The sequence below is a fragment of the Sulfitobacter sp. SK011 genome (assembly GCF_003352065.1).
Classification (GTDB): Bacteria; Pseudomonadota; Alphaproteobacteria; order Rhodobacterales; family Rhodobacteraceae; genus Sulfitobacter.
Genome location: NZ_CP025803.1, coordinates 1 through 57,671, shown reverse-complemented (window position 1 = coordinate 57,671; position 57,671 = coordinate 1). Strand labels below are relative to the sequence as shown.

The following is a 57,671-nucleotide window of genomic DNA, read 5'->3' as shown; positions in this document are numbered from 1 at the left end:
GGTTGCTGGGTATAGCTGATGTATGTGATCCACACACCAACCGCCGCCACAGCGCCAGAGGCCAGTATATGTTGAAGGCGGGGCATAGAAAGATCGCTCATGCCATGATCTCCTCTTTTGAGGTGTAGCGGCGATTGCGCAGTTCCATATAGGCCGAATACAGGATTGATGCGATCACCACTGCAATCAGGAAAATGTTCAATGGACCACCAAGGAAATAGGGCGTCATGCCATCTGTTGCATTGGCGATCATTGAGCCTTGGATAAAGTTCGCCTCTGCAATTGGACCGAGGATCAGACCCAGCACCAGAGGGGCAGCGGAGAACCCGAAGCGTTCAAGAAAATACATCATCACACCAAGCGACGCCATGACATAGACATCCCCCATCGAGCTTTGAACAGAATAGCTGCCAAAGACCGCAAGACCCATCACCACAGCCGCCATGATAGATTGCGGGACCCGCGCCACCTTGGCCGCAAATCCAGCGACATAGAGGCCAAAGATGCACATCAGTATTTGACCGATCAGCATCGAGTTGATGAATGTCCACGCCACATCGGGGTGGTTGTCAAACAGGTCCGTTCCCGGAAAAATCCCATGGATCAGCAGCCCACCCAACAACACAGCCGCCGTCGGTGAACCGGGGATAGAGAGCGTCAGAAGCGGCACCAGTGATGGCCCCACCATTGCGTTGTTGGCGGATTCAGCGGCGATAACCCCTTCTGGATGGCCTGTGCCGAACTTGTCCCGGTGGGGGCTGAATTTCTTGGACTGGTCATAGGCGACCAATCCGGCGATCTGCCCGCCCACACCGGGGATCAGACCGATGATCGACCCGGTGATCGTGCCGATGCTCATGGCCCGCTTGTTGCGCATGATCTCTTTCATCGCATCAACAACGGAATGTTTTTCGACGCTGATCACCTCGGCACCAGATGCAATGCGGCCCTTGGCGAACATCGTGATCACTTGCGGAATTGCAAACAAACCAATCAGGGCCGCAATAATATTGATGCCACCGCCCAATGCCGGATGAAAGATGAACCGTTGGGCACCCATGATGTCGTCAAATCCAATGGTCGCCAGCCACAGGCCTATGCAGCCAGACAGCAACCCCTTGACCACTGATTTGCTGTCAAGCGACCCGATGACCGTGACCCCAAGAATGGCAAGCCAGAACAAATGCGAGGGGCCAAAGGCCAGCGCCCATTTTGCCAGAACCGGTGTCAGAAAGATCAGCAGCAGCACGCCAAAAACACCCCCGACCGCAGACGCAAGGAACGACAGTTGCAAGGCCTTAGCGCCCTCGCCGTTCCGCGCCATGGTGTGCCCATCAAGTGTGGTGGCGATGTTGGCGGGCGCGCCCGGTATCTTGAGCAGGATGGCCGATACCGCACCGCCCGCGACAGTTGATGTATAGGCCGCGCCCAACAAGATCAGCCCCTGCGCGGCCTCAAGTTGAAAGGTGAAGGGGATCAACAGCGCGACCGCCATTGTGGGTGACAACCCGGGTGTCGCACCAAGGATCAGCCCGCCGATCGTACCAATCAACAACAGACCGAAATTGATCGGCGTGAACACATCACCAAAGTAAAAGATAAATTCCATCAAGTCCCCACGAACAGCGCAAAGCCGCGTTGACAATTAAGGGTAGGCAATGAAAATAGTTTTGCAAATGTTTTCATTCGTAAGCATATTTTGGGGTTCAAGTGGTTGATAAAATTACAAAGAAAGCGGATATCGTGGCAGTTGCCAAAGCTGCAAGAGTGTCGATTTCGACAGTATCGCGAAGCTATAACCACCCCGAACAGGTCAAACCGGCGACCCGCAAAAAGATTGACGCGGCAGTGCGGCGGCTGGGGTATATCCGCAATCGGGCTGCTCAGACCATGCATGGTATTCGGTCCGGCACCATTGGATTGATCGTTCCAACCATCGATCACGCGATCTTTGCCGAGGTGATACAAGCGTTCTCTGACGCGGTTGATGCCGAGGGGTTCACAATTCTGATTGCGTCTCACGGCTACGATCTTGAGCGTGAGTACGCGGTTATGCGCAAATTTCTCGAACACCGTGTGGATGGTGTCGCGCTGATTGGGCAGGAACATTCAGAAGAAACCTATCAACTGCTCGACAGTCAGGCGATCCCCGCGATGACAATCTGGAACTTTGCCGAAACATCGCGGATATCCTGTGTAGGTGCCGATAATTTTGCGGCGGGCCAGACGGCGGCAGAACATCTGATCGGTCTTGGCCACCGTAAGATTGGTCTTATCTTTCCACCGACCGGGGGCAATGACCGCGCATCAGACCGCCAAAGCGGCGCATTTGCCGCCTTGATGCAGGCAAAAATCAAGACGCCAGAACATTGGTGGATCGAAGCACCCTATAGCATCTCAGATGCGAAGAAGGCAGCACTTGAGCTTTTGCAAAGCGGCCCGGTGCCAACGGCGCTTTTGTGTGGCAATGATGTTCTGGCGCAGGGGGCAATTTATGCGGCATTCCGTTTTGGTCTGCGGATCCCCGAGGATATTTCAATAATCGGGATCGGCGACTTTAAGGGTTCAAAGGAAATGGAGCCAAACCTGACAACTGTGCGATTGCCTGCGCGTCGCATCGGTCTGCTTGCGGGTCAGCGGCTTGCCAGATCCATTGTTCATTCCGAACTGGACGTATTCCGCATCCGCTGTGATATCGAACTGATCGCGCGCGGTACCTGCGGTCGAGTTTGACGCAATGCTGAATGGCCCTTGACCTTCCAGTCACTGGAACACCTATGTAGGGTAGGAACACGCATAGGATTTCCGAAAAATGCACTCCGACACCACATTCATATTGCCCATTAAAAACATGTCCTGCGCAAGCTGCGTCGGCAGGGTTAATCGCGCGCTGGAAGGCGTGAAGGGAATATCAGCGTTTTCTGTGAACCTCGCGACTGAAACAGCGCAGGTTGAAGTGGATGATCCAGAAACATCAAAAGAGATCATCTCGACGCTGGACAAAGCCGGCTATCCCGTGGCGTCCGAAAATGTCCGATTTCAGATCACTGGCATGTCTTGCGCATCCTGCGTCGGTCGGCTTGAAAAGGCACTCCTTGCGGCCCCGGGTGTCACGCAGGCCCATGTAAATCTGGCTAACGAAAGTGCGTCGGTTGACTATGTTCCTGGCCTCACAGATCCAGAGCAGCTTGCACAAGTTGCGGCGGCGGCCGGGTATCCAGCGACTGTGCCGTCCGAACAGGCACCCACAGACCGATCGGCCGTCAAAGCCGAAGAAGCAGCACAGCAAAAACGCGGAATGATCGTGTCAGCGGTTCTTGCGGTGCCCGTTTTCATCCTTGAGATGGGCGCGCATTTGGTGCCAGCCTGGCATCACCTTATTGCCCAGACGATTGGCATGGGGACCAGTTGGTCCATTCAGTTTGTATTGACCACAATCATCCTCATTTGGCCGGGTCGCGGGTTTTTTGTGAATGGGTTCAGGGCATTGATCCGCAGGGCTCCGGACATGAACAGCCTCGTCGCGCTGGGCGCAGGGGCTGCCTGGTTGTTTTCGACGGTCACGCTGTTTTTCCCGGATGTGCTGCCACTGGCCGCGCGCGCAGTCTATTTTGAAGCGGCGGCGGTCATTGTCACGCTGATCCTGCTGGGTCGCTGGCTTGAGGCGCGGGCCAAGGGCCAGACGGGCGCTGCAATCCAAAAGCTGATCGGCCTTCAGCCCCGGACCGCACGTGTGAAAGTTGGTGACGATTGGGCCGATCGCCCCATTTCCGAATTGCGCGTCGGCGATGTGTTTCTGGTTCGCCCCGGAGAGCGGCTTCCGATTGATGCAACGGTGGTGTCTGGTGGCAGTGATGTTGATGAAAGCATGATCACAGGCGAACCGATGCCAGTCACCAAAACAACTGGCGATCTGGTGACGGGTGGCACGGTCAATGGGCTGGGCAGTTTGACCTGTAAGGTGATGCGCATTGGCGATGACACCACCCTGTCCCAAATCATTCGGATGGTTCAGCAGGCCCAAGGCACCCGCTTGCCGGTGCAAGGGTTGGTCGACCAAATCACCATGTGGTTTGTTCCTGCCGTTCTGATTTTGGCCGCCGTGACAATAGTGATCTGGTTGATCTTTGGTCCTGATCCAACCGTGACATATGCGCTTGTCGCGGGGGTTTCTGTGTTGATCATCGCGTGTCCCTGCGCAATGGGGCTGGCTACGCCGACCTCCATCATGGTGGGAACAGGGCGCGCCGCTGAACTTGGGGTGCTGTTCCGGCAGGGGGACGCATTGCAGTCGCTTAGCGCAGTTGATGTCGTCGCGTTTGACAAGACTGGGACACTGACGGTCGGTCGGCCCACTTTGACGGATTTGATAGTGGCCGAGGGGCAGAACCCACAAGATGTTCTTGCCCTTGTTTCGGCTGTTGAAACCTTGTCAGAACATCCCATTGCACAGGCGATTGTGGCGGCAGCCAAAGCGCAAAACCTGACGATCCCTGATGCGGAAAGCTTTCAGGCGATCACCGGGCAGGGCGCGAAAGCAACCGTCAGCGGAAGAAGTATCATCGTGGGCAACGCACGCCTCATGGCGGCGAGCGGCGTTGATGTGTCTGAGGTTGAGGCGGACGCAACTGCATTGGCAAAAAAAGGGCAGACAACTGTATTTGCCGCGATAGACGGCCAGATCGCCGCTCTTGTCGCGGTCTCGGATCCCATAAAACCGGACAGCGCCGCAGCAATCAAAGGACTTAAGGCCCAAGGTCTGCAAGTGGCGATGATCACCGGCGACGGCGAAAATACGGCCCAATCAGTGGCCCGCGAGCTGGGTATTGATCATGTTGTCGCGAACGTCCTGCCAGATGGAAAAATGGCGGCACTGGACCACCTGCGCAGCGCGGGTCAAAAGATCGCATTTGTCGGGGATGGGATCAATGATGCACCGGCACTCGCCCATGCGGATATTGGCATTGCCATCGGAACCGGCACAGATGTTGCGATCGAAACGGCGGACGTTGTTTTGATGTCAGGAAACCTGTCAGGCGTTGGCACCGCGATCACCGTCTCTCACAGCGTGCTGCGCAATATTCGGCAAAACCTGTTCTGGGCATTTGGGTATAATATTGCGCTTATCCCGGTCGCTGCAGGTGTGCTTTATCCAATGTTCGGTATTCTGCTGTCACCGGTCTTGGCCGCTGGGGCCATGGCATGTTCATCCGTTTTTGTTCTAACCAACGCGCTGAGGTTGCGCAGTATTGAGGGTTCAAAATGAATATCTCTGAGGTAAGCAAGGCGACCGGACTGCCCGCCAAGACCATTCGGTATTACGAAGACATCGACCTGATCCGTCCGATGCGGCAAGCCAATGGATATCGCGCGTTTCGCGAGACGGATCTTCACAAACTAGCCTTTGTTGCACGGGCAAGGTCTTTGGGCTTTCCAGTGGAAAGCTGTCGCAGTTTGCTGGCGCTTTACGATGATGAAACGCGTGCAAGTGCTGACGTCAAACAGATCGCGAAATCCCATTTGACAGAGATCGACCAAAAGCTGGCCGAACTCACAGCGATGCGCGATACCTTGCGTGTTTTGGTCAAGGCCTGCGCAGGCGATGATCGGCCGGATTGCCCGATCCTGCGCGATCTGGCCGCGCCCCGTTAAAGCGTCGCAAGCACCTTGATCGCCTCGGGCAGGGGATAGTGATGGTTGCCCACGAACAATCCATTGTCATCGATGTAATCCGCATTGCTCAGCGTGTCGTGTATTTCAAAATCGAAATAGTCCATCACTTCATTCTTGGCAAAATTCCCGGCGACAATCGGGCGGCATTCAAACCCTGCCGCCGATAGATCACGCACCATCTGGGCGCGTTCGCCCATATGCGTATCGCGCAGGACCAGCGAAAATCCAAACCAGCTTGAATTGCCAATCTCACGTTGGATCATGAAACGAGGATGATCCGACACCGCCCCCTGAAGCAGCGCCCCGTTGGCGCGCCGCCCCGCAATCAGGCCTGGCAGTTTTTTGATTTGCTCACGGCCCAGCGCCCCGGACATCTCCAGCGGGCGCAGGTTGTAGCCCGGCAGGACAAACCGAAAGCTTTCCTTGAACGGATCATCGCTTTTTTCGCCTGTCACATGATTGAATTTCGGCAAATTACGGGTCCACCCGTGGGCGCGCAGGGACAACATGATATGGTAAAGTTCTTCATCATCCGTGACGACCATACCTCCTTCCATGGTGGAAATATGGTGTGAAAAGAACGATGAAAATGTCCCCATAACGCCAAAGGTACCTGCCTGTTTGCCCTCAAACGTGGCCCCCATGGATTCGCAGTTGTCCTCGATCATCACGATGTTGCGGCCATCGGTCAGGCGTTTGAGTGCTGCGAAATCATTGGGATTGCCTAACAGGTTCACCACCATCAACGCGCGCGTGTCATCCGTGATCGCAGCCTCAAGTGCGGCCAGATCATAGTTCAGTGTTTCCCGGTCGATATCCACAAACTTCAACCGCAATCCATATTGGCAAAGCGGGTAATAGGTGGTCGACCAGCTGACTGCGGGCACGATGACTTCATCGCCGCGTTCAAGTTTTAGGTCTGTGTTCTTGGTGAAAAACAACGCCGCCGTCATGAGCAGGTTGGCGGATGATCCGGAATTCACCATCACAGCATACTTGCTGCCAAAAAGCGCTGCGAATTCTTCCTCATAGGCGCGTACCTCTGGCCCCATTGAGAACATGTCAGAGGCGATGACCCGGTCAAGTGCTGCGAATTCCGCCTCGTCCCAGGATGAAGTGGCCAAAGGGTACTTGAACGTCATTTTGCGTGATACTCCAGATAATGGCGATAGGTTTGTGAGATGCCATCGCGCAGTGTTGTCGGTGCGCTCCAACCCCAATCGCTTTGGCGTGCTGTTGAGCAGAGTTTTTGTTTCATGCCGACCGGGCGGGACAGATCATGGGTAAATGCCCCTTGCCAGCCGATTACATCCGCAACAGTCGCATAATAGTCATTGATCGAATGGTCATGGCCCAGCCCAATGTTCATGGCACCGGGCAAGCCGCCGGGATTTTCAACTGCTTTCCAGACGGCGTCAGCCAGATCGCCCGCATACATAAATTCACGCCGCGCCGTGCCATCACCCCAGATTTCAACCGTCGCATCGCCGGTCAGTTTGGCCTGATGGACCTTATGGATGATCGCGGGCAAAAGATGCGAGTTCTTCGGGTCAAATTTGTCATACGGACCATAAAGGTTGCAGGGGATCAAAGTCTTGTACTGCGCCGCCGCATCTTCGTGCCGGATATAATCACAAAGCCGCATTGCCATGATCTTGGCCAATGCATATCCCTCATTGGTCGGCTCCAGCGGCCCGGTCAGGATCATTTCCTCACTTAGCGGATTTTCGGCCTGGGCAGGGTACATACAGGTGGAGGCGAGGTTGATCAGGGCCCCAACACCCGCTTGTCGCGCGCCCATTATCACATTGCGGCCCATCGCCACGTTTTCCTCAAGAAACGCTACTGGATGGGCCATGTTCGCCTGAATGCCGCCTACACGCCCTGCCGCATGGATCACCAGATCAGGTTTATGAGCGTTTATAAAAGCCGCTACAGCGTTTGCATAGCTCAGGTCCAATTCCGCACTGCGGGGCGCAAGGATATCCCAGGCAGCAGCGCATGCGTGATCCTGAATATTGCGGCCCACCATGCCGCCGCCGCCGGTCAGCAGCATTTTGCCTTTGCTGCCCATTCGGTTAGTCCTCTTTCGACATCAGGCCGTCAAAGCCATGTTCTTTGAGAATACGCTCACGCTTGGCGGCTTTGAGGTCGTTTACAACCATTTCGGCACACATCTCCTGAACGCTTATTTGTGGCTCCCAGCCCAAGATGCGTTTGGCCTTTGATGGATCACCCAGCAGGGTTTCCACCTCTGCCGGGCGGAAATAGCGGGGGTCGATTTTCAGGATTACGTCGCCTTTTGAAAGGGCAGGGGCATTGTCACCGGTGATTGTATCCACAATCGCCACCTCATTCACGCCATCGCCTTCAAAGCGCAGGGTCATGCCCAGTTCGGCCGCCGACCATTCGATGAACTGACGCACTGAATATTGCTTGCCGGTTGCGATGACAAAATCGTCTGGTTCGTCTTCCTGCAGCATCATCCATTGCATGCGCACGTAATCTTTGGCGTGGCCCCAATCGCGCAATGCGTCGATGTTGCCCATGTAAAGGCACGTCTCTAATCCCTGTGCGATATTCGACAGGCCACGGGTGATCTTGCGGGTCACGAATGTCTCGCCGCGGCGCGGGCTTTCGTGGTTGAATAGAATACCGTTGCAGGCAAACATGCCATAGGCTTCGCGGTAATTCACCGTCATCCAGAACGCATACATCTTGGCCACTGCATAGGGGCTTCGCGGGTGAAATGGCGTGGTCTCGGTCTGGGGTGTTTCCTGCACAAGTCCATAAAGTTCGGATGTGGACGCCTGATAGAACCGGGTATTTTCCAATTTCAGAAAACGGATTGCCTCAAGCAAACGCAGTGTCCCGATGGCATCAACATCTGCGGTGTATTCGGGGGCCTCAAAGCTGACGGCAACATGGCTTTGCGCACCCAGATTATAGACTTCGTCGGGCTGAACTTCGGATAGAATCCGCGTAAGGTTAGATGTATCGGTCAGATCACCGTAGTGCAGTTTGAAGTTGGCATTGGTTGTGTGCGGATCCTGAAAGATGTGATCAACCCGCTGCGTATTGAACAGCGATGCCCGACGCTTGATTCCATGCACTTCATAGCCCTTTTCCAGCAGCAGTTCTGCCAGATAGGACCCATCCTGACCCGTAATCCCGGTGATAAGTGCTTTTTTCATGGGTTTCGATCCTACAATAACGCGCCGTCGCCGCGGAAAGGTGTCGCGGTGCTTTGCGCCTTTCTATGCTATCCCGTAGGGGAGGCCAACAACTGTTCCAGCACGCGGCAGACTGGCCCCGGCTTTGGTATCGCGGTAACATTTCTTCAACGCGGTACTGGAAGTAAGGAACACAAGATGTACATATTCAATGCCCCAAACCAAGCCAGCCATGCGGTGCAAAGCACGCAAACCGGCTCCATCTCCAACCCGACACTTACCGAATATTTGCCTGACGATTTCGAAATTCTCAAGGCAATCGGCCCACGCGCATGAACGATCTCGCTTTGCATAACTACTTTCGGTCATCGACTTCGGTGCGGGTCCGCGCGGCGCTGAACCTCAAGGGGCTTGGCTATGACTATGTCCCGCTGTCCCTGCTCAAAGGCGAACAGGCGAGTGCCGACCATCTGGCGCTGAACCCTTCTGGTCTGGTGCCAACGTTGGTGACGCCACAGGGGCCATTGCCGCAATCTCTGGCGATCCTGGAATGGCTGGATGAAGTTCACCCGGAACCACCCCTTTTGCCGACTGATGCATGGGGACGTGCGCGTGTGCGCAGCCTGGCACATATTGTGGCGCTTGATATTCATCCGGTGAACAACCTGCGCATCCTCAAGCATCTTGAGACCGAATTTGGTGTGGATGCGGCGGGCAAGGCCGCATGGTTTCGCCGATGGGCACAGGCAGGTATGGACGCGCTGGAAATCCGGTTGGCGTCAGAACCTGAGACAGGGGAATTTTGCCATGGCGATGTCGTTGGGCTGGCTGATTTGTGCCTCTATGCGCAAGTCCTTAACAACGCGCGGTTTGAGGTGGATATGTCGCCTTATCCGACCATCAGGCGCATTCACGCCAACAGCATGGCCATTCCCGCACTTTCCGCAGCAGCGCCCGCCAATCAGCCAGACTCAGTATAAGCGTTTTAGCTGTTCAAACTGCGCCAACTCGGCAGCAGATCATTGGGTGCAGGTGTTGCAGCATATACGGCCCTTGCAATTGCACGCGCCAGACAGAGCGATGCGGCGTGACCGATCAGGCTGACATCAGCTTGCGGTTTGCCGCCTGTGGCGAGGGCAAAAACAAGATCACCGTCAAATGGTGTGTGTGCGGGGACGGTGGCCCGCCCGATCCCGTCATGCGCGGCAACCGCGACACGGTGGCATTGGGATTTCGTCAAGGTTGCATCGGTTGCGACAATGGCGATTGTCGTATTCTCGCGCAGTGAAATCGCGGCGGCCTTGCGGCTTTCCAGGTTCAATCCCAGACCGGACGCAGGGTCCGGACCCAACCCGCCGAACTCTGACCCGATTTCAAAGGGCGCGGCATAGAAATGCCTGTCGCCGGGTGTGGTCACGGCCCCGACAGGGTTTGCTGCAACCAATGCGCCAACCATTGTCCCGTCTGGCAAGTGCAACGAGGAGGAGCCAAGCCCGCCCTTCAACATTGCACTCAGCGCACCGGTCCCTGCACCAACAGACCCAAGATCAAAATCATCTGACGCGTTGTCAAAAGCTTGACGCCCCAAGTTTCGATAGGGGTTCTCGACCCAATCCTTTGCCCCGCCGTTCAGCAGATCAAAAAGAATGGCCCCCGGTACCAGCGGGATCGTTGCATCCCCAACCTGAAATCCGCGCCCGGCTGCGCGCAACCCATCCATCACCCCCGAACAGGCATCAAGCCCAAAAGCAGATCCACCTGACAAAACCAACGCATCAACTGCAGTGACGGATTTATCGGGTGCCAGCAGATCGGTTTCGCGCGTCCCCGGTGCACCGCCCATAACGTGCACGGATGCGGTAAAGGGCACGTCCGAAGATAAAACGGTGGCACCAGACTTGAGGGTATCATCCTGCGCATTGCCAACCACCAGGCCAGCGACATCTGTGATCAGGTTTTTGGGTCCAGGTTTCATATGGCGGTGCCTGTTGATAAGGATGATCGGTATTTAGAAAAGGGTGAATTAAAGACGCGGCTTGGCTGCTGCAGTAGCAGGATCACCTGTGTTAGGGACGCCTTTGGGTTCAATCAACAGGACCTCGCATTCCTGGGCGGCACGCGGGCGATGCGTCACGCCCTTGGGCACGATGAAAACCTCGCCAGTTTTGACGACATGCGATGCCCCCTCAAGATCCATGATCATTTCACCTTTGAGCACCATGAAAAAATCATCGGTATCCTCATGCAGGTGAAATGGAAACTCACCCTGAAACTTGACCACCATAATGTCGTTCTCATTGTAATCTGCAACAACATGCGGATCCCAATGGGTGCTGATCTGCGCCAGCTTTTCGGCCAGATTTACCGCTTTCATATGCAGCGCCCTCCGTCCACTTCCATGGCCACGCCGGTGATCATGCTGGCTTCATCCGAGCAAAGGAACAGGGCGGCATTGCCCAGATCCTCGGGCTGCGAAAAACGGCCCAACGGGATGGTTGCCAGAAACTTGGCCCGCATTTCTGGTGTGTCCTCGCCCATAAAGCTCTTGAGCAGTGGCGTTTCGCCCGCAACCGGGTTCAGCGCATTCACACGCACGCCATCCGGGGCAAGTTCGACCGCCATTGTCTTGGTTGCCGTGATCATCCAACCCTTGGATGCATTGTACCAATTCAGCCGGGGCCGGGGTGAGACACCAGCCGTAGAGGCGATGTTCAAGATGGCCCCTTTGCCGCGCTCCTTCATATGGGGCACCAGTGCGCGGGCGGTCAGATAAACCGACTTCATGTTCACGTTGAACACCCGATCAAAGTCTTCTTCGCTGACCTTTTCCATCGGGGCAGGCAAATGTGTGATCCCTGCGTTGTTCACCAAAACATCAACGTGACCCCAGGCATCAATTGCGGCTCTCGCCATCGCGTTGACTGAGGCCCCGTCCCCAACATCAACCGTGCATGCGATCGCGTGATCTCCCATTTCACGGGCCATTTGCGTGGCAGCATCAGCGTTGATATCGGCGACCATCACCTTTGCACCTTCTTGCAGGAACCGCCTTACGATCCCTGCCCCAAATCCAGAGGCACCCCCGGTGACAATGGCGGTTTTTCCGGTCAATCGCATGCTATGTCCTCCGATATGAAGCGGCGCAGGTGGGCAAAGAATACCTCAGGCTGATCATACTCAAGTAAATGCCCCGCGTCAGGCAAAGTGTGATGCGTTGCGCGGGCGTTGCCAAGGCTGGTCAGCAAAACATCGCTGAAGGGCACCGGCATCATTGGGTCACGGTCGCCTGAAAGGATCAATATCGGGCAGGTCAGACGGTTCAACGCAGCACGAAAATCGAAGCGGCCCATTTCATTGTTGGGCCCGTTGAAGTGCATTGCAACAGGGTTCTTTACCGTCATCCGTTGCATCATGTCCGAGTCTGGAGGCGCGACAGAATAGTGAGGCAAGCAGTTTTCAAAGTAGGCTTGGCGGCGTTCCGGTGTTGGACCACTCCAGTAGGCGCGTGCGACCTGTCCGGCAAGGGGGCCCGCAATTCGGCCAAAAGCGGCAAAGATGGTTTCAAAATCCACATGGGCCGTGGTCGCAGCGAGGATCAATGCGCGCAGATGTCCGGGATATTTCGTGGCATATGCCTGTGCTACAAAGCCGCCAAAGGACGCGCCAAAGATGATCGGCTCTTTGATGCCCAGCGTTTGGCAAAGGGCAAATAAATCGTCAGCCCATTGGTCTAACGTCCAATGCTTTGGATCGCCGTCTTCACTGCGTCCATTGCCACGGTGATCGACATAGATAATCTGGGCCAAATCGGACAGCTGTGAAAATGCCGGTTTAAAGATGGAATGGTCAGCACCAGGCCCACCATGCAGCAAGATCATTGTGGGCTTTTCACGCATCACAGAGCCCTCGGCAACAAGTCCAGCCCCTTCTACATCAACGAACAGCCGGACGCCGTTTACCAGGATGTGCATGGACCCGTCCTCTCCACAGATGATGTCATGCCGTTTTTCGCGACAGATCTGGCAGCACCGGTGCAGCCGCGATCAGCGCCTTGGTATAGGGGTGTTGGGGGTTTTCAAAAAGGGATTGAGTTTCGCCCTGTTCCACAATCTCGCCCGCCTTCATGACCAAGACGCGGTCAGTGATTGTGCGCACCACAGACAGATCATGTGAGATGAACAGATAGGTCAGCTTGTAAGCTTCACAAAGGTCTGCCAGCAGATCGAGGATCTGGGCCCGCACGGAGACGTCCAGTGCGCTGACCGCTTCATCAAACAAGATAAGGTCCGGGCGAATGATCAGGGCGCGGGCGATCGCGATGCGTTGCCGTTGTCCGCCAGAAAATTCGTGGATGTATTTTGTGGCGTCCTTTGCGGCCAGACCAACGGCAGTCAACGCGGCGTCTATGGCTCTGACACGGTCTGCACCTTGCGGTGGCTCGCGCAATAGATGGAAGGGTTCGGTAATCAGTCGATCAACCCGGTGGCGCGGATTGAAGCTGCCGAACGGGTCTTGGAAAACAACCTGCATCTTGCGGCGCACTGCGAGGTTCGGTTTGGCACCGGTGAACACCGGCTCGCCGTCCAAAGTGATGCTGCCGGATTGGATCTGTTCCAGCCCCAGCAGGGCGCGGGTGAGCGTGGATTTCCCACAGCCTGATTCCCCTACCAGACCAAGGCGTTCCCCCCGCGCGATGGTAAACGAGACGTCGTTGACAGCCCGAAATGATCCGGGCGCGCCAAACAGCGTTGTGCGGGGCAGACGATAATCGCGTGTGACGTTTCTCACGTCGAGCAATTGGTGTGTATCGGTCACCTTGGGTAGGGTGACCATATGGCCAGAGGCGGCAAACAACATCTTGGTATAGGGGTGCTGCATGGTGCGCAAAAGCGTCTGTGTCTCGCCTTGTTCGACCACTTCACCAGCGCGCATAACCACGATGCGATCAGCCATATCCGCAACCACGGCCAGATCATGGGTGATCATCAGAAGCCCCATACCGTCCTCTTGAGCAAGCTTTTTAAGCAGGTCGAGAATCTGAGCCTGCGTGGTGACATCAAGTGCGGTTGTCGGTTCATCGGCGATCAACAGGCGCGGCCGCAAGGTGATGGCCATTGCGATGACAACCCGCTGGCGCTGCCCGCCGCTGAGCTCATGCGGGAACCGTGACAGAGGAAAACGGTCTTGCGGCAAACCAACGCGCGTCAGCGTTTCTGCCGCGCGTTGTTCTGCGTCCTGACGTGTCATTGTTCTGTCATGGATGCGGAGTGTTTCGGCCACCTGCTGTCCGATGGTCTGGACGGGATTCAATGCTGTCATCGGTTCCTGAAACACCATGCCGACATCATTACCGCGAATGGCGCACAGGGCGGGTTCATCCAGATTGGTCAGCTCCTGATCACCCAGCATGATCTGACCTGTGGTGGTGGCACCTTTGGGCAGCAGTTGCATCGTCGCAAGTGCGGTCATGGATTTGCCGGAACCGCTTTCACCGGTGATTGCAACAATTTCTCCGGCACCAACAGATATAGTGATGTCGTTCAAAATATGGATGCCATGAATAGACAGGGACATGTTGGTGATCTCAAGCAGGCTCATACCCGCGTCACCCGCAACCTGGGGTCAAGATAGTCGCGCAATCCGTCGCCCATGAGGTTCAATCCCAGAACCGTAAAGATGATTGCAAGGCCGGGGACCAGCGCCATATGCGGTGCGATGCTTACCAGTGTCTGGGCGTCGGCCAGCATGCGCCCCCAAGAAGGTGTCGGCGGTTGCGCACCAAGGCCGACATAGCTGAGGCCTGCCTCTGCCAGAATGCCGAGTGAGAATTGGATCGTCCCTTGGACAATCAACAGGTTGGTCACATTTGGCAGGATATGCTCCGCAGAAATGCGGGCTGCCGATTTGCCCGCCACACGGGCAGCAAGGATGAATTCACGTTGCCACAGTGACAGTGCCGCACCCCGCGTGATCCGCGCAAAGACGGGGATGTTGAAAATACCGATGGCGATGATCGCGTTTATCGCCCCGGCCCCAAAAACCGCAGTGATCAGGATTGCAATCACAAGGCTGGGAAAGGCAAAGACCAGGTCATTGCCACGCATGATCAGTTCATCCATCCATGTCCCTTGTCGCGCGGCGGCCCAAAGGCCCAGCGGCACACCAAGGCCCATGCCGATGCCCACCGCCACCAACGCCACGGCGATAGACGTGCGTGCGCCGACCATGATCATGCTCAGGATATCGCGACCAAAATGGTCCGTTCCAAACAGATGCGCACCACCGGGGCTTTTCAGTTTATTTGGAATATTCAGTGCGGCGTGGTCAAAAGGTGTCCAGACAAAGCTGATAAGGGCGGCCAGAACGAAAACTGCCGTAAGCAGACCGCCAATGATCAGATTGCGTTTCATGTGCGGGACCTCAGACGAGGGTCCACGGCGGCATAGGCCAGATCAACGAGGAAATTCACCATGATCACCGAAAACACCAGCAACATGACGACCGATTCCACGACGATCAGATCGCGGGCAGAAATCGCCTGAAACACTAACCGTCCCAGCCCGGGCAGGTAAAACACCTGTTCGATGATGATGGAACCGGCCAGCAGGAACGAAAACTGCAACCCGATAATGGTCAAAACAGGGATCAGTGCGTTGCGCAGCCCGTGCCGCCAAAGCGCCTGCCGGGCGCTCAGACCCTTGGCGCGGGCAGTTCGCATGAAATCTTCGCCCAATACATCCAACAATGACGACCGCATGACACGCGCAAGGATCGCCGCCTGGGGCAGCGCGAGGGCGACGGCAGGCAGTGTCAGGCCGTGCAGGCCAGCCCAGAACCCTTTGTCCCAACCGACAAAACCACCTGCCGCGAACCACCGCAGATTGATTGCAAAGATCAGGACCAGAATCATCGCAAACCAGAAATTCGGCACCGCAACGCCAAGCTGCGTGGCCCCCATGACCCCGATATCGCCCGCCTGACCCCGCCGGGACGCGGCAAAGATACCTGCGGGAAAAGCAATCAATGTGCTCAGCGCCAAAGCATAAAGCGCCAAAGGCAACGACACCCATAATCGGCCTGAAACCATGTCGATCACTGGTGTGCGATAGGTATAGGAGGTGCCAAAATCACCTGTCATCATACCGCCAACCCAGGCGATGTAGCGCTGCACCTTGGAGACATCGAGCCCCAGTTCAGTCCGCAGCGCGGCAAGCGTTTCAGGCTGGGCATTGATCCCAAGCATGAATGACGCCGGATCGCCCGGCGCGACTTCGATCACGGCAAAGATTACCAGCGATGCGACGGCAAGGCTGATCAATAATGAAAGAAGGCGTTTGAGTGCATATCTGAGCATTACTGTGACGTTAGGCGCACAGCGCAGGGGCGTCCAGACTGCGATCACTGTGGCTGGCAATTTGACCGGACCGCGTTAGGTTTGCCTCATGCAGCATCCTGCTTTCATTGGACATGAGATTTTCCGTGGCTCAAGCTATGGGCGGTGGCACCCGTTGCGGGTGCCGCGTATGTCAACGGTGATGGACCTCACCCGGGCTTTGGGGTGGCTTCCGAAAGAGCAATTTATCACCTCGCCCCGCGCCAAACCTGCGGCGCTGACAAGGTGGCATACGTCAGATTACATCGGCGCATTGCAAAGAGTTGAGGCAGCGCAGGCCGCAACCGCAGAAGATTTGACGCGCCATGATATCGGAAGCGTCACCAATCCAGTGTTCCCGGAGATTTTTCGCAGGCCCGCAACGGCGGCGGGCGGGTCAATTCTGGCGGGGGAACTGCTGCGCGACGGTGGTGTGATCTATAATCCGGCAGGCGGCACGCACCATGGTATGCCGGACCGGGCGAACGGGTTTTGCTATTTGAACGACCCGGTTCTTGCAATGCTCAGCCTGCGCAGTCACGGTGTGCGGCGCATCGCCTATGTCGATATCGACGCACACCATCCCGATGGGGTTGAGGTTGGCTTTGGCGGCGATCCCGATTGCCTGTTGATTTCCGTGCACGAAGACCGTCTGTGGCCGCGCAGTGGTGCGCTGGAAAACGATGGCGGCGGCAATGCCTTGAACTTGCCCGTGCCGCGCGGGTTCAACGACAGCGAAATGGCTTTTGTCAGAGACACATTGATCGTCCCAAAGGTGACCGCCTTTGCCCCTGAGGCCCTCGTTTTCCTGTGTGGTGCAGACGGGGTTGAAGAAGATCCGCTGTCTCACCTCTGCCTTAGCAACAATGCCCATTGGGATATCCTGCGCAGCCTCATGGGCCTCGCGCCCCGGCTTTTGGTGCTTGGCGGTGGTGGATACAACCCTTGGTCCGTCGGACGGCTATGGACCGGAGTTTGGGGCATTCTGAATGGGCAAGATATACCGGATCACCTTCCCGAAAGCGCTGAAACAGTGCTGCGAGGCTTGCGCTTTGATGGCAACCGGCGCGGCAAGAACCCGCCCGATCATTGGTTCACCACATTGCGCGATGCGCCGCGTGAGGGGGCGGTGCGGGATCAGGTTAAGGATGCCGTTTACCTGCTGACACAACGCGTTTCGTAACCGGTGTGTTAGCTACCAAACAAGGGAATGTATGAGATGCTCACCCTTGAGGCCCTTCAACGGCACCTCTACCGGATCAACGAAGTTGAAGCCATCGGCGTCGCCTACCATGACGCGCGTTGCCTCTGACACTCTGATGTTTCCCGGATCGCAGGTTGCCGCAACACGCGCAGCCTTGTTCACGACCGTACCGACAAAGTCACCTTCGTTCTGGATGACATCACCGGTATGGATTCCGATCCGGATGCGCAGTTTCGGTTCGTCCGTCTGCGCGACCATCCCCCGTTGGATCGCAATCGCGGTCCGCATCGCGGCACCCGCCGATGCGAAGGTCGACAGCGTCCCGTCCCCAAGCGATTTGACCATTGTGCCGCCTTCGGTCTGTATCTGCTGGGTGATCGAACCAATATGTTCCGTCACGATCCAGTTCCATCGGTGATCACCCGCGGCAGAGGCCAGAGCAGTACTGTCGACAATGTCTGTGAACATGACCGAGGCTATCCCGGTCTGGGTGCTTTCCACACGTTCGGCACGCGCGGCGTCCAGCAAATCCTCGAACCGTCCCAACTCGTATCCCATGGCTTCGAGGTTGGGTTTTGGGTTGGAGTTGTGGATATGCACGATCCGCCAAACACCGTCTTCCATGGTGAAGATAAAGGTATTGCGAAAGGCGACCCGCAGGTTTGCCTCGGGCGAATGTATGGTGAGCGTGGTATAGGCCCAGCCGAAATCACCTGCCTCATACCCTGTTGCCTTGATATTCTCGGGCAACAGAACGGCCTGATCATCCGAATACTTCTCAAACGTCTCGCGCAGCGTATCCCCTTTGAACAACTCGCCTTCATCCGACCCGATGTAAGTCAGTGCCTTGGAGGAGGAGAGCAGATTGGCTGCCGCGACGGAACGTCTGGCTGAATAGGCCTTGATCCACCGCGTCGCAATCGCGGCAAGTTCCGGGGAAGGGGTGAAAGGATCAGCCAAGCTTTTTTACTCCGACGGCGGCAGGGCCCCACGCGTGCAGGGCCCCTTCATTGTGCGCCGTGGCTTACTCGGCCCAGCTTACCGCTGTCAGATCAGTTGCCTGTGTCGGCGCGTTGTTCCACAACCCTTGAACGCCTGCCTTGGCCACCGACGTTGCCGCCAGTTGAAACAGATAACCATTCACGTAATCCTCGGAAATCATGCGCTGGGCGTCTGCCATCATCTGGGTCCGCATCGCATCGTCTGTGGTGCTGTTCAGCTTGGTCATCAATTCTTGGAACGCGGGATTGTCGTACTGGAAATAGTAATCCGGCTTTGCATAAATTCCGATGTCCATTGGCTCGGTATGGCTGACGATGGTCAGGCCAAAATTCTTGCCTTTAAACACAGTTTCCAGCCATTGCGCCCATTCGACATTGCGAATTTCGGCCTTGATGCCGACTGCGGCCAGTTGGGCTGCAATGATCTCACCGCCGCGCCGCGCATAAGAAGGCGGGGGCAGATCAAGCGTGGTCTCAAACCCGTCCGGAAACCCTGCCTCAGCCAGCAGCGCCTTGGCCTTTTCAGGGTCAAAACTGCTCATCCCGGTCAGATCGATATAGGCCGGGTTGTGCGGGGCAAAATGAGTTCCGATGGGGGTGCCATACCCGAACATTGCACCATCAATGATCGCCTGACGGTCAATCGCATGGGCGATGGCCTCGCGGACTTTGACATTGTCAAAAGGTGCCATCTTGTTGTTGGTGGACAGGATCGTTTCCCCTTCGGTCGATCCGATCAGCACCTGAAACCTTGGATCAGCCTCAAACTGTGGCAGGTTTTCGGGGGCTGGAAATTGTGAAAAGACATCAACGTCTTCGGCCATCATTGCAGCAAAGGCCGCTGTCGGATCAGAGATGAATTTGAACGTGGCCTTGTCGAGTTTCGCAGGTGTGCCCCAATAGTCAGGGTTCTTTGAAAGCTCAATCTTGTCACCCTGAGCCCAGCTGTCGAACTTGAACGCACCGGTACCGATTGGATTTTGCTTGATGTTCTCGATGCTTTCGGGGGCCACGATCACCGCGTCACCCCATGCGAGGTTAAACAGCATACTCCCGTTGGGCTCAGACAGCTTCACCTCAACCGTCAGCGGGTCAATCACATTAACCTCTGAAATCGCGGCATAAAGCGCCTTTTGGGCATTCGCGCTATCTTCTGCGCCAATCCGGTCAAGGCTGAATTTCACATCCTCGGCGTCCATTGTGGTGCCATCGTGAAATTTGACGCCGTCATGCAGTTTGAAGGTATAGGTCAGGCCATCTTCAGAGATTTCCCATGAAGAAGCTAACCCCGGCACAATGGACCCATCGCCCATGAACCGGGTCAGACCTTCGAACACATTAGAATAAAGAACCGAATCAATGGCACCAGCGGCGGCTGATGTCGGGTCCAGATGCGGTGGCTCCAGCTGAAGTGCGACTGTGATGTCAGTTTGCTGTGCCGTGGCGGCCCCGGCAATCAGCGCCGCAGCACTGGCACCAAGAAATAGTGAGCGTAGGTGGAACATGGGTATCTCCCTGTTGATATTTAGCAAAGAGGTTAGCCAGATTCGTGTTGGTTCACCAGTGGCAAACCTTGTTGCGCCCTTTGTGTCATCGCGATAAGGCTCCGGCCTTCTTGATAGGCAAAGGTGCGTCATGGTTGCGTTATCCACCACGTTGGGCATCGATTTTGGGACCTCAAATTCCGCGGCGGGCGTGGCGATCAACGGTATGCCGCACTTGATTGATATCGAACCTGGCGAAAAGACGCTGCCGACGGCCGTGTTCTTTGATTTTGACGCGAAACAGACAGTTTTTGGCCGTCCGGCCCAAGCCGCGTTGATTGGCGGCGATGAAGGGCGTTACATGCGGGCGCTCAAAAGCCTACTTGGTACATCGCTGATGCGTGAAAGCCGGGTTTTGTTGGGCAAGCGTATGGATTTCATTGAAATTGTTGGACGGTTTCTGGCCGAGATCAAGGCGCGTGCCGAGGCGGCAACCGGTCAGAAATTTCACCGTGCCCTGTCAGGACGGCCTGTGATGTTTCACAGTGCTGATACCGTTCGCAATGCACAGGCACTGGTCGATCTGACCGATTGCTATCATGCGGCCGGGTTTACGGATGTGCGGTTTATGCCCGAACCAGAGGCAGCAGCGCTTGCCAACCGGGCCTTTTTGAACGCGGGGGATTTGGGGCTGATTGTGGATATTGGCGGTGGCACGTCAGATTTCACATTGTTCAGACAGCAAGGCGATGCCGACATTGATATTCTGGCCAGCAATGGTTTGCGGCTGGGGGGCACAGATTTTGACCGTGAATTGAGCCTCGCGCACGTGATGCCCCATTTGGGCATGGGAAGTGACATCAAACATATGTTTGGCGGCGAGACCCATGTCGCACCGCAGTCGATGTTCGCTGATCTTGCAACATGGCAAAAGATCCCCTTTCTCTACACCCGCGAAACCTGCCGCGCTGCAGAAGACCTTGCGCGCCATGCGGTGGAACCGGGCCTGTTAGCGCGGTTGGTGACGGTTTTGGAACAAGAGCTGGGTCATGACCTGGCCTTTGCTGTTGAGGCTGCGAAAATCGCGGCGAACGATCCGAACGGGACAGCACCCCCAGAGATCAAATTGGACATGCTGGAACGTGGTCTGAACCTGCCGCTGCCTGCGGCGATGATGGCGGCGACGCTTGCGCAGATGGCGGGCAAGATTGCTGATGCTGCCATGCAGACCGTTGATCAGGCCGGATTGGCCAAAGATGATGTTTCGCGGCTGATTTTTGTGGGCGGGTCAAGTTTGATGGGGGTGGTCGATGCGGCCCTTCGGCGCGAATTTCCAAAGGCCGAAGTGCATCAAGCAGCGGCCCTGACCGGTGTGGTAGATGGCTTGGCGCTGGCCGCCGCCGCCGCGTTTGATTAGACCTTTGGCAGGAGCAGAGATTCCAGAGCGGCACCCATGACACACGCTGCATCGACCATGTCGTCGATGCCAATATATTCATCAGGCTTATGCGCAAGTTCCAATATGCCGGGACCGTATGCGATGCAGTTCTTGAGCTTGCCAATACGGTCGATGTGTTTCTGATCATAGGTTCCGGGCGAGGCGACGTATTCAGGACTTTTGCCAATCACATCCTCAATGGCTTTTGCCACGGTTTGAACCACAGGCGCATCCCGGTCTGTCATGGACGGCAAAACTGAGTTTATCTCGGTCAGCTCATAGTTGAAATCGGCGCGGGTCGCGCGCAACCCGTCCAACAACGCAGTGACCTCATCGCGCACCTGATCAAGGGGTTCTTCGACCAGAAAACGCCTATCAATCACGATGCGACACGAATCCGGGACGCAATGCGCCGGCAGGCCCGTGAAATCGCTGTCAGGTTCTTTTTGCCCACCATGGATCGAGTTGATGTTCATTGTGGACGACCGCGCGCCTTGCGGAACAACCGGCATGTCCGTGTGACGTGCGGCCATTGCCGGGAAAAGCTTGTCCTCGAATTCTGACAAGACCGCACCCATATGGCGCACTGCGCAGTCGCCCAGAAACGGCATCGAGCCATGGGCAATCTCACCCTTTGTCTCAATTTCGGCCCACCATCCACCACGGTGGCCGAGACAAATACGGTCTTTGTTCAGTGGTTCGGGGATGATCACATGCTGGACACGGGCCGGGTCAAAATACCCATGTTCAGCCAGATAAGCTACGCCGCCATATCCGCCCGATTCTTCGTCTGCTGTGCCAGAAATTTCGATCGCGCCGGCAAAGTCAGGGTACGTTTCGATAAACGCCTCTGCGGCGATGATCGACGACGCCAGGCCACCTTTCATATCACAAGTGCCCCGCCCATAAATCTTGCCGTCAGACACCTCAGCGCCAAACGGATCAAACGTCCAGCCGGCACCAACCTCAACGACATCTGTGTGGCTGTTGAAATGCACACATTCACCGCTGCGTGCGCCGGTCCGGCGCGCGATGATGTTCCAGCGCGGATATTTATCACCGTCCCCCGGCGTACCGACGGCGCGGATCAATTCGGTTTCAAAGCCATGGCCGGACAGGCGTTTGTCCAGATATTCGCAGATCTGCCGATAATTTTCACCCGGTGGGTTCAGGGTCGGGATGCGGATCAAATCCTGCGTCAGCGCGATCAGATCGTCGCGTTTGGCGGTAACAGCGTTTGAAAGGATGCTCTTCATCATCACATGGTTCAACGGTTGCGTCCGGTTGGCAAGCGGCGAGTTTGGTACAGGCGTCGCATTTCGGTATTTTTAAAAGGGTGAAGCAGAGGGCGTTTTCGTTAATCTGCAATGTCCTTCATTGCCGCCAGCAGGCTGCGCACCTCATCCAATGTATTGTAGTGGCACAGCGATACGCGCACGGCTGCGTCCAATCCCAACGGGGTTAGGATATTGCCGGAATAATGATCCGCGCGGCGAATATGGGTGCGAATGCCCACATCATTCAAATTGTCGACGATGTCGCTGGCAGGAACGTTGTCTAGTGCAAAGCACACCAGCCCTTCGCGATCCGGGTTGTCCGCGCCGCCAAGGATCGTCACACCCGGCAGGTCGGCCAAACCAGGCAGATTTCCAATCCCCCGCAACATCGCATCTGTCAGCGTTTGTTCATGATCATGGATTGCCTTGCCCGCAGCCTCAATTTTTGCGCGTGGGTCAGTCGTGTCTGACACCTTTTCGCCCAGCCATTCGAAATACCGCACCACGTCTGAGAATGTCGCATAGGACCCTGTATCGCGCGTGCCCATTTCCCAGTTTCCGATGGGGCCGTTCTTGAGCGTTTCAATCGGCAGCGCAGTAAGCCGATCAGACGCCCAGGCCACACCATATCCATGACGCGAAAAGACTTTGTAAGGCGATACCACATAGCCGTCGATGTCATAGCTTGTGATGTCGATGTGACCGTGGCTGGCGTGTTGGATGCCATCAACAAAGATGAATGCATCGGGTGAAACCGCTCTGATCGCGGCAGAAATTGCGGCAACATCGTTTGCGATACCTGTCACCGGCGATGTATGCAGAATTGTGGCCACACGGACATCTGGTGTCATCTGACTGGCATACATTTCTGCCGTCACCTGACCCGTCGCATCATTATGGGCTACGTCAATATAGGGTTTCCCGGCCATTTTCGCCCAATGAAGTGCGGCACTGCGCGATGCGGGGTGTTCAATGGACGACCCAATCACCGTCCCACCCGGCGCTGACCCCATGATCGCGGTGCGGATGAGCCTGAAGGACAGTTCAGTTCCGGATTCACCCACAAAAAACGTGCCGTCAGCTGAGTTGAAGAATAATGCCATGTCCGCCTTGGCGCGAGTGATCACATCGACCAATGCGGCTGATGCGGGATTATCGCGGCCCTGGTTGTCTGGGATGGCGGCAAAGATCGCAGATGTTTCCACCGCTGATTTTAGGGTCAGCGCCCCACCGGCATTTTCAAAAAAGATCCGCGGACCAGAAAATGGGCAGGTTTCCACATGTGCAAACCGGTTGCGGATATCACTGGTCAGCGTTGGCGAATTGGTGATCATTCTTTGTCCTTATGCTATCACGCGCATCTTTGCGGGTCTCACCGGTCCTGCAAGGTGTTTTGCGACATAGTGCTGATCTTTTTTGCTAGGCCCTCGGAGAAAATGCGCTAAGTCACCCGAAAGAATATTGAGGAAAGAAAAATGGCCCCGCTTATCCAACATCGCCCAATAAACAAATCCGTCGAAGAGGCAGCCGAGGAAAGATCGGTCAGTGAAGCCGCTGCGCTGTCGCCGAAGCTGATTTATGAGGTGATCCGCCGCGATGGCGAGGAAGAGCTGGCGCGGTCCAAAAAGTCACTGATGTGGTCAGGGATCGCGGCAGGTATGCTGATCAGCCTGTCCGTTCTGGGAGAAGCGATTTTTCGGACCCATTTACCGGATACATCCTATCGGTTCCTGATTGAGAATTTGGGATATTCGCTTGGATTTCTGGCGGTCATCATGGGCCGGATGCAGCTTTTTACCGAAAACACCATAACGACGGTTTTGCCGGTGATGAAGGCCCGCTCGTGGCGGGCATTTGGCAGTATGATGCGTCTTTGGGCGATCGTTCTTTCAGCGAATGTGATCGGTGCATTTGCCGCTGCTGCGCTGTTTGTTTTTACCCCTGCCTTGCCTTCTGACCTGATGCTCGCGATTGAAGATTTATCGCGCCATGCAACAGGGATGGGTGCAGGTGAAGGGTTCTGGCGGGCAATTCCCGCAGGTATCATCGTGGCGCTGATTGTCTGGATGCTGCCTCAGGCGGATGAAACAGCGTTTTTCCTGATCCTGACATTCACCTGGTTGATTGCTGCCGGTGATTTTACTCATATCGTAGCAGGATCGGTCGAGATGGCTGTGCTCGTGTTGCAAGGGCAGTTAAGTGCGGGTCCGGCTGTTTTTGGATTCTTCTTACCAGTGCTGGCGGGCAATATCATCGGCGGTACATTGATCTTTACCTTGGTTGCCTGGGGTCAGGTGCGCGATGATGTTGAACCCAGCTAGGCAATCAACACCGAAATTGGATAGACTGAGCAGTTGATGAAACGGACACCCCCGACAAACCCCAAGGTATATTGGTCCGCACTGAAGGCGAGCGTTAACCATATTTCAGAGAACAATATCAGCCTTGTTTCCGCAGGCGTGGCGTTCTTTGCCATGCTGTCAATCTTTCCAGCGCTCGCCGCTTTGATCGCTATCCTTGGGTTGATTTCTGATCCGGTCGTCGTCATCGCGCAGCTTGAGTCAATCCGGGGCTTTTTGCCCAATGATGTCTACCAGATCGTTAACGATCAGGTGGTGTCGCTGGTCTCTGCGCGGGCTGACGCGTTGGGGTGGGCGGGATTGCTGTCGCTGTTGGCCGCACTGTGGTCAGCGCGGGCAGGCGTGGGGGCCATGATGATCGGCTTGAACAACGTTTATAACGAGCGCAACCGAGGTGCGGCGCGGCATTATTTTCGGGCATTGTTGCTGACCATCGGGCTGGTTGCGGTTGGGATCACGGCGTTGCTTACTGTTGTTGTGGCACCGGTTGTCCTGGCTTTCATTCCGCTGGGGCCTTTCGGGAATTTCATTGCTGACCTTGTGCGGTGGTCCGTTGCCATCACCGTCTTATTGGCTGGGGTTGGTGTGCTTTATCGGTATGGCCCAAACCGCCGCCCAGCGCGGATTCAATGGCTGTCATTCGGTGCCATTCTTGCCGTCGTATCATGGGCGATTATTTCGGTGGGGTTCTCATACTACGTGGCCAATTTTGGCAACTACAATCAGGTCTATGGGTCAATCGGGGCTGTGATCGCGATGCTGATCTGGCTGTGGATAAGCAGCTTTCTCGTCCTTCTGGGCGCATCTCTGAATGCACAGATTGAACTGCGTACAAGGCCGGACAGCACCGTTGGCGACCCAAAACCGTTGGGCAAACGAGGGGCCTATGCCGCTGATAATGTTGTCAAAGACACGAATGACGCATGAGGCGGTAAGCGCATTGCGGCGTCAGAGGAATGGCCGTTGAGGTGCCTTTTTAAGCGACATGATGGCAATGTCCGCCAGAGATTTCACATCGTTGATCTGCAGCATCCGATCTGACCAAGAGGCCAGTTGCCGGTCTTTTAACTTGCCCAGCGTTTTGTTTGTGTGAACCAGGGATAAACCCAAAGCATCGGCCAAGTCTCGTTGTGTATAGGGGAGTTCCATTTGGTTATTCGTGACCATGCCCAGCGCATCACCGCGCTGAAAAATTTTGACCAGAGCCCACGCAATTGCCTGAATTGCCGTACGTTGCCCGACAGATGCAAGCGTCTCTCCCAAAAAGTGTTCTTCGATGGCAGCGAGCCAGGTAATGTCGAATGCCCTGGCCGGGTTGGATTTGAAAAATTGCCAGAACTCTGACCGATTAAAGACACAGAGCCGCATATGCGTTCGCGCCTCGACGGAATGGCCCATTTTACCAAGAATACCTGCTTGCAAACCAATGAAATCCCCGGGAAAAACAAAGTTGAGAACTTGGCGCTCGCCATTCTTCAGCATCTTGTCGCGGATGCCCATCCCGGATAGGGCGGTGAAAAGCTGCGGCGCATTTGAGCCTTCCATTAAAATGGGCGTACCGGGTTCGACGGTGAGTTCGCCGGCTTTAAACTTCTGCATGAACTCCAGATCGTCTTTTGACATACGCACAAAAAGATCTTTGCGCTGCAAGGGGCAGTATCGACACTTTGTAGCCATCGTTTTCTTTGCCTCTCGGTATGTCACAGTTTAATGCATGATCGCCTGTCGCAGAGTAATTGTCATCCTTAATAAGGAAACAAGCGCATGCGATTTCTCGTCTACGAACAAGATCCTTTGGTGCGAACCGATATCATCGAAACTTTGAAGGACGCGTTCTGCGGCGTCATTCATATGATCGAAGATCTGCGGGATTTTGCCCGTTGCATTGAGCAGCAGGTCACACCGTCTGTCGTCATTCTTTCTGTCTCTGGCCAAGATGCCTTGGATGGCAGCAGCGAGACTTTGTCGTTTGCCGAACGTGCGGGTCTGGTTATCATCTGCGATGACATTCCCGCCGAAAATGGCAACCGTCCAGCAGCACAATTTGTGCCCCGCCCGTTCAATTCCACTACGCTCGTATCGGCGGTCAGAAACGCGCTTTCTTCCCAGCAGTGAGGCCTGCCATAAACGCGGCTATGATCGATGTCAGATTGTTGGACGAAGCTGGCGCTACTGCGGCCAACGCTGCGGCGCGCTCTCGGCGTCTTACCTGACTGCGCATCGATATGACAGCCAACAATAAGAAACCCACGCCTGAATAAATGCCGCCCAAGATGAGTGCCGTGATCAAAGGCGTTGTCAGCGTGGCAAGCAATAGCCAAACAGCCGCAGTCAAAAAGCCCAACCCAATCAAAAGCAAAAAAGCCGCGGCCAGTCCCAGCACAGCAGTCTGCGCGGTTCTGGTCGCGGCCATTTGCAAGTGGTATGTCAGCATCGCCAGCATGTTATCGGCGCGCCGTGATCAAACCCACAAGAAAACCGATGCCAGCAGCGATGCCCAAGGCGGTTGCCGGTTGCGTGCGAATAAATTCCTCTGCCTGCTGCTGTGCCTCAAGCGCCTTAACACGACCGGCGGTTGTCAGATCGTCGACAGTCTCTTTCGCGGTGCGCGACGCCTCTTCTGATTTGGCTTTGCCATAGGCACCCAGCGTGTTTGTCAGGGCAGCGATGTCATTTTTCAGAACCGCGATCTGGTCTGAAAGATCGCCCACTGTCACGTCATGAGCTGACTTGGAATCTCTATTGGCGGCTTTTGTAGAAACCATTGGTAATCTCCTTCACCTTTTTCTTTCGTTACAATCAAACCCCAGTTGACGCAGAAAGTTCCCATCAAAATGGGAACCAGCCGACTTCGGTTGCTTACTTTACAAGCAAGTGGGTGCCAAAGATGCGAGGCACCCATTTTCATACTACATCGCCTATCGCCAAAAACTGCTCAGCTGTGCAGTGTTTCGGTCGAAGAAAAGAACATCGCCTGTGACACCGCAGAAACAACCTGATCAACCGAATAGGGTTTGGATATCAGGAAGGCAGGCTCAGGCTTGTCCCCTGTCAGCAAGCGTTCAGGAAAGGCGGTGATAAAGATAACGGGGCGGTTCCCCAATTCTGCCAGCAAGTCATTCACAGCGTCAATACCAGATGAATTGTCCGCCAGTTGGATATCGGCAAGGATTAGATCGGGCACATCTGATTTGCCCAACTCTACAGCCTCGTCTCGGGTGCGTGCGATGCCGGTGATGCGATGACCCATATCCGACACGATGGATTCGATATCCATCGCAATAATCGCCTCATCTTCAATGATCATCACCGAACCGGCGGTACTGTCGGCCATTTCCTGACGCGCGATTGAGACAAGCCCTTCCGCTTCGGGTTGGTCAACGCCGATAATCTCGGCGATCTCAGAAAACGAAAACCCTTCGATTGTGTACAGCAACAGCGCCTCGCGGCTATTATTGGTCAGGCTTGCCAAACGTTTTTGCGCCTTGGCCCGTGCGCCGCTTTCACCTTCTTCTACGGGTGCGCCGGCGCTGGACCAGATGCCGTAAAGAATTTTGAACAGACCTGTCTTAGTATCTAACCCATCCAAAACCGAACGATCGGCAAGGATAGCCTCAAGAGTGGCCGCTGCGAATGAGTCTCCGCTTTGCTGACTGCCTGTCATGGCCCGCGCGAACCGACGCAGAAATGGTATATTTGCACCCAACTCATCGCTAATATTGCGGGTCTCAGTTGCATCGTTCATGAAAAGCAGTCCTTTTTTTGTATTTTCGGGAACCAAACACCACAAGCCTGCGTTTAGTTCCGTTGAAAGCTGAAAAATATTCATTTGAGCTACTGAATCCAGAGGTAAGTTGTGCAATCCCGAAAGAAAGATGAGCGTGAGCGTGTGATAGATGAAAACCTCAAGCGTGTTTTCGATGAAACACTGGATGAAGGGATACCGGATCGGTTCAAGCTCCTGTTGGATCAGCTCAAACAGCAGGACGCCAAACAAGGGTCCGACAAATGAAAAATAAGGATCCGCGTGACGAACTGGTAGAGCACCTGCCGGCAATGCGCGCGTTCGCAATCAGCTTGACCCGCAACGGCGCAATTGCTGATGATATGGTTCAGGATACCTTGGTCAAGGCGTGGACCAACATCGAGAAATTTCAGGCTGGAACGAACATGCGCGCCTGGCTGTTTACGATCCTGCGCAACACCTACTATTCGTCCCGTCGCAAGGCCCGAAGAGAGGTTGCAGACGTGGATGGAGTGTTTACGGAGAGCTTGGCAGAGAAGCCGGCTCATGACGGCCACATGCAAATGACCGACTTTCGAAAAGCGCTGGCGAAATTGCAGGATGAACAACGCGAGGCACTTTTGCTTGTTGGTGCGTCGGGATTCTCCTACGAGGAAGCAGCGGAGATGTGCGGCGTGGCGGTCGGAACGATCAAGAGCCGCACCAGCCGGGCACGTGCACGATTGGCCGAACTGATGGGACATGACGAGAACGAGTCGCTGGAAATGACCGACGACGCGACGATGTCAGTTCTGTCCGCGTCAAAAGTCTCTTCTTTCTAACAATGACCTCTGGTTTTCTTTCTGGCGGCCTGATGCGCGGTTTGGCAGTACGGGTTCTGTTTTTCCTGTCGCTCGCTCTTTTGCCGATCGGATTGATTGCGATTGTGCAAACCCGCCAGATCTCAGATCAAAGCAGAGCCAGTGCAGAATTGTCATTGCTTGCGGTGACTGAGCAGGCCTCTGGTGCGGAGCGCCGGGTCCTTCAGGAAGCATTTGGGGCGGCAGAGGCATTGTCCGTCCTTGTTCGGCTAAGACGCAACAACAGCCAGGAATGCTCAGATTTCCTGAGAGAATATAAAGAGGCGTCGAAGATCTACAGCTTGGTTGGATTTATTCCGATAGATGGTCTGATGGAGTGCTCTTCGTCCGCTGAATCCCGTGACTTTTCTAAAAACAAAGGATTCCAAAGCGCGATGCGCCGGGGCGAGCGTCAAGCATCAGTGCGGGGGGTCGGTGTCGTGAGTGGGAAACACGTGATCATCGTTAATTCCCCGGTTTTTGAAGATGATGAATTGATTGGCTTTATGGCAATCTCGATCCCGTCAACGACGTTTGAAAGTGTCGATGAACCCCCCCTCGAAATCGCGCCACTGTCACTCATGACCTTCAATCAAGACGGGGAAATTCTGACCACCGAACGGTCGCCGAATGTTGCTCAGAATGAGGCGCCTGCCAACATAGAACTTTCGCTGTTTACAGAAAACAACACGCATGTTTTCCTTGCCAGCAACCAGTCGGGTCAAGAACGCGCCTATGCCATTTTGCCCATCGTTCCCGACGCCGTATATGCGCTAAGCGTTTGGCATTCAGATACACCGTTCCTGCAATCAGATATCTCGACCAGGCTCAGCGCAATGTTGCCAATTTTGATGTGGGTGGCCAGCCTGGTCGTCGCGTTTTTGGCGCTGAACCGGCTTGCGTTGACGCACATTCGGAAACTCGGGCGTCAGATGCGCCGATTTGCGATCAACCGCACCCTGCCGCGCGACACAATGAGCCCGAGTGTGCCAATTGAATTGGTAAAAATGGAAAGCGCCTTTATCGAGATGGCTGAATCGATCCTGCGCGACGAAGCGACCCTCGAAGACAGCCTGCGTGAAAAGAACATCTTGTTGAAAGAGGTGCATCACCGGGTCAAAAATAATCTGCAGCTGATTTCGTCAATTATGAACATGCAGATCAGGCAATCGGATTCGGAAGAGGCCAAAACTGTGCTTCGTCGGTTGCAAGACCGTATCCTGAGCCTCGCGACGGTTCACCAAAGCCTCTATCGGAACACGGATTTGGCCAGCGTCGATGCTGGCGTTCTTCTGCACGAAGTTGTAAACCAATTGCTGGCTGTCGGGTTTGCGCCTGGCTCAAATGTAAAGGTTTCCCAGCACTATGACCCAATTATTCTGAACGCCGATGATGCAGCACCCTTAACGTTGCTGGCCTCAGAGGCGATGACGAACGCGCTCAAATATGTGTCGCATGCGCCCAAGGACAAAGGCCAGATCACCATCAATCTGTCCTACGATGGTCCTGACCGGGCGCAGCTTTTGATTGCGAACACCACTGCAATTGGGCCGGTTGTTCCGGGCACCGGTTTGGGTTCGACCCTCATCCTCGCATTTGCGCGTCAGCTTAACGGTCAGGTCGAGGTGGACGAAACTGATGGCCAATACCAAATGACTGTGAATTTTCCCGTCCCGCCTAAGAACAAAGAAGTCTACGACTATTGAATGTGAGTTAACGCCACCTAAATCTGCGTCGATTACAATGGCTCTTGCAACACAGACGACGAGAGCAATTATTTATTTTGGAACAGAATTCTTGACCGGATCGTTAGAATGTAACGAGACGATCGAAAGGATAATGACATGACCACAGAGCTCTTTCTGGGCAGCCTGACGATCCTGACCCTCGCCGGGATCATCATTATTGCGTTGACCACGAATGATCGGGTTAGCAGGCCGAAGAATTCCAATGGGAATAGCGGTCAGGCTGACAGGCAGTCACGTTCAAATTCCGATCGGTGATCCGGCATTGCATGTGCCGTCGCCTCAGAAACTGGGCGGTGTGCATGCGCTGACTACCACGCATATTGCGTCACCCAGATTTCGAAAGCGATGAGGCAAGCGGCTGTCAAAAAGATATCCGTCGCCAGCATTCAGGACTGCCACGTTCCCATCAACTGTCACTTCGATTGACCCACGCACAACGATCCCGGCCTCTTCGCCATTATGTGACAACAACTCCGGTCCGGTATCTGCACCAGCAGGGTAGGTTTCATGCAATACCTGCAACGCATGGTGTTCTGCATTTCCCAGCTGGCGAAGTGACACTTGCCCTTCGCTGACGGGCGCGATCTCCGTAAACTCTTCAGCCTTGTAAAATACCTTTGGGGCTTGGGATTCCTCAAGTGTCGAAAAAAACTCGGCCATGCTGATCGGAATGGCATCAAGCAGGCTTTTGAGTGACGCGACCGAGGGGCTTGTCCGATTCTTCTCAATCAGAGAAATTGTGCCATTGGTCAGACCGGCCCGCGCCGCCAATTCCCGTTGGGACAGGCCGCGCTGTTTCCTGATGGTTCTGAGTTTGTGACCAATGTCCAACGGTGCAACCCCTATAGCAGCTGTAATATGTTCCTAGCGTTTGCATCGGGGTTTGTCACAGGCAAAATCCGGCCCAATGCGTCGGGCCTTCGAATGCGTTGCATTATCCCAATTGACAATTATATTAAACATCCTAAGACGATTTTTTAAACGCATGTTGGCGTTTGAAACAAAGGAATTTGATATGTCCAGCACCGCAAAGAAACCCCGCCGCAAGGCCGTCGTAAAAAAGAAGACGCAGATGGAAGCCGTAAAGAACATCGTATCTCAGGCAGTCGCTGCTGCTGATATTACCAACGCACAGATGGTTGATCGCCGTGAGGCCGCTGTGCCGCGTGGCGTTGCGTCAGCGGCACCCATCTATGCAAAGTATGCAGAAAATGCAGAGCTTTGGGATGTTGAAGGCAACCGGTACATCGACTTTGTCGGCGGAATCGGCGTTTTGAACACGGGCCACCGTCACCCCAAGGTGATCGCTGCGGCCAAGGCGCAGGAAGATCATTATACGCATACGTCATTCCAGGTTGTCCCTTACGGCCCTTACATTGAATTGGCAGAAAAGCTGAACGCACTGGCCCCTGGTGACGCGCCCAAGAAAACGCTGCTTGTCACCACAGGTGCCGAAGCGGTGGAAAACGCGGTCAAGATCGCCCGTGCCGCAACTGGTCGTCCCGGTGTGATCGCCTTTACCGGTGGCTATCATGGCCGCACATTGCTGACGCTGGGAATGACCGGCAAAGTATCGCCCTACAAAAAAGACATTGGCCCTTTCCCGTCTGATATCTACCGCGCACCTTTCCCATCCGTGCGTGATGGCATCACTGTCGAGGACGCAATCATTGGCCTCAAGAACCTGTTTCTGACCGATGCGCAGCCCGAACGTGTGGCGGCGATCATCATTGAACCGGTTCTGGGCGAAGGTGGGTATACCCCTGTGCCCTTTGAAATGATGCAACAGCTTCGCGAGATCTGTGACCAGCATGGTATCTTGTTGATCGCTGACGAAGTGCAGGCTGGTTTCGGCCGCACCGGTACCTGGTTTGCGATTGAACATTCCGGTGTTGTTCCTGACTTGATCACAGTGGCAAAATCAATGGCGGGTGGCTATCCGCTGGCGGGTGTCATTGGCCGCGCGGACATCATGGATGCGATGATCCCCGGCGGGTTGGGTGGCACATACGGGGGCAACCCTGTCGCCTGCGCCGCGGCATTGGCTGCGATCGAGGCGATCGAAGAAGAAGGCCTGCTGGCGCGGTCCACCGCGATGGGCGAAACCTTCAAAGCGCGCTTTGCCGAAATCGGTGAGCGGGCCGCACCCTTCCGTTTCTGGGATATTCGCGGATTGGGCGCGATGGTTGCCGTTGAGTTTGTGACCGACTTTGACAGCGCCAAACCCGATGCGGACTTTACCAAGCGCGTTATTGCGCATGCGCTCAAGCGTGGTCTGCTGCTGCTGAGCTGTGGCTTGCACGGCAACGCCCTGCGCGTGATGGTGCCGCTGACCGCATCAGACGCAATCGTGGAAGAAGGTCTGGCGATCTTTGAAGCCGCAGTTGTTGCAGCGATTGCTGAAGAAGCACACTAAGTTACCCAAATCGCAAAAAGGGCGCGCTGAGAAGTCAGCGCGCCCTTTTTCGTTCAAGCCTATCTGTATGGCGCTCAATCCACTGGTGCAAAGCTTTCTGCACGGGCGCGCGCCCATCGCGACTTGTTGCCACCAAAGTCGGTCGCAGCATCATCCAACAGATATCCTTCCGGCAGATAAGCGTAAACTTGATCACCCTGAACCATGCTGCTGTCGCCCTGACGCAGCATCAAATGACGAGGCTGAAAGTCACTTGGGTGCGACAGCCCCGCCGCGCCGGTCATTTCAGCCAAAGCTTCCATTGTGTTGCGATGAAAACGGGCCACGCGTTCGCTTTTGTGACCCACATCCAATGCCCGCTGACGAATTTTGTCCTGGGTTGCGACACCGACGGGGCAATGATTCGTATGACATGCCTGCGCCTGAATACAGCCGATCGAGAACATGAAGCCGCGGGCGGAGTTGCACCAATCTGCCCCCATCGCCAGCGTCCGGGCGATGTCATATGCAGAAACAACTTTCCCGGCGGCACCAATCTTGACCTGATCGCGAATGCCCGCGCCGCGCAGCGTGTTGTGGACAAAGGTCAGCCCCTCGACCATCGGCATACCGACGTGATTTGAAAACTCAACCGGTGCGGCCCCGGTGCCACCTTCGGTACCGTCCACCACAATAAAGTCGGGGATGATTTTTGTTTCCAGCATCGCTTTGACGATACACATAAATTCACGCTGGTGCCCGATACAAAGCTTGAATCCCACAGGCTTTCCACCCGACAGATCCCGCAGTTTTTGCAAGAACTGCATCATCTCAATTGGCGTCGAAAAAGCGGAATGTGCCGCAGGCGACACACAGTCCTGTCCCATCGGCACGCCCCGCGCCTCCGCAATCTCTTCGCTGATTTTGGAGGCAGGCAACATGCCGCCATGACCGGGTTTGGCCCCCTGACTCAGCTTCAGTTCTATCATCTTGATCTGATCAAGAGACGCGGTTTCGGCGAACTTGTCTGCATCAAATGTGCCGTCTTTGGCGCGGCATCCAAAATACCCTGACGCCACCTGATAGATAAGGTCACCACCGCCTGCCTTGTGATATCTGCTGACGGATCCTTCGCCCGTGTCATGCGCAAACCCACCCAGCTTGGCACCCGTGTTGAGGGCCTGAATTGCATTGGCAGAGAGCGATCCAAAGCTCATGGCAGAGATGTTATAAAGCGACGCCGAATAGGGCTTTTTGCACGCCTTGTTGCCGATTTTGACGCGAAAACTTGTATCAGTGATGTGCTTTGGCTGCACGGAATGCGTGACCCAAGAATACCCGGCGTCGTATACCCGCATCCGAGTGCCAAAGGGCCGTGCATCTTCCTGGCCCTTGGCGCGTTGGTACACAAGGCTGCGGTCATCGCGGCTGAACGGTTCCTCATCCTGATCTGATTCGATCAGATATTGCCGGATCTCAGGACGAATGCCTTCAAAGAAGAACCGCATATGTCCCAACACCGGGTAATTGCGCAGAATTGAATGCTTGGTCTGTATAAGATCATAAAGCCCCATCCCCGACAGCACCCCAAAAATGCCAAGCGGCAGGATAAACCAGATGGACCAAGCAAGCATGAGAGTGAAGGAAGCAAGGGTAAGCACCAGCACGCCAATAAGCGGCACGAAGCGGGTCAGCGAATGCAGGTTAGGCATATGATTCCGTTCATAAGTTATCACAATGTTTCAGTTTGTACCGACTTTGACAGGATTGTGAGACCGTGCAAGCCATTGGTTTAAAATCTAGCAAGTTTGTCTATAATATTAAACAGATGAGCAAACTCACAACCTCGCATTGAAACATATTAAATAGAAATAAGTATCAATAACAGATGCTTAGACTAAATTGTGATGCCAGCCTATTGACTGCTTGATCATAATTTCAAACGTGCCTAACCTGTCGATTAGAATCTTGTGCGCAAGTTGCCACGTTTCTCGGAAGAAATTGGGGCCTCAAGTGGCTTCTTTGCTGTTCCGAAAAGCTGGGTAACGTCTGGTGGTGTCACAGATGCTTATGTCACTGCGAAAAACGCGGGATGTAGTCTATAACAACGGGAGAAAATCTATGAAAATGATTAAAATGCTTGCTGTTGCGGGGGCCATGGTGGCCGGTACCGCAGCGATGGCTCAGGAAAAATTCATCACAATCGGGACAGGCGGCCAGACGGGCGTATATTTCGTTGTGGGTCAGTCGATCTGTCGTTTGGTCAACCGTGGTTCAGCCGAGCACAACCTGAAGTGTACGGCTCCGTCCACTGGTGGTTCCATCGCCAACATCAACGCGATCAAAGCAGGCGACATGGACATGGGCGTTGCCCAATCTGATTGGCAGTTCCACGCATACAACGGCACGTCGGAATTTGCGGACAACAAGTTCGACAAAGCACGTGCAGTTTTCTCTGTCCACGGCGAACCGTTCACCGTGATCGCGCGCGCAGACGCGGGCATCTCGACGTTTGCCGACCTTAAGGGCAAGCGCGTCAACATTGGTAACCCCGGTTCTGGTCAGTACGCCACAATGCAGGTCGTTATGGACGCGCTGGGCTGGACAATGGCCGATTTTGCGCTGGCGTCAGAGTTGAAGCCCGCTGAACAAGCCGCGGCTTTGGGTGATAACAAGGTGGATGCGATCATCTACACTGTTGGCCACCCCAATGGGTCGATCCAGGAAGCTGTTTCAACAGTTGATGCTGTTCTGGTCCCGGTCACTGGTCCTGAAATCGACAAGTTGATTGCTGACAATCCTTACTATGCAGCGGCCACTGTGCCGGGCGGCATGTACAAAGGGTCTGATGCAGAAACCAATACATTCGGTGTGAAAGCAACGTTTGTAACCTCTGCGGATGTAGCTGACGATGTCGTTTATGAAGTTGTTAAAGCTGTCTTTGATGACTTTGATCGCTTCAAGCGTCTGCACCCTGCTTTTGAGAATCTCAAAGAAGAAGAGATGATAAAGGACGGTCTTTCTGCTCCGCTGCACCCAGGTGCCGAAAAGTACTACAAAGAAAAAGGCTGGATCCAGTAACCCGGTCTGATTTGACGAAAGCAGTGGCAAGGGTTCTTGCCACTGCGTGTTTTGTGGCCCAACAATAAAATGTGCACTTGCCCAAAGGTAAGGCGACAGGGGGACGATCCATGACCAACAACGATCAACAGCAAGCTGCTGCCGTCGAAAACGCGGCCGCCGGGCGCGGTGGGTTAAGCCAGCAAGAACTGGATGAACTTGTCGCATCTTCCGACACCGGGGGCCGCTCTGCCGGTGGACCGGTTGGCACCTTTCTGATGCTCGTTGCATTGGCATGGTCACTGTTCCAGCTTTGGATCGCCTCGCCCATTCCATTCATTGTTGGTTGGGGTGTATTCAACGACACCGAAAGCCGCTCCATCCATCTGGCCTTCGCCGTATTTCTCGGCATCGCCGCATTTCCCGCGACCCGCAGCAAATTCCAAATCGGCCTTGGCGTTATTGTCCCGGTCGTGCTGGCGTTTCTCTTTATGACAGGGGCGAAAGACGACACATCTACCTGGTGGATACCACTTGTGGCACTTGGTGTTGTGGCGACTGTTGTGCTCGGCTCTCCCAAAGACCGGATTCCGGTTTGGGAATGGGCATTGGCCGTGGTTGGTGCCATCGCTGCGCTGTACCTATACGTCTACTACCGTGATATTTCAGGCCGTGTCGGCGCGCCGATCATGCAGGACTTTGTCATTGCCGTAATTGGTTTGATGATCTTGCTTGAGGCAACCCGCCGCGCCCTTGGTCCGGCCCTGATGATCGTCGCATCCGTGTTTCTTATGTATACCGTGCTTGGCCCCTACATGCCCGGCATCATCGCGCACAAAGGCAACAGCCTTTCGGAAATTGTGAACCACCAGTGGATCACAACTGAAGGCGTGTTCGGCATCGCACTGGGCGTTTCGACATCCTTTGTTTTCCTGTTCGTGTTGTTCGGCTCCTTGTTGGATCGTGCGGGCGCGGGCAATTACTTTATCCAGGTCGCATTCAGCCTGATGGGCCACATGCGCGGCGGACCGGCAAAGGCGGCGGTTGTTGCGTCGGCCATGACCGGTCTGATTTCCGGGTCGTCGATTGCCAACGTGGTGACCACGGGGACATTCACGATTCCGCTTATGAAAAAGGTCGGCTTCAGTTCCGAAAAAGCTGGCGCGGTCGAGGTCGCCTCATCTGTGAACGGCCAGATCATGCCACCAGTCATGGGTGCTGCGGCTTTCCTGATGGTCGAATATGTCGGCATTCCCTATTTTGACGTGGTCAAACATGCCTTCCTGCCTGCGGTGATTTCCTACATCGCGCTGGTCTATATCGTGCACCTCGAAGCGATGAAGGCCGGCATGCAGGGTCTGCCGCGCGCCTATACGCCCAAGCCGCTAGTGCAGCAGATGATCGGCATCGCCTTTGCGATCATCGCAATTTGCGCATTGTCCTTTGCAGTTTACTATTTGATGGGCTGGATTCGTCCCGCCTTCCCGAACTCTGCCGGATACATCATCTTTGCCTTCCTGACAGCCGTCTATGTTGGACTTCTCTATGTCGGCAGCAAGGAAGAGCCGCTCAAGATGGACGATCCGAATGCAGAAGTGACGACCCTGCCGCTACCGGGTCCGACCGCGCGGTCAGGTCTGCACTTTATCCTGCCAGTCGTCGTGCTGGTCTGGGCCTTGATGGTAGACCGTTTGTCGCCCGGCTTGTCCGCTTTCTGGGCGGCATCCTACATGGTCTTTATCCTGCTGACGCAGCGACCTTTGATGGCGATTTTCCGGGGCGAGAGCAAATTGGCCACCGATATCAAAGAAGGCTTTGCCGATTTGATTGACGGATTGGTCACCGGTGCTCGCAACATGATCGGTATCGGCATCGCAACAGCAACGGCCGGTATTATCGTAGGTGCGGTAAGCCAGACCGGCGTGGGGTCTGCCCTTGCCGATGTGGTTGAGGTGCTGTCGGGTGGTAATATTCTTGCCATTCTGCTGTTGACCGCAGTTCTGTCACTGATCCTTGGTATGGGGCTGCCGACGACGGCAAACTATATCGTTGTGTCCGCGCTGCTGGCCCCTGTCATTGTGACGCTTGGTCAGCAGAACGGATTGATTGTGCCGCTGATCGCTGTGCATCTGTTTGTGTTCTACTTCGGCATCATGGCGGATGTGACGCCACCTGTTGGCCTCGCCAGTTTTGCGGCGGCGGCTGTCTCAGGTGGCGACCCGATTAAGACAGGTGTGGTTGCGTTCTTCTATAGCCTGCGCACTGCCGCCTTGCCGTTTCTGTTTATCTTCAACACGGAATTGCTGTTGATTGGGGTCACCTGGGCGCAGGGGATATTCGTCTTCATCGTTGCCACATTTGCGATGCTGTTGTTTGCGGCGGCGACCCAAGGTTGGTTCCTGGCGAAAAACCGCTTTTACGAAAGTGCGGCACTGTTGTTGATCGCGTTCACCTTTTTCCGCCCGGGTTTCTGGATGGATATGGTGTCGCCACCCTACAGCGAAGAAGCCCCGACCGAGATTGTACAGGCCGCCAATGATACGCCAGCTGGCGAGGAATTGCGCCTGCGGGTGGCGGGTTTGAATGATTTGGGCGATCCGATCGAGTTTGTAGCACTGTTGCCCATTGGTGAAGGGGCCACAGGTGAGGAGAAACTGGAGGCTGCAGGACTGGCGTTTAGAGAAGACAGTGGCAAGATGCTTGTGGACGATGTTGTCTACGATTCCGCTGCACAATCAGCGGGTCTGGATTGGGATCAAGAGGTTCTTCGGGTTCTCAAACCCGTCAGCCAGCCCAGTAAATATTTCATGTTTATCCCCGCCCTGTTGCTTTTGCTCTTGGTCATTTTCCTGCAAAGGGGCCGCAACGCGCGCGGCACCCGACAGTCTGTTGCGGCGTAAGAACTATCTTTGACGCAAATACATACTGGCCGGTCTTTGGTCATTCAGGTTGTCCGAAAGTCACCTGTTTTACTTCCTCGCCGATCGGCGTAAGGAACGCGCAACGCAGCATGTTTGGCGGGACTTTTCCTGCTAAAAAGCGCTGCTTTGCACGGAGTGAACAGCTATGACACCTTTCGCAATCGCAGGCGTACAAATGTACGTCAACGCCCTTCAATCCAATGTCGATGGTATGATCCAGCGACTCGATATCCTCATGGCACGGTTTCCGTGGACGCAGATGGTCTTGTTCTCTGAACTCGCGCCCTACGGCCCGCTTGACCGCTTTGCCCTGCCGCAAGACAATGAAACACTTGAGAAGTTCCAACAGGCCGCACGCAAGCACCGGGTCTGGCTGATCCCGGGTTCTATGTTTCTAAAGAACAGCGAAGACGGCAGGGTCTATAACACCGCCGTGGTGATCAACCCGGAAGGCGAGATCATCCGCCGATATTCCAAGATGTTTCCATTCCGGCCCTATGAGGCGGGCATCGCCGCGGGGACTGAATTCTGTGTTTTCGACGTACCGGAAGTTGGCCGTTTCGGCCTGTCGATCTGCTATGATATCTGGTTCCCCGAAACCACGCGCCAGCTGACCAGTCAGGGTGTAGAGGTGTTGCTGAACCCTGTGCTGACAGGCACAACTGACCGCGATGCTGAACTGGCTATTGCCCGCGCAACTGCGGCGCAATTTCAGTGCTATGTCGTTGCCGTAAACGGTCTGGGTGCGGGCGGTGTCGGTAAATCCTGCGTTGTCGATCCGACCTCGATGGTGTTGCACCAGTCGGCCGGTCAAGAAGACATGTTCCCGATCGAAATTGATCTGTCGATGGTGCGTCGTCAGCGCGAGACAGGCATGAAAGGTCTGGGTCAGGTCCTCAAATCCTTCCGCGACCGATCAACAGATTTCTCGGTCTATGACCGCAACAGCGGAACTGATGCCTATTTAAAGACGTTGGGTCCACTAGAGATTCCACACCAAGGGACCCGCGCTGGTTTGCATGTAGACGTACCATCACAACTTATTCCTGAGGCCCCCACATTTAAGGGTCAGGAGGCGACACTTCCCTTTTCCAGCGCGCCTGAAAGTATCGGGACCGAACCAATGCCCAACGCGTCGGCCGGGACGGCAAACCCGCCCTCCGACGCACAGACAACTGCCGCACCTGCTGCGGCGATGCCCAACCTACCTGTGAAACCCGGTATTTTTACCGACACAGCCGATTCATCTAGCGGTTAAGCTGCGGCGTTTCCCGCCTCGGCTTCTTCGGCCGGGGCGATCATGCCACAGTGAACCCCGCACAGCGGAGACGACCTGATGCATGATATGAACGACTATTCGTCCGCGATCCAACTTCGGTCGGATCGTTGGAGCGCGCTGCGCGAAGCGACATCGGCGCTGACCCGAGATCCAAAACCAAATGAGGTCAAAAATCTGAGCACGCGGGTGCAAGACCTGTTTACGTCGCTTGCGCTGATCGAACCCTATTGGGCGTTTCCTGGAATGGCCGCATTTGACCACATGCGGCGTCAGTTTCAACACAACAACCTGGATGATCTGGCCTTTGCCGTCAGCCGGGTCACGCGTGCGCTGACCACTGGTGCCTATCGCCGCCGCTCCATCCCGCTTGAACGCGACAGCATGGACGTCGAAGAACACAACGACGAAGAACTGCTGAGCCCGGAAGCACGGGCGCTGGCAAAACCTTACTTTGAAGTGTTGATCGTCGACAACGTGAACGAACAGCAGGAACGCTGGTTGAAATCAAATGTTCTGCGGATGCGCCGCCCGGAGGATCAATTCATCTACGAAGCGGTTGTCGTCCCCTCAATTGAAGGCGCGCTGATCGCAGTAATGTTTAACCATAATATCCAGGCAATTGTCGTTCGTCCCGGCCTGACGCTGAAATCAAATATGGTTGAAACCATTCTGACAAGGTATCTGGCCCGCGCTGGTGGCCGCGACGAGATCGACGCGCTGCTGCCTGAAAACTACGGTCCCGAACTGTGCCGGATGATTGCCAAGGTGCGGCCCGAACTGGACGCATATTTGGTTACCGAACGGTCCGTCGAAGACATTGCTGGTCTCGATCTGGGTATCTGCCGCCGGGTTTTCTATAACCAAGAAGACTTTATGGAACTGCACCTGAACATTCTGCGCGGTGTGCAGTCACGTAACAAGTCGCCGTTCTTTACCGCGCTTGTCGAATACTCCAAGCAGCCGACGGGCGTTTTCCATGCGATGCCGATCAGCCGCGGTAAGTCCATCACCCGGTCGCATTGGATTCAGGACATGGGCGCGTTCTATGGGCCCAACATCTTTCTGGCGGAAACTTCTGCAACGTCAGGCGGGCTGGATTCGCTGCTGGAACCCCATGGGCCGATCAAAGAAGCGCAGGAACTGGCCAGCCGCGCATTTGGGTCCAAGCAAACCTTCTTTGCCACAAACGGTACATCGACCTGTAACAAGATCGTCGTACAGGCACTGGTGCGTCCGGGCGACATCGTTCTGGTGGACCGGGATTGCCACAAATCGCACCACTACGGCATGGTTCTGGCCGGTGCGCAGGTGTGTTACCTCGACAGCTATCCACTGAACAAATATTCGATGTATGGTGCCGTGCCGCTGCGCGAAATCAAGCATCAGTTGCTCGTGCTCAAAGCGGCGGGAAAACTGGACAAGGTCCGCATGCTGCTTTTGACCAACTGCACGTTCGACGGGCTGGTCTATAATGTTGAGCGGATGATGGAAGAATGTCTGGCCATCAAGCCTGACCTGATCTTCCTGTGGGACGAGGCTTGGTTTGCCTTTGCACGCTTCAACCCGACCTATCGTCAGCGCACCGGCATGAACGCGGCAAACACACTGCGCGAAAAGTTCAAGACCGAGGCCCATGCGCGAGCCTATGAAGCGCAGCAAGAAGAGCTGAAAGACGCGGATGATGAAACAATCCTGAACACACGATTGATTCCGCCGCCCAAATCCCGCGTTCGCGTCTACACGACCCAATCGACCCACAAAACGCTGACATCATTGCGACAGGGGTCAATGATCCATGTGAACGATCAGGACTTCAAAGGTGAGGTCGAACAATCCTTTCACGAGGCGTACATGACGCATACGTCAACCTCGCCCAACTACCAGATCATCGCATCATTGGATGTGGGTCGCCGGCAGGTCGAATTGGAAGGGTTTGAATTCGTTCAACGCCAGATCGAAGCGGCGATGTCGATGCGCCGCGCAATCACCGATCATCCGCTGTTGAACAAGTACTTCAAGGTACTGACAGCGGGCGACATGATCCCCGAAGAATACCGCGAAAGTGGCGTGACCAGCTATTATGACACGCAACAGGGCTGGACCGACATGTGGGATTGCTGGGAGCAGGATACCTTTGTTCTTGATGCAACCCGCGTCACGCTTGCCGTCGGCGGCACTGGTTGGGATGGCGACACATTCAAGACTGACATCTTGATGGACAAGTACGGCATCCAGATCAATAAAACATCGCGCAATACTGTTCTGTTCATGACCAACATCGGCACCACGCGATCGTCGGTTGCCTATCTGATCGAAGTGCTGGTCGAGATTGCAAAATCTCTGGATGAATTGTTGGATGATGCCAGCCGGATGGAACGTTTGTCATTTGACAAACGGGTGGCGAACCTGATGGAAAACTATCCGCCATTGCCTGACTTCAGCCGTTTTCACGAGGCGTTTCGTGCCGATGATGTCACATCCGAGGGTGATATTCGCACCGCATTCTTCTTGTCCTATGATGAGAAAAACTGTGATTATCTGGAACTTGACGGGTCCCTGAAAGATGCGATGGATGCGGGCGACACCGTGGTGTCTGCAAGCTTTATCATTCCCTATCCGCCCGGCTTTCCCATTCTTGTCCCCGGGCAGGTCGTCAGCCAGGAAATTCTCGCCTTCATGCGCGCCTTGGACGTGAGTGAAATTCATGGATACCGCCCTGATCTGGGCCTGCGTGTCTTTAACGATGCCGCGCTAAAACGGGTGCGTGCCAAGCACCTCTCTTCGTCACCTGCATAAGTAGAAGGAACCATCAAAATGGCTACAGTTCTCAAAAATATCTCAGAAATTCGCCGGTTCTTTCACCGGAACGAAGACCCGGTGTACTTCATTTCGGCGACCAACTTTAACCTGTTGGGCCTTGATGAATGGGTGAAGAATTTCAAATACATCTGCTACATCGACTGTTACGGCGGCAAGCATCCCAACGTGTTCTGCCCATCCGAGCAGCCGCATGCAGAATTCCAGTCGATCGAAGACATCAACAACTACCTGTTACAGCACAAAGAGGTGATTGATTTCATCAAGCGCCGCGGCGGCAAGCCCAAGTTTGTGTTCCTGATGTTCGACGAAGAAACAGAACGCCTTTCAAAAGAGCTGGGGGCAGACGTGTGGTTCCCCAAGGCGAAATTGCGCCAGTCAATGGACAACAAGATCGAAACCGTCCGCATCGGCAACAAAGCGGGTGTGCCGTCGGTGCCCAACGTCCTCGCCGAGGTCAAAAACTACGAAGACCTGCGCAAAACGTGCGAAAAGGCGGGCATCGGTCACGATCTGGTCCTGCAATCCGCCTTTGGTGACAGTGGCCACACGACGTTCTTTATTAAATCCGAGGCTGACTTCCGACGCCATGAATCCGAGATTGTCGGCGAAGGCGAGATCAAGATCATGAAACGGATCGATTGCCGGGGTTCCGCGATTGAGGCATGCGCGACCAAGGAAGGCACAATCGTTGGTCCGTTGATGACTGAATTGGTTGGCTTCAAGGAACTGACACCCTATCGCGGGGGCTGGTGTGGCAACGAAATGCTGGCCACTGCATTCCCGCCAAAGGTCCGTGAAAAAGCCCGTGATCTGACCTTCAAGTTCGGTGAGCAACTGCGCAAAGAGGGGTACCGTGGCTATTTTGAACTGGATTTCTTGATCGACAAGAAGACCGGCGATATCTGGTTGGGCGAATTGAACCCGCGTATCACAGGTGCGTCTTCAATGACCAACCACGCGGCTTTTGCCCATGCCGATGCGCCGTTGTTCCTGTTCCACCTGCTCGAATTCTCGAAAAAGAAATTTGATCTGAATGTCGATGAACTGAACAACCGCTGGGCCGATCCGGAAATGATTGATGGCTGGTCACAGATGGTCATCAAACATACCGAAGATAGCGTTGATATCTGCACCACGGCACCGGAAACAGGCATCTACAAGATGCTTGAGGATGGCCGCGTCGTATTTGACCGCTTTGACTATCACCGCCGGGCTGTTGAATCAGAAAACGAAGCTTTCTTCCTGCGAATCTTGCAGCCGGGTGATTACCGCTATGAAGGGGCCGACATTGGCATCCTTGTGACGCGTGGCCGCTCAATGACCAAGTCTTTCCAGTTGAATGAGCGGGCGAAAAAGTGGATTCATGGCATCAAGCAAGCTGTGGATGGCAAGCCACTGCCCACCGCCTCGGCGGGTCCGGAATTGTCTGACCCGGCGTTTAAAATCCTCTAACGCCTAGAAAGGCCACGATGTATTGGCGCGCACTCCAAGAAGAAACGCCCGGACCAAAATGGTCCGGGCTTTTCGCTGAATACTGGCCTGACTACCGCACCTGGTGGCTTCAGGAAGGCGATGCCGCGCGCCCCACATATGCGCAATGCCGCCGCGCGCTGAACACCCATATGCCGGAACTGATGCCGCTTTATGATGAACTCTGTGCCTTGGCAGGCGGCGGGGATCAGGCGGCGCGCTTTTTAAGCCTCTACAATCCGCCACCCTATCTGTCGGGTTGCAGTCAAGCGATCTGGGCCGGCAAGGAACCGGTTATGGTGCGCAACTATGACTACAATCCAAACGCGTTCGACCAATTGGTACTGAACACCAACTGGATGGGTCGCCGGGTTATGGGAACATCCGATGGGCTATGGGGGTTGGTTGATGGTGTGAATGATGCTGGTCTGTCAATTTCTTTGACGTTCGGCGGACGGCGCATCGTTGGCACCGGTTTTGGTGTGCCACTGATTTTGCGATATGTATTGCAGACCTGTGAAACCACTGCAGAGGCGACCAAAGTATTAGAGCGCGTGCCGACCCATATGAGCTATAACGTGACAGTTCTGGACCGCAAACGGGACTATTCAACCGCGATGATGGGGCCCGATCGGGCAACGCAAATTACCCATGCGGCGGTGGCGACCAACCATCAGGAAAACGTTGAATGGGTAAGCCACGCGCGGTTTACCGCGACGGTTGAGCGTGAGCGTTATTTGTTGAATCGCCTGCGCATGCACAAAGATCCTGAAGAGAAGTTTATCAATGCCTTTCTGAAACCACCGCTGTATTCCACTGCATTTAAGGCTGGTTTTGGCACGCTTTACACTGCCGTTTACCGCCCCCGTAAGCGCGAGATGGAATTGCGCTGGCCTGGCACAGTCTGGCCGCTGTCACTCAATAATTTTGTTGAAGGCGCGCGCAATGTGATGGTGCCGGGTGCCGCATGACCGGCGGCCCGCTTGCATCTCTGAAAGTGGTCGAGTTTTCAGGGTTGGGCCCCGCACCTCTTGCCGGACAGTTGCTTGCTGACCTTGGCGCGCAGGTTGTTACAATTGACAGGGCATCCGCAGCAGCAGACCCGACCGACATCAACCGACGCGGCAAACGATCCATTGTTCTAAACCTTAAATCGTCCAAAGGTGTCGATGCGGCGCACCGTGTGATTGCCGCCAATGATGTGCTGATCGAAGGCTTTCGCCCCGGCGTCATGGAACGGCTGGGCCTTGGCCCCAAGGATTGCCCGGATACATTGATCTATGGTCGGATGACCGGCTGGGGTCAGGACGGCCCATGGGCGCAAACTGCGGGTCATGACATCAACTATCTGGCGTTGACGGGTGCACTGCATGCAATGGGGCAGGGCGATGGACCGCCGGTGCCACCCCTTAATCTGGTTGCCGACTACGGCGGTGGCACGATGTTTTTGCTTTTCGGCGTTTTGTCAGCGGTAATCGAACGCGGCATATCTGGCAAAGGTCAGGTGGTGGATGCCGCAATGGTAGATGGTGTTCCCGCGATGATGGGATTGGTTCACGGTATGCTGGCGAAAGGAACCTGGGGCGAAACCCGCGCTGACAACTGGCTTGATGGGGCGGCACCATTTTACAGATGTTATACGTGTAAGGACGGAAAATTTGTTGCCGTGGGCGCGCTGGAACCCCAATTTTACGCGGTTTTACTGAGCAAACTGGGATTGCCAAAAAGCTACCTGCAGACGCAAAACGACAAGCGGACCTGGCCCGCGCGATCCGATGAATTTTCCGCCATTTTTCGAACTGAAACGCGCGATCATTGGGCCGCTCTATTTGATGGCTCAGACGCCTGTGTTGCCCCTGTGCTGACATTTTCCGAAGCACCAATGCACCCACACATGGCTGAAAGGCGGACATTCCAAGCCCTGCATGGCATTACCCAGTCTAACACGGCCCCTCGGTTCGCCCGGTCAACGACAGCACAAAGTCCGCCCCCGAGGGGGATCGGAGAAGACACAGCAGATGTCTTGCGCGAGATTGGGTTCAGTGACGCAGATATTCAGGCCATACTGAACTGATTAAGCAGCACATGATGCCGGGAAAGTGCCTTGATAGTCTCTGCTTTCATACACAGATAACGATACCACCTTGATGCAGGTTCCTGTAAGAACGATCCATGAAAGATGCTGCTGCCTCTGCCGCAATGGATATGCTGGATGACTTGATCGTCTGTCCGCAATGTGATGCTGCGTATAAGCTCAAAAAGCCCAAGCATGGCGAACGTGCCATATGCCAGCGGTGCCACAAGGTTTTGATTGCACCCCGTAAGAACGCTGGCATGCGCATCATTGCCATCGCGCTTTCCGTGGTGTTTTTGATCGTCGGTGCGGCGGTTTTCCCGTTCCTTACCATTGATGCAGCAGGCAACAAAAACGCGGTTTCAATCCTTGATGCAGCGCTGGCTTTTTCGGGCGGGCCGATGATATTGCTCTCAATCGCGACTGCGGGCCTGATCGTGTTTATCCCGCTTATGCGCGTTCTGCTGACCCTTTATGTGCTTTTGCCTGTGGTTTTGGATCGCCCGCCCGCCCGGCACGCAATCACCGCATTTCGTCTGTCAGAAGCGATGCGCCCGTGGTCGATGGCAGAAATTTTTGCCATTGGATGTGCGGTGGCTTTGGTCAAAATTGCCGATTTGGCACAGGTCAGCTTTGGTCCCGCCTTTTGGATGTTCGGAATTCTTGTTGTCCTTGTCATCGCTCAGGACAGCTTTATGTGTAAATGGTCTGTATGGAACTCTCTGGAACACCCCAAAAAATCATAAGCGCCCGGGACATGGGTGTTGTGGCCTGCACACGCTGCACCAAAGCGTGGCCGCTGGGCACCAAAACCTGTGGGCGTTGTGGCCATGCTCTTGTTTCGCGTGATCATCAAAGTTTGCAACGGGTTTGGGCCTATTGGGTCATGGGATTGATTTGCTACATCCCGGCGAATATTTTTCCCATGCTCAAGACCAGAACGCTGTTTCAGGTTGATGAAAGCACAATCATCGGCGGTGCTGTCGAGTTGGCGCAGCACGGCAACCTCGGCATTGCGCTGGTCATCATCGTTGCGTCGGTTGTGATCCCGCTGGGCAAGTTCTGGGCCGTTGCGTTTCTTGCGATCAGCGTGAAACAAAAAGACGTTGCATCAAAGCCGCAGCGCCAATTCCTTTATGAAATCGTTGAATATATTGGCCGTTGGTCGATGATCGACATCTTTGTGGTTGCGATTTTGTCCTCACTGGTGCAACTCAAGTCGTTGGCATCAATCAACCCCGGAACTGCGAGCATTTTCTTCGCTCTGTCTGTGATTTGTACGATGCTTTCTGCGCAGGCCTTTGATTCCCGGATGATCTGGGACGTTCAGGCCAAGGATGGGGGTCCTGACCGCAATGAGTGATACACCACCAGAGGTGTCCGTGTCGCCGACACGCAAGATGTTCCTGAGCGGTGCCTCGGTCATTTGGGTCATTCCGGTGCTGGCGCTGCTTGTTGCGCTTGGGGTTGCGTGGAAATCATACACTGATCGCGGCCCGCTTATTCTTGTTGAGTTTGAAAATGGCGCCGGCATTTCGGCAGGCGAAACCGAGCTAAAGTACCGTGATGTCACTGTCGGAAAAGTTGAAAGAGTTGGCTTTACCCAAGGTTTAGGGAAAGTCACCGCACAGATCCGCGTTGAAAAGGACGTGGCACCCTATATCGACAACGCTGCGGTGTTCTGGATTGTGCAACCCGAAGTGACCGCCCAAGGTATCACAGGCCTCAGCACGGTGCTGAGCGGTGTCCATATCGAAGGGTCCTGGGACGATCAGATCGGTGCTTTCTCAAATCGATTTCAGGGTGCATCTGAGCCCCCTTTGATCCGACCGGGTCAGGAGGGGCTGGAAATCGCATTTAGGACCGTTGCGAACGGCCAACTGACCGACAATGCGCCGATCCTCTACAAGGGCATTGAGGTTGGTCGCGTTGGCAGGGCCAAAATTGCCCCGCGCGGTAATTTTGCCATTGTAGAAGCCATCATTTTTGAAGAGCACCGGACGTTGGTAAACCAGACGACACGTTTTTGGGATGCTTCGGGTTTTAGCGTGAACATCGGACCCGCCGGTGCCGAGATCGACTTTTCTTCGCTTGCGACCCTGATCGGTGGTGGGGTGACTTTTGATACCTTTGTATCTGGTGGTGAACTTGTTCAGGACGGGACAGTATTTGAAATCTTCCCAGACAAGGAAACAGCCCGGAACTCAGTCTTTAATGCATCAGAGGTCGAACCTCTTAAGGTCAGTGTGATTTTTGATGATAATATCTCGGGGCTTGCTGTCGGTGCCGCAGTGGAATTGAGCGGCCTCAAAATTGGTGAAGTTGAAGCGCTTTCCGGGATCGTGGATTATGATCAATTTGGCGATAGCCGCGTGCGGCTGAATGCCAACCTGTCCATCCAACCCGCTCGGCTTGGCCTGCCCGGCGAGGTCACTGCTGATAACGCATTGAATTTCCTTCAGGATCGCGTGGCAAACGGTTTACGGGCGCGACTGGCCTCAGCAAGCCTGCTTACGGGCGGTCTAAAAGTTGAATTGGTGATGGTGCCAGACGCACCAGCCGCGCGATTGGTAGCAGAACCGAACGACCAGCCCCTGATGCCCACAACAAAAAGCGAAACATCTGACGCAGCAGCAACCGTCGAGGGTGTATTTTCTCGCATCAACAACCTGCCAATTGAGGAATTGCTGAACAGCGCGATCTCATTCCTCAATTCTGCCGAAGCGTTTGTCGCGGACGAAGATTTGCGCGAGACACCGCAAGACCTGCGTGAACTGCTGGCCGAATTTAAGGGGCTTGTGACCTCTGATGATGTGAAAAACATTCCCGTGACGTTGAATGCGACGTTGGTTCGGGTGGAAAAGCTCGTTGCGACACTGGAAGAAGAGCGGATTGCGGAACGTTTGCTGAGCGCAGTTGACAGCGCTGCGGATGCCGCAGACGCCGTGACATCGTCGGTTGAAGGCGTCCCGCAGCTCATCGAGCAAATTCAGGGATTGGCGGCCAAAGCCGAAGAATTGCCTTTGGATGATCTGATCGCAGAGCTTACCAATCTCACCCGGTCTGCAGAAAAAGTGATTGGCACGGATGATGCCGTGGCGCTACCCGGATCGCTAAAACGTGCGCTCGATGAGGTGAATTACACCTTGCAAGAACTCCGCGAGGGTGGCGCAATCGAAAATGTGAACCGCACGCTGGTTTCTGCCCGCAACGCAGCAGACAGCATTGCGGTTTCCGCCAAGGACCTGCCCCAGATCGTTGAGCGCCTGACGCGTCTGTTTGCACAAGCAAGCCGGACCATCGAAGGGTATAACAAAGGCGAAGAGCTTAGCCGCTCTGCCCAAGATACATTGCGCGACATCCAGAAGGCGGCAGATGCGCTTGCCTCGCTGGCGCGGACCATTGAACGTAATCCTAATTCGCTATTGCTAGGACGGTAAAACATGATGATTTCACGTCGCTTCATGACTTTGGGTTTGGTTCTTGCAACTCTCACTGCCTGCAGCAATGCAGAGCGGTTCGCGGTGCAGTCGCCCACTGTGACCGAACAGGTCAGCATCGCCTTTGGTGCGGTAGAGGTCCGCGATGTGTCTTTGCCAAGCTATGCCGCCGCAGATGAGATTACGACGCAAGCTGCAGATGGGACGTTGGTTAGCTCCAAATCGGTGCTTTGGGCAGACGCTCCGGAACGCGCCGTTGCGCTTGAGCTAAGTCAGAACCTTGCCCGGATGACAGGCCGGCGGGTCGCATCGGAACCTTGGCCATTTGAGGCCTTCCCCGATGCGCGCCTCGAAGTGCGATTTTCCGAATTGGTGGCCAGCGCCGCTGGCGAGTTTCGCACGTCAGGGCAATATTTCGTCGGCGTGTCGGATGGCCGCCGCGAACGGTCTGGCCTTTTTGATCTGACAGTGGCGTTTGACCCAAAAGGTGGCCCAAACGCGATCGCAGCCGCGCGTGGTCGGCTGATCCTTAATCTCGCGACGTATATTGCCAAAAACGGATTGAAATAGCGCCGGATCGAACCGGCGCTAACAATCATATCGGTCTAAAAATCCAGGTTTTCCACATTCAGCGCATTTTGCTGAATAAATTCGCGGCGTGGTTCCACGACATCGCCCATCAACTTGGTGAACAGGTCGTCCGCCTCAGCCATGTCTTCAACCTTGACCTGTAACAGGGTGCGCGCATCCGGGTCCAATGTGGTTTCCCACAATTGCTCGGGGTTCATTTCGCCCAATCCCTTGTAGCGCTGCAGCGACAGACCTTTTTCACCTTCAGTCAATATTGCATTCAACAAATCCATAGGGCCATGGATAAGTTGATTGCGGTCTTTTCGGACCAAGGTCGCCGGCAGGTCATACACCTCCTGCAAATGCTCGGTAAACGTGCCAGAGCGCCGTGCATCGCCTGACCGCATCATTTTACCATCAAGCGTGCGCACTTCTTCCACGCCGCGTAGAATGCGGGCCAGACGTATCCCGTGATCCTGGGTGATCCGCCCCTGCCAGCCACGTTCATATTCCATCGCAATCAGGTTCAACCGGACTGCGACCTTGTCTGCAACACTTTGCAGATCTGCATCAACTGCGCCGGGCACAAAAGCACCCGCAATCGCGGCCTGTTCCAAAATATGACGCGGATAATGTGTTGGAAACGCTTCCAAAACGCGGCGCATTTGACGGGCAAGTTCGACCACGCGGAGCAAATCCTGCCCACTGATCTCTTCGCCATTGCCCTGCCGCAGCATCGCGCCCTCAACGCCCTGCTGGATCAGGTATTCTTCCATCGCGGCCTGGTCCTTAAGGTAAACCTCGGATTTGCCGCGCGACACCTTATAGAGCGGCGGTTGCGCGATATAGAGATGCCCATGTTCAATAAGCTTCGGCATTTGACGGAAAAAGAAGGTCAAAAGCAGCGTACGGATGTGTGCGCCATCGACGTCCGCATCTGTCATGATGACAATCTTATGATACCGCAGCTTATCAATGTTGAATTCGTCGCGACCAATACCGGTCCCCAGCGCCATCACCAGATTACCAATCTCCTGCGACCCCAGCATGCGGTCAAAACGCGCACGCTCCACGTTCAGAATCTTGCCCTTGAGCGGCAGAATGGCCTGCGTCTGGCGGTCGCGTCCGGTTTGTGCAGATCCCCCGGCTGAATCCCCCTCGACAAGGAAAACCTCGGTCTTGGAGGGGTCTTTTTCCGAGCAATCCTTGAGTTTCCCAGCAAGGAAATTCACGTCCATCGCGGTCTTGCGCCGGGTAAGATCGCGCGCTTTGCGGGCTGCTTCGCGGGCATGGGCGGCTTCGATAATCTTACTGACAACAATCCGCGCCTCTGTCGGGTTTTCCTCAAACCACTCTGACAGCTTCTCGTTGACCAGCCCTTCAACGGCTGGGCGTACTTCGGAGCTGACCAATTTGTCCTTGGTTTGGCTCGAAAACTTCGGGTCCGGCACTTTCACCGACAACACACAGGTCAGCCCCTCGCGGGCGTCATCACCCGTGAAGGTAACCTTTTCCTTTTTGGCAATACCGCTGGATTGCGCGTAATTGTTGATCGTACGGGTCAGAGCGCCACGGAACCCGGCCAGGTGTGCACCGCCATCGCGCTGTGGAATGTTGTTGGTAAAGGGCAAGACATTCTCGTGATAACTGTCATTCCACCACATCGCGACTTCGACGCCGATGTCTTCTTTTTCGCCCGTGATAAAGATCGGTTCAGGCATGACCGACGACTTGTGCCGGTCAAGGTATTTCACAAATTCCTTCACGCCCCCTTCATAGAACAGATCGGATTGGAGCGTTTCAGCAGGCCTTTCGTCCTTCAGAATGATCCGCACACCGGAGTTTAGAAATGCCAGTTCGCGCAGCCGCTTCTCAAGTGTTTCAAAGCTGTATTCGAGGTTTGAAAACGTATCAGTTGACGCCATAAAACGGACTTCGGTGCCAGTGCGATCTGTTGGACCAACAACACTGAGGTGTTCGGTTGTAAAACCGCCTTCGAACCGGGCAACGTGCTCTTTGCCCTCACGCCAGATGCGCAGCTCCAGCCAGTCGGAAAGGGCGTTCACAACAGAGACGCCAACGCCGTGCAGGCCACCAGAAACCTTGTAGGAATTGCTGTCAAACTTACCGCCCGCATGCAGTTGGGTCATGATAACTTCGGCTGCGGAAACGCCTTCTTCGTCGTGGATGCCGACCGGAATACCGCGGCCATTGTCACTGACGGAAACAGAGCTGTCATCGTGAATTGTGACCGTTACCGCGTCTGCATGTCCGGCCAAAGCTTCGTCAATGCCGTTGTCCACGACCTCATAGACCATATGGTGCAAACCAGACCCGTCATCGGTGTCACCGATATACATGCCAGGGCGCTTGCGGACCGCCTCTAACCCCTTCAAAACCTTGATGGAACTGGCACCGTATTCTTCGGGCTGCTGCTCGTTTTCGGACATTGGGAATAACCTTCTTCTTTTGTCCAATGTATAGTTTTTTTCTGGGGGAATGTCACGCAAATGGCACAAGATTTTGTGTCAACGGACGGCAATGGAACTCAGATGAAAGATGCAGATGAAATCACGAATTCTGGGTGATTTTTGACGCGCCCTCAGTTTCGGTAACTTCCAGTGTCTGGGCGCGATCTTTTAGTTCAGCGAACAACTCGGGCCCGGTTCCGGTCATCCAGGCCTGCGCACCAAGGGCGGTGATCTCATCGTATAGAGCGGCCCGGCGATCTGCGTCCAGATGGGCTGCGACTTCATCAAGCAGTAAGATCGGCGGCGCGCCAAAATCGGCAGCGAGGGCACGGGCATTCGCCAGGATTAACGACACCAACAGCGCCTTTTGCTCGCCGGTAGAGCAGTCTTTTGCGGGCACGTCCTTGGCCGCAAAGACACCATATAAGTCAGCGCGGTGTGGGCCGATTAATGTTCGACCAGCACCAAGGTCGCGGGCACGGTTGTCAGCCAGCGCTGCACGCAGGTTATCCGCCTCTGAGGGCATCTTACAGATTAATTCGAGTGTAGCAGTGGGAAACGCCGTTTCTGCCTGCACCTGAGCCTCGGCAATGGCGCTGAGGGCCTGCACCCTGTTTGCATGGATCGCGGCCCCGGCTTCGGCCATCCGGGTTTCCAGCGCAGCGTACCAGGACGGCTCGCGCACCATGTCCTTGAGCAGGCGATTGCGTTCGCGCATGGCCTTGTCATAGCCCAGCGACTGTTCCGCATGATCAGGTATAAAGCTAAGCGTCATACGGTCCAGAAAGCGGCGTCTGCCCTCAGCCCCCTCAATCCACAGACGATCCATCGAGGGGATCAACCACAGCACCCGCGCGATACTCCCCAATGCGGTCTGTGGGGCCGCCTTACCGTCTATGCGTACCTGCCGCGCCGCACCTGCTTGCGACCAGATTTCAACCTCGTGGGTTTGGTGCAAGGAATGAAGAAGGGCTGTGATCTTCCAGCCCAATGCCTCTGGTCGCCGCGTCATATCCTCGGCACTGGACCGGCGCAGGCCACGACCCGGTGACAGCAGCGACACAGCCTCCAGGATATTGGTCTTGCCGGCACCGTTGGGGCCGTGGATCGCCACAGGCCGCGCATCAACGTCGATGACAGCCCGCTTGTGCGAGCGAAAGTGCGATAGGGTCAGTTGTGAAAGGTACAGGCCCGCCATCAGCGATACCGGTTCTCAGCAAAGAACGCCTTTTTAAACACGCATTGGCATGACGACATAAACCGCAGACGTGTCGTTGCCTTCTCGCATCAGGGTCGGATCGCCAGACGAATTGAACAGGAATACTGCATTCTCGCGGTCCACCTGGCTGGCGATCTCCAGCAGATACTTTGCGTTGAACCCGATCTCCAAACGCTCATCACCATAGGCAACTGCCAATTCTTCTTCGGCGGCACCGCTGTCGGGCGCGTTCACAGACAAGATCAGACGATCCTCGTCCAGCTGCAGTTTCACAGCGCGGGACCGTTCCGAACTTACTGTCGCAACACGGTCCACGGCCTGCGCAAATTCGGCGGCGTCAACTTCCATCCTGCGTGTGTTCCCTTGCGGGATGACCCGCGTGTAGTCAGGGAATGTACCGTCGATCACCTTTGATGTCAGGGTGATCTCTGGTGTGGCAAAGCGGATCTTGGTCTCAGACACGGACACCGCGATTTTCATATCATCGTCATCAAGCAGTTTGCGCAATTCACCGACCGTCTTGCGCGGCACGATCACGCCCGGCATGTCGGCGGCACCTTCTGGCATGTCCGCATCAATGCGGGCCAAACGGTGACCGTCTGTGGCCACACAGCGCAACACCTTGCCCCCGTCGGCATCAGAAATGTGCATATAAACACCGTTTAGATAATACCGCGTTTCTTCGGTCGAGATGGCGAATTTCGATTTATCAAACAACCGCCGCAGTACCGGTGCAGGAGCCGAGAAGTTTGACGCATATTCCGACGACGCCATGACAGGGAAATCTTCGCGTGGCAGCGTCGCCAGAGAAAAGTTTGACCGACCCGCTTCGACAGTCAGGCGACCCGCAGCGGTATCTGCCGTCAGGTTGATCAGCGCGCCATCCGGCAATTTGCGCACGATCTCATGCAGCATTGTGGCGGACACGGTTGTCGCCCCAGCGCGTTCAACCTGCGCAGCAGCCTTATCAACGACCTCGATGTCCAGATCCGTTGCGCGAAACGACACTTCGTTGCCTTCGGCTTCGACAAGGACGTTCGCAAGGATCGGAATCGTGTTGCGCCGCTCGACAACAGATTGCGCTTGGCTCACTGCTTTAAGCAGTGCGGCGCGTTCGATGCTGAATTTCATATGCGTTCTCCCTCAGGACAGCCGGGACAGGCAAACTACCCGGTTCCCCCACTTTCACAAGACTTTTCTGGCTTTGTTGCTGGGAATGCAAGAGGGGCGCGCAAGCACCCCTCATTTTGACGAAAGAGACGGTGGTAGATCGCCCTTATGATTCCAGTGCGCGGCGCAATAATTCCAGATCTTCAGCGATCTGACCATCGGATTGCTTCAATTCTTCTATGCGGCGCACCCCGTGCATGACGGTGGTGTGATCGCGCCCCCCAAAACGGCGGCCAATCTCAGGCAGGGACCGGCTTGTCATCTGTTTGCACAGATACATCGCCACCTGTCGGGGGCGTGCATAGCTGCGCAGGCGTTTAGGGCCAATCATGTCTGACAGACGGATGTTGTAATGATCGCTGACTTTGCGCTGGATTTCCTCAACAGAAATCTTCCGTTCAGATGCGCGCAGCACGTCAGCCAGACAATCCTGGGTCAGTTCCATGTTGATCTCACGGCCAACCAGCGAAGCAAACGCAAAAAGACGGGTCAATGCACCCTCAAGCACGCGCACGTTGGATGTGATGCGGTGTGCCAGAAATTCCAGCACGCAATTATCAACTTCAAGAGTGGGATAGGTTTTGCGTTGCACTTCGACTTTGCTTTGCAGGATGCCCAGACGCAATTCGTAGTCGGTTGGGTGGAGATCAACCACAAGTCCGCACTGCAGCCGTGATTTAACGCGCTCTTCAAGATCTTTGATCTCTCCCGGGGCGCGATCGGCTGAAATAATGATCTGCTTATGCTGGTCGACCAGCGCGTTGAAGGTGTGAAAGAACTCTTCCTGCGTGCTGTCCTTGCCCGCGATGAATTGAACGTCATCCACCATCAATACATCAACAGAGCGGAAAATTTCCTTGAAATCCATCATCTTACGGTCGCGCAGGGCCTGAACAAACCGGTACATGAATTGTTCTGCAGACAGATACAGCACGTTCATCTCTGGTTTGCGCTGCTTCAGCTCTTGCGCAATGGCGTGCATCAGGTGTGTTTTGCCCAATCCAACACCGCCGTAAAGGAACAATGGATTAAACGTGACCGGACCACCTTCGGCAACACGGCGCGCGGCGGCATGGGCCAGTTCATTGGGCTTGCCCACAACAAAATTGTCGAAACTAAAGCGCGGGTCCAACGGAGCGGTGTTCAGCACGCTTGAACCGGCAGGTTTTTGAACGGCGCTTGTCCGGCGGGTGACGGGTTCGGGACTGTTCGCTGATTTGACCAGATTTTGCGACAGGGCAAAATTCAGGCGCGACACGTCAACACCTTCGCCCCGGATCTCATGCAGGATCAGATCAGAAAAGTTTTGACTGACGTAGTTGCCAAAAAAATTGGTCGGGACATGCAGTGTCGCTATGCCATCGGCCACATCGCCTGGCACAAGCGGCGCAATCCATGTTGTGTAGTTGTTCTGTCCGACAGTCTTTAGCAATCGCTGCCTAATTTCGCCCCATTGGTCGTACGTCAT

Annotated in this window: 51 protein-coding genes (1 of these 51 running past the window's edge); 26 read left to right on the top strand and 25 right to left on the bottom strand. The window is 55.1% G+C overall.

Translation table 11 applies throughout. The features are described from left to right. Together C1J02_RS00250 and C1J02_RS00245 are read right to left on the bottom strand one after the other, a co-directional pair. On the bottom strand, window positions 1–101 hold the 5' portion of the coding sequence (locus tag C1J02_RS00250) for a tripartite tricarboxylate transporter TctB family protein (RefSeq protein ID WP_114876621.1). The gene continues 370 nt to the left of window position 1, outside the view; 101 of the gene's 471 nt are visible here — the first part of the coding sequence; the start codon lies at window positions 99–101; its stop codon lies beyond the left edge, outside the window. Continuing rightward, complete coding sequence (locus C1J02_RS00245) at window positions 98–1,609, bottom strand: tripartite tricarboxylate transporter permease (protein WP_114876620.1); 1,512 nt, start codon at window positions 1,607–1,609, stop codon at window positions 98–100. The genes C1J02_RS00250 and C1J02_RS00245 overlap by 4 nt, the downstream gene beginning before the upstream one ends. A gap of 101 nt (window positions 1,610–1,710) precedes the next feature. Here C1J02_RS00245 and C1J02_RS00240 point away from each other — a divergent pair, with 101 nt between their 5' ends. From C1J02_RS00240 to cueR, 3 genes are all read left to right on the top strand, one after another. Next, window positions 1,711–2,733: a LacI family DNA-binding transcriptional regulator gene (locus C1J02_RS00240; protein WP_114876619.1), complete on the top strand. Its 1,023-nt coding sequence runs from the start codon at window positions 1,711–1,713 to the stop codon at window positions 2,731–2,733. A 79-nt stretch (window positions 2,734–2,812) separates the two neighbouring features. Continuing rightward, window positions 2,813–5,266 (top strand): heavy metal translocating P-type ATPase, encoded by a 2,454-nt coding sequence (locus C1J02_RS00235; protein WP_114876618.1) that lies wholly within the window; start codon window positions 2,813–2,815, stop codon window positions 5,264–5,266. Continuing rightward, window positions 5,263–5,652 carry a Cu(I)-responsive transcriptional regulator gene (gene cueR / locus C1J02_RS00230; protein WP_114876617.1) on the top strand — a complete coding sequence of 130 codons (390 nt, stop codon included), beginning with the start codon at window positions 5,263–5,265 and terminating at the stop codon, window positions 5,650–5,652. The genes C1J02_RS00235 and cueR overlap by 4 nt, the downstream gene beginning before the upstream one ends. On the opposite strand, the gene C1J02_RS00225 is transcribed toward cueR, so the two are convergent. Genes C1J02_RS00225 through gmd form a run of 3 tightly spaced genes read right to left on the bottom strand, consistent with a single transcriptional unit; the run spans window position 5,649 to window position 8,867 of the window. Next, a complete protein-coding gene (locus tag C1J02_RS00225) occupies window positions 5,649–6,815 on the bottom strand; it encodes a DegT/DnrJ/EryC1/StrS aminotransferase family protein (protein ID WP_114876616.1) in 1,167 nt (388 codons plus the stop codon). The two genes, cueR and C1J02_RS00225, sit on opposite strands and share 4 nt — an antisense overlap. Continuing rightward, entirely contained in the window at window positions 6,812–7,747 is a 936-nt protein-coding gene (locus C1J02_RS00220; protein WP_114876615.1) for a GDP-L-fucose synthase, read from the bottom strand. Before C1J02_RS00220 ends, C1J02_RS00225 begins: the two co-directional genes overlap by 4 nt. A gap of 4 nt (window positions 7,748–7,751) precedes the next feature. After that, complete coding sequence (gene gmd, locus C1J02_RS00215; RefSeq protein ID WP_114876614.1) at window positions 7,752–8,867, bottom strand: GDP-mannose 4,6-dehydratase; 1,116 nt, start codon at window positions 8,865–8,867, stop codon at window positions 7,752–7,754. A gap of 177 nt (window positions 8,868–9,044) precedes the next feature. Here gmd and C1J02_RS20750 point away from each other — a divergent pair, with 177 nt between their 5' ends. Beyond that, a complete protein-coding gene (locus C1J02_RS20750) occupies window positions 9,045–9,182 on the top strand; it encodes a hypothetical protein (protein ID WP_162798196.1) in 138 nt (45 codons plus the stop codon). After that, a complete protein-coding gene (maiA, locus tag C1J02_RS00210) occupies window positions 9,179–9,826 on the top strand; it encodes a maleylacetoacetate isomerase (RefSeq protein WP_114876613.1) in 648 nt (215 codons plus the stop codon). The genes C1J02_RS20750 and maiA overlap by 4 nt, the downstream gene beginning before the upstream one ends. A 5-nt stretch (window positions 9,827–9,831) precedes the next feature. Here maiA and C1J02_RS00205 read toward each other — a convergent pair whose 3' ends face one another. The 7 genes from C1J02_RS00205 to C1J02_RS00175 are packed head-to-tail and all read right to left on the bottom strand — an operon-like array spanning window position 9,832 to window position 16,200. Continuing rightward, window positions 9,832–10,821, bottom strand: a complete 990-nt coding sequence (locus C1J02_RS00205) for a P1 family peptidase (RefSeq protein ID WP_114876612.1) — start codon at window positions 10,819–10,821, stop codon at window positions 9,832–9,834. Between the two features lie 48 nt (window positions 10,822–10,869). Then, complete coding sequence (locus C1J02_RS00200) at window positions 10,870–11,220, bottom strand: cupin domain-containing protein (RefSeq protein WP_114876611.1); 351 nt, start codon at window positions 11,218–11,220, stop codon at window positions 10,870–10,872. Then, window positions 11,217–11,963, bottom strand: a complete 747-nt coding sequence (locus tag C1J02_RS00195) for an SDR family oxidoreductase (protein ID WP_114876610.1) — start codon at window positions 11,961–11,963, stop codon at window positions 11,217–11,219. Before C1J02_RS00195 ends, C1J02_RS00200 begins: the two co-directional genes overlap by 4 nt. Beyond that, a complete protein-coding gene (locus tag C1J02_RS00190) occupies window positions 11,954–12,817 on the bottom strand; it encodes an alpha/beta fold hydrolase (protein ID WP_114876609.1) in 864 nt (287 codons plus the stop codon). The genes C1J02_RS00195 and C1J02_RS00190 overlap by 10 nt, the downstream gene beginning before the upstream one ends. Before the next feature lie 25 nt (window positions 12,818–12,842). After that, window positions 12,843–14,444, bottom strand: a complete 1,602-nt coding sequence (locus C1J02_RS00185; RefSeq protein ID WP_114876608.1) for an ABC transporter ATP-binding protein — start codon at window positions 14,442–14,444, stop codon at window positions 12,843–12,845. Further along, the gene (locus tag C1J02_RS00180) at window positions 14,441–15,256 is read right to left on the bottom strand and encodes an ABC transporter permease (RefSeq protein ID WP_114876607.1); all 816 of its coding nucleotides are present in this window, start codon (window positions 15,254–15,256) and stop codon (window positions 14,441–14,443) included. The genes C1J02_RS00185 and C1J02_RS00180 overlap by 4 nt, the downstream gene beginning before the upstream one ends. Continuing rightward, the gene (locus C1J02_RS00175; protein WP_114876606.1) at window positions 15,253–16,200 is read right to left on the bottom strand and encodes an ABC transporter permease; all 948 of its coding nucleotides are present in this window, start codon (window positions 16,198–16,200) and stop codon (window positions 15,253–15,255) included. Before C1J02_RS00175 ends, C1J02_RS00180 begins: the two co-directional genes overlap by 4 nt. Window positions 16,201–16,288: 88 nt before the next feature. On the opposite strand from C1J02_RS00175, the gene C1J02_RS00170 reads away from it, so the two are divergent. Beyond that, window positions 16,289–17,401, top strand: coding sequence for an acetoin utilization protein AcuC (locus C1J02_RS00170; RefSeq protein WP_114876605.1), 1,113 nt, complete (start codon window positions 16,289–16,291; stop codon window positions 17,399–17,401). A gap of 12 nt (window positions 17,402–17,413) precedes the next feature. Here the strand turns inward: C1J02_RS00170 and C1J02_RS00165 are convergent, their stop codons facing one another. Together C1J02_RS00165 and C1J02_RS00160 are read right to left on the bottom strand one after the other, a co-directional pair. Further along, the gene (locus tag C1J02_RS00165) at window positions 17,414–18,382 is read right to left on the bottom strand and encodes an adenylate/guanylate cyclase domain-containing protein (RefSeq protein WP_114876604.1); all 969 of its coding nucleotides are present in this window, start codon (window positions 18,380–18,382) and stop codon (window positions 17,414–17,416) included. A gap of 64 nt (window positions 18,383–18,446) precedes the next feature. After that, entirely contained in the window at window positions 18,447–19,928 is a 1,482-nt protein-coding gene (locus tag C1J02_RS00160; RefSeq protein WP_114876603.1) for an ABC transporter substrate-binding protein, read from the bottom strand. 130 nt (window positions 19,929–20,058) lie between these two features. Here C1J02_RS00160 and C1J02_RS00155 point away from each other — a divergent pair, with 130 nt between their 5' ends. Next, window positions 20,059–21,324: an Hsp70 family protein gene (locus C1J02_RS00155; protein ID WP_114876602.1), complete on the top strand. Its 1,266-nt coding sequence runs from the start codon at window positions 20,059–20,061 to the stop codon at window positions 21,322–21,324. On the opposite strand, the gene C1J02_RS00150 is transcribed toward C1J02_RS00155, so the two are convergent. Together C1J02_RS00150 and C1J02_RS00145 are read right to left on the bottom strand one after the other, a co-directional pair. Continuing rightward, window positions 21,321–22,601 (bottom strand): acetylornithine deacetylase/succinyl-diaminopimelate desuccinylase family protein, encoded by a 1,281-nt coding sequence (locus C1J02_RS00150; RefSeq protein ID WP_114880268.1) that lies wholly within the window; start codon window positions 22,599–22,601, stop codon window positions 21,321–21,323. The two genes, C1J02_RS00155 and C1J02_RS00150, sit on opposite strands and share 4 nt — an antisense overlap. A gap of 101 nt (window positions 22,602–22,702) precedes the next feature. Continuing rightward, window positions 22,703–23,956, bottom strand: a complete 1,254-nt coding sequence (locus C1J02_RS00145; protein ID WP_114876601.1) for an aminotransferase class V-fold PLP-dependent enzyme — start codon at window positions 23,954–23,956, stop codon at window positions 22,703–22,705. Between the two features lie 141 nt (window positions 23,957–24,097). Here C1J02_RS00145 and C1J02_RS00140 point away from each other — a divergent pair, with 141 nt between their 5' ends. Both C1J02_RS00140 and C1J02_RS00135 read left to right on the top strand, forming a co-directional pair. Beyond that, window positions 24,098–24,943, top strand: a complete 846-nt coding sequence (locus tag C1J02_RS00140; protein WP_114876600.1) for a formate/nitrite transporter family protein — start codon at window positions 24,098–24,100, stop codon at window positions 24,941–24,943. A 36-nt stretch (window positions 24,944–24,979) separates the two neighbouring features. Beyond that, window positions 24,980–25,909 (top strand): YihY/virulence factor BrkB family protein, encoded by a 930-nt coding sequence (locus tag C1J02_RS00135; protein WP_114876599.1) that lies wholly within the window; start codon window positions 24,980–24,982, stop codon window positions 25,907–25,909. 21 nt (window positions 25,910–25,930) lie between these two features. Here C1J02_RS00135 and C1J02_RS00130 read toward each other — a convergent pair whose 3' ends face one another. Continuing rightward, window positions 25,931–26,659, bottom strand: a complete 729-nt coding sequence (locus C1J02_RS00130) for a Crp/Fnr family transcriptional regulator (protein ID WP_114876598.1) — start codon at window positions 26,657–26,659, stop codon at window positions 25,931–25,933. A gap of 87 nt (window positions 26,660–26,746) precedes the next feature. Here C1J02_RS00130 and C1J02_RS00125 point away from each other — a divergent pair, with 87 nt between their 5' ends. Beyond that, window positions 26,747–27,097, top strand: coding sequence for a hypothetical protein (locus C1J02_RS00125; protein ID WP_114876597.1), 351 nt, complete (start codon window positions 26,747–26,749; stop codon window positions 27,095–27,097). 329 nt (window positions 27,098–27,426) lie between these two features. Here C1J02_RS00125 and C1J02_RS00115 read toward each other — a convergent pair whose 3' ends face one another. Both C1J02_RS00115 and C1J02_RS00110 read right to left on the bottom strand, forming a co-directional pair. Next, on the bottom strand, window positions 27,427–27,747 hold the full coding sequence (locus C1J02_RS00115; protein ID WP_114876595.1) for a YqjD family protein: 321 nt from the start codon (window positions 27,745–27,747) through the stop codon (window positions 27,427–27,429). Window positions 27,748–27,917: 170 nt separating this feature from the next. Beyond that, window positions 27,918–28,727, bottom strand: a complete 810-nt coding sequence (locus C1J02_RS00110) for a response regulator (protein ID WP_114880267.1) — start codon at window positions 28,725–28,727, stop codon at window positions 27,918–27,920. A gap of 111 nt (window positions 28,728–28,838) precedes the next feature. Here C1J02_RS00110 and C1J02_RS00105 point away from each other — a divergent pair, with 111 nt between their 5' ends. From C1J02_RS00105 to C1J02_RS20745, 4 genes are all read left to right on the top strand, one after another. Further along, entirely contained in the window at window positions 28,839–28,994 is a 156-nt protein-coding gene (locus C1J02_RS00105; protein ID WP_114876594.1) for a NepR family anti-sigma factor, read from the top strand. Further along, window positions 28,991–29,548 carry an RNA polymerase sigma factor gene (locus tag C1J02_RS00100; RefSeq protein ID WP_114876593.1) on the top strand — a complete coding sequence of 186 codons (558 nt, stop codon included), beginning with the start codon at window positions 28,991–28,993 and terminating at the stop codon, window positions 29,546–29,548. Before C1J02_RS00105 ends, C1J02_RS00100 begins: the two co-directional genes overlap by 4 nt. A gap of 2 nt (window positions 29,549–29,550) precedes the next feature. Further along, complete coding sequence (locus C1J02_RS00095) at window positions 29,551–31,272, top strand: sensor histidine kinase (RefSeq protein WP_114876592.1); 1,722 nt, start codon at window positions 29,551–29,553, stop codon at window positions 31,270–31,272. Window positions 31,273–31,410: 138 nt separating this feature from the next. Then, entirely contained in the window at window positions 31,411–31,569 is a 159-nt protein-coding gene (locus C1J02_RS20745) for a hypothetical protein (RefSeq protein WP_162798195.1), read from the top strand. A 24-nt stretch (window positions 31,570–31,593) separates the two neighbouring features. Here C1J02_RS20745 and C1J02_RS00090 read toward each other — a convergent pair whose 3' ends face one another. Further along, complete coding sequence (locus tag C1J02_RS00090) at window positions 31,594–32,145, bottom strand: cupin domain-containing protein (RefSeq protein ID WP_114876591.1); 552 nt, start codon at window positions 32,143–32,145, stop codon at window positions 31,594–31,596. Window positions 32,146–32,329: 184 nt separating this feature from the next. On the opposite strand from C1J02_RS00090, the gene gabT reads away from it, so the two are divergent. Continuing rightward, window positions 32,330–33,730 carry a 4-aminobutyrate--2-oxoglutarate transaminase gene (gene gabT, locus C1J02_RS00085; RefSeq protein WP_114880266.1) on the top strand — a complete coding sequence of 467 codons (1,401 nt, stop codon included), beginning with the start codon at window positions 32,330–32,332 and terminating at the stop codon, window positions 33,728–33,730. A 74-nt stretch (window positions 33,731–33,804) separates the two neighbouring features. On the opposite strand, the gene C1J02_RS00080 is transcribed toward gabT, so the two are convergent. Continuing rightward, window positions 33,805–35,421 (bottom strand): FMN-binding glutamate synthase family protein, encoded by a 1,617-nt coding sequence (locus C1J02_RS00080; RefSeq protein ID WP_114876590.1) that lies wholly within the window; start codon window positions 35,419–35,421, stop codon window positions 33,805–33,807. A gap of 409 nt (window positions 35,422–35,830) precedes the next feature. On the opposite strand from C1J02_RS00080, the gene C1J02_RS00075 reads away from it, so the two are divergent. The 11 genes from C1J02_RS00075 (at window position 35,831) to C1J02_RS00025 (ending at window position 51,343) form a co-directional block, all read left to right on the top strand. Next, the gene (locus C1J02_RS00075) at window positions 35,831–36,790 is read left to right on the top strand and encodes a TAXI family TRAP transporter solute-binding subunit (RefSeq protein WP_114876589.1); all 960 of its coding nucleotides are present in this window, start codon (window positions 35,831–35,833) and stop codon (window positions 36,788–36,790) included. A gap of 110 nt (window positions 36,791–36,900) precedes the next feature. Then, complete coding sequence (locus C1J02_RS00070) at window positions 36,901–39,669, top strand: TRAP transporter permease (protein ID WP_114876588.1); 2,769 nt, start codon at window positions 36,901–36,903, stop codon at window positions 39,667–39,669. A 166-nt stretch (window positions 39,670–39,835) separates the two neighbouring features. Then, window positions 39,836–40,948, top strand: coding sequence for a carbon-nitrogen hydrolase family protein (locus C1J02_RS00065; protein ID WP_114876587.1), 1,113 nt, complete (start codon window positions 39,836–39,838; stop codon window positions 40,946–40,948). Between the two features lie 78 nt (window positions 40,949–41,026). Next, complete coding sequence (locus C1J02_RS00060; protein ID WP_114876586.1) at window positions 41,027–43,765, top strand: aminotransferase class I/II-fold pyridoxal phosphate-dependent enzyme; 2,739 nt, start codon at window positions 41,027–41,029, stop codon at window positions 43,763–43,765. Window positions 43,766–43,783: 18 nt separating this feature from the next. After that, window positions 43,784–45,241, top strand: coding sequence for a biotin carboxylase (locus tag C1J02_RS00055; RefSeq protein WP_114876585.1), 1,458 nt, complete (start codon window positions 43,784–43,786; stop codon window positions 45,239–45,241). 17 nt (window positions 45,242–45,258) lie between these two features. After that, window positions 45,259–46,230 carry a C45 family autoproteolytic acyltransferase/hydolase gene (locus tag C1J02_RS00050; RefSeq protein WP_114876584.1) on the top strand — a complete coding sequence of 324 codons (972 nt, stop codon included), beginning with the start codon at window positions 45,259–45,261 and terminating at the stop codon, window positions 46,228–46,230. Then, window positions 46,227–47,333: a CaiB/BaiF CoA-transferase family protein gene (locus tag C1J02_RS00045; RefSeq protein WP_114876583.1), complete on the top strand. Its 1,107-nt coding sequence runs from the start codon at window positions 46,227–46,229 to the stop codon at window positions 47,331–47,333. The genes C1J02_RS00050 and C1J02_RS00045 overlap by 4 nt, the downstream gene beginning before the upstream one ends. A gap of 98 nt (window positions 47,334–47,431) precedes the next feature. Next, window positions 47,432–48,079: a paraquat-inducible protein A gene (locus C1J02_RS00040; protein WP_254693171.1), complete on the top strand. Its 648-nt coding sequence runs from the start codon at window positions 47,432–47,434 to the stop codon at window positions 48,077–48,079. Between the two features lie 11 nt (window positions 48,080–48,090). Next, window positions 48,091–48,696, top strand: a complete 606-nt coding sequence (locus C1J02_RS00035; protein WP_114876582.1) for a paraquat-inducible protein A — start codon at window positions 48,091–48,093, stop codon at window positions 48,694–48,696. Next, window positions 48,689–50,773, top strand: coding sequence for an intermembrane transport protein PqiB (locus C1J02_RS00030; protein ID WP_114880264.1), 2,085 nt, complete (start codon window positions 48,689–48,691; stop codon window positions 50,771–50,773). Before C1J02_RS00035 ends, C1J02_RS00030 begins: the two co-directional genes overlap by 8 nt. A 3-nt stretch (window positions 50,774–50,776) precedes the next feature. Continuing rightward, a complete protein-coding gene (locus C1J02_RS00025; protein ID WP_114876581.1) occupies window positions 50,777–51,343 on the top strand; it encodes a membrane integrity-associated transporter subunit PqiC in 567 nt (188 codons plus the stop codon). A 35-nt stretch (window positions 51,344–51,378) separates the two neighbouring features. Here C1J02_RS00025 and gyrB read toward each other — a convergent pair whose 3' ends face one another. The 4 genes from gyrB to dnaA form a co-directional block, all read right to left on the bottom strand. Next, complete coding sequence (gyrB, locus tag C1J02_RS00020; protein WP_114876580.1) at window positions 51,379–53,793, bottom strand: DNA topoisomerase (ATP-hydrolyzing) subunit B; 2,415 nt, start codon at window positions 53,791–53,793, stop codon at window positions 51,379–51,381. Window positions 53,794–53,914: 121 nt separating this feature from the next. Continuing rightward, complete coding sequence (gene recF, locus C1J02_RS00015) at window positions 53,915–55,012, bottom strand: DNA replication/repair protein RecF (RefSeq protein WP_114876579.1); 1,098 nt, start codon at window positions 55,010–55,012, stop codon at window positions 53,915–53,917. Window positions 55,013–55,045: 33 nt separating this feature from the next. After that, on the bottom strand, window positions 55,046–56,164 hold the full coding sequence (gene dnaN, locus C1J02_RS00010; protein ID WP_114876578.1) for a DNA polymerase III subunit beta: 1,119 nt from the start codon (window positions 56,162–56,164) through the stop codon (window positions 55,046–55,048). A 145-nt stretch (window positions 56,165–56,309) separates the two neighbouring features. Further along, on the bottom strand, window positions 56,310–57,671 hold the full coding sequence (gene dnaA, locus C1J02_RS00005) for a chromosomal replication initiator protein DnaA (protein WP_114876577.1): 1,362 nt from the start codon (window positions 57,669–57,671) through the stop codon (window positions 56,310–56,312).

Bases quoted from the DNA above. Each gene is read 5' to 3' on its own strand.
- C1J02_RS00245 (WP_114876620.1), bottom strand. From the start codon at position 1,609: ATGGAATTTATCTTTTACTTTGGTGATGTGTTCACGCCGATCAATTTC.
- C1J02_RS00235 (WP_114876618.1), top strand. From the start codon at position 2,813: ATGCACTCCGACACCACATTCATATTGCCCATTAAAAACATGTCCTGC.
- cueR (WP_114876617.1), top strand. From the start codon at position 5,263: ATGAATATCTCTGAGGTAAGCAAGGCGACCGGACTGCCCGCCAAGACC.
- C1J02_RS00225 (WP_114876616.1), bottom strand. From the start codon at position 6,815: ATGACGTTCAAGTACCCTTTGGCCACTTCATCCTGGGACGAGGCGGAA.
- C1J02_RS00220 (WP_114876615.1), bottom strand. From the start codon at position 7,747: ATGGGCAGCAAAGGCAAAATGCTGCTGACCGGCGGCGGCGGCATGGTG.
- gmd (WP_114876614.1), bottom strand. From the start codon at position 8,867: ATGAAAAAAGCACTTATCACCGGGATTACGGGTCAGGATGGGTCCTAT.
- C1J02_RS20750 (WP_162798196.1), top strand. From the start codon at position 9,045: ATGTACATATTCAATGCCCCAAACCAAGCCAGCCATGCGGTGCAAAGC.
- maiA (WP_114876613.1), top strand. From the start codon at position 9,179: ATGAACGATCTCGCTTTGCATAACTACTTTCGGTCATCGACTTCGGTG.
- C1J02_RS00205 (WP_114876612.1), bottom strand. From the start codon at position 10,821: ATGAAACCTGGACCCAAAAACCTGATCACAGATGTCGCTGGCCTGGTG.
- C1J02_RS00200 (WP_114876611.1), bottom strand. From the start codon at position 11,220: ATGAAAGCGGTAAATCTGGCCGAAAAGCTGGCGCAGATCAGCACCCAT.
- C1J02_RS00195 (WP_114876610.1), bottom strand. From the start codon at position 11,963: ATGCGATTGACCGGAAAAACCGCCATTGTCACCGGGGGTGCCTCTGGA.
- C1J02_RS00190 (WP_114876609.1), bottom strand. From the start codon at position 12,817: ATGCACATCCTGGTAAACGGCGTCCGGCTGTTCGTTGATGTAGAAGGG.
- C1J02_RS00185 (WP_114876608.1), bottom strand. From the start codon at position 14,444: ATGAGCCTGCTTGAGATCACCAACATGTCCCTGTCTATTCATGGCATC.
- C1J02_RS00180 (WP_114876607.1), bottom strand. From the start codon at position 15,256: ATGAAACGCAATCTGATCATTGGCGGTCTGCTTACGGCAGTTTTCGTT.
- C1J02_RS00175 (WP_114876606.1), bottom strand. From the start codon at position 16,200: ATGCTCAGATATGCACTCAAACGCCTTCTTTCATTATTGATCAGCCTT.
- C1J02_RS00170 (WP_114876605.1), top strand. From the start codon at position 16,289: ATGCAGCATCCTGCTTTCATTGGACATGAGATTTTCCGTGGCTCAAGC.
- C1J02_RS00160 (WP_114876603.1), bottom strand. From the start codon at position 19,928: ATGTTCCACCTACGCTCACTATTTCTTGGTGCCAGTGCTGCGGCGCTG.
- C1J02_RS00155 (WP_114876602.1), top strand. From the start codon at position 20,059: ATGGTTGCGTTATCCACCACGTTGGGCATCGATTTTGGGACCTCAAAT.
- C1J02_RS00150 (WP_114880268.1), bottom strand. From the start codon at position 22,601: ATGAAGAGCATCCTTTCAAACGCTGTTACCGCCAAACGCGACGATCTG.
- C1J02_RS00145 (WP_114876601.1), bottom strand. From the start codon at position 23,956: ATGATCACCAATTCGCCAACGCTGACCAGTGATATCCGCAACCGGTTT.
- C1J02_RS00140 (WP_114876600.1), top strand. From the start codon at position 24,098: ATGGCCCCGCTTATCCAACATCGCCCAATAAACAAATCCGTCGAAGAG.
- C1J02_RS00135 (WP_114876599.1), top strand. From the start codon at position 24,980: ATGAAACGGACACCCCCGACAAACCCCAAGGTATATTGGTCCGCACTG.
- C1J02_RS00130 (WP_114876598.1), bottom strand. From the start codon at position 26,659: ATGGCTACAAAGTGTCGATACTGCCCCTTGCAGCGCAAAGATCTTTTT.
- C1J02_RS00125 (WP_114876597.1), top strand. From the start codon at position 26,747: ATGCGATTTCTCGTCTACGAACAAGATCCTTTGGTGCGAACCGATATC.
- C1J02_RS00115 (WP_114876595.1), bottom strand. From the start codon at position 27,747: ATGGTTTCTACAAAAGCCGCCAATAGAGATTCCAAGTCAGCTCATGAC.
- C1J02_RS00110 (WP_114880267.1), bottom strand. From the start codon at position 28,727: ATGAACGATGCAACTGAGACCCGCAATATTAGCGATGAGTTGGGTGCA.
- C1J02_RS00100 (WP_114876593.1), top strand. From the start codon at position 28,991: ATGAAAAATAAGGATCCGCGTGACGAACTGGTAGAGCACCTGCCGGCA.
- C1J02_RS00095 (WP_114876592.1), top strand. From the start codon at position 29,551: ATGACCTCTGGTTTTCTTTCTGGCGGCCTGATGCGCGGTTTGGCAGTA.
- C1J02_RS20745 (WP_162798195.1), top strand. From the start codon at position 31,411: ATGACCACAGAGCTCTTTCTGGGCAGCCTGACGATCCTGACCCTCGCC.
- gabT (WP_114880266.1), top strand. From the start codon at position 32,330: ATGTCCAGCACCGCAAAGAAACCCCGCCGCAAGGCCGTCGTAAAAAAG.
- C1J02_RS00080 (WP_114876590.1), bottom strand. From the start codon at position 35,421: ATGCCTAACCTGCATTCGCTGACCCGCTTCGTGCCGCTTATTGGCGTG.
- C1J02_RS00075 (WP_114876589.1), top strand. From the start codon at position 35,831: ATGAAAATGATTAAAATGCTTGCTGTTGCGGGGGCCATGGTGGCCGGT.
- C1J02_RS00070 (WP_114876588.1), top strand. From the start codon at position 36,901: ATGACCAACAACGATCAACAGCAAGCTGCTGCCGTCGAAAACGCGGCC.
- C1J02_RS00065 (WP_114876587.1), top strand. From the start codon at position 39,836: ATGACACCTTTCGCAATCGCAGGCGTACAAATGTACGTCAACGCCCTT.
- C1J02_RS00060 (WP_114876586.1), top strand. From the start codon at position 41,027: ATGCATGATATGAACGACTATTCGTCCGCGATCCAACTTCGGTCGGAT.
- C1J02_RS00055 (WP_114876585.1), top strand. From the start codon at position 43,784: ATGGCTACAGTTCTCAAAAATATCTCAGAAATTCGCCGGTTCTTTCAC.
- C1J02_RS00050 (WP_114876584.1), top strand. From the start codon at position 45,259: ATGTATTGGCGCGCACTCCAAGAAGAAACGCCCGGACCAAAATGGTCC.
- C1J02_RS00045 (WP_114876583.1), top strand. From the start codon at position 46,227: ATGACCGGCGGCCCGCTTGCATCTCTGAAAGTGGTCGAGTTTTCAGGG.
- C1J02_RS00040 (WP_254693171.1), top strand. From the start codon at position 47,432: ATGAAAGATGCTGCTGCCTCTGCCGCAATGGATATGCTGGATGACTTG.
- C1J02_RS00035 (WP_114876582.1), top strand. From the start codon at position 48,091: ATGGGTGTTGTGGCCTGCACACGCTGCACCAAAGCGTGGCCGCTGGGC.
- C1J02_RS00030 (WP_114880264.1), top strand. From the start codon at position 48,689: ATGAGTGATACACCACCAGAGGTGTCCGTGTCGCCGACACGCAAGATG.
- C1J02_RS00025 (WP_114876581.1), top strand. From the start codon at position 50,777: ATGATGATTTCACGTCGCTTCATGACTTTGGGTTTGGTTCTTGCAACT.
- gyrB (WP_114876580.1), bottom strand. From the start codon at position 53,793: ATGTCCGAAAACGAGCAGCAGCCCGAAGAATACGGTGCCAGTTCCATC.
- recF (WP_114876579.1), bottom strand. From the start codon at position 55,012: ATGGCGGGCCTGTACCTTTCACAACTGACCCTATCGCACTTTCGCTCG.
- dnaN (WP_114876578.1), bottom strand. From the start codon at position 56,164: ATGAAATTCAGCATCGAACGCGCCGCACTGCTTAAAGCAGTGAGCCAA.
- dnaA (WP_114876577.1), bottom strand. From the start codon at position 57,671: ATGACGTACGACCAATGGGGCGAAATTAGGCAGCGATTGCTAAAGACT.